We start from the raw sequence: 56,856 nt of genomic DNA, 5'->3' as shown, positions 1-56,856 counted from the left end.
TAAGTCGCAAGTGGTCCCATCCGGGCATGACCTTGCCGTCGTCACGCGAGCCGATACGGTTTGCCGCGAGGAACTATGACGCCCTGCCGTTCGTCCAGTAGGGCGAAGGAGGCTAGAAGCCGTGACCATCAATCACCCGCTGGGCCGTACGGGGGCCGCCATAGCGGCGCTTGTCGTCGGCCTCATGGCGCTGTTCGCGTTCTCCCCCGCCGCGCACGCCGCGGCCCCGCCCGACCCCGCCACTGTGCTGGCGGCCTGGCGAGGCGGAGACCCCCTCTTCGTACAGAGCGGCTCACCGCTGTCCTCCGGGCAGCAGGACGACATCCGCTCGACCTTGAAGGACTCCAAGTCCAAGATCTACGCGGTCGCGCTGCCTGACGGCACGATCACCAGCGCGCAGGCCGGGCCGTACCTCTCCTCTCTGGGCGCCCAGCTCGACGCGGCCGGCAGGTCGAGCGCCACCGTCGCCGTGCTGGACGGCACCAGCCTTTTCGCGGCGTCGAGCGCCCTGCCCAGGAACGCCGCCGGGCAACTGGCCGACCTGGCCGCCGCCAACAACAAAGACGTGGTCACCGGCATGCAGGACTTCGCCAACCGGGTCAACCTGGCCGTCGAAGGCGACGTCAAGGCGGCGCGTGAGCAGGGCAGCGCGACCGGTGGCGGCGGAACCGGTGTCCTGGTGGGCATTTTGGGAATTGCGGTCGTCGGAGGTGCCGGTTTGTGGATCGTCTCCCGTCGTATGAAGCGCAAGCGCGAGGAGCGCGAGGCCGCCGAGCTCGCCGCGGTGAAGCAGACCGTCGAGGAAGACGTCACCAAGTTCGGTGAGGAGATCACCGCACTCGACGTCGACGTCAAGATGTTGCCGCAGTCCGAGACCTCTGCCGACTGGCAGCGTGCGCTCGACACCTACGAGCGCTCCAAGGTCGAACTGGCCGCGGTCAAGCGCCCGGAGGACCTGCGCACCGTGACCTCCACCCTGGAGGACGGCCGCTACGCCCTCGCGTGCGTCAAGGCCCGCGTGAACAACCAGCCCCTGCCCGAGCGGCTTCCTCCGTGCTTCTTCAACCCGCAGCACGGCCCGTCGGTCCGCAACGTGCGGTGGGCCCCGCCCGGTGGCGCGGCCCGCGAGGTGCCCGCGTGCGCCATGGACGCCGAGGCCGTCGAGCGCGGCTTCGACCCGCAGATGCGTGAAGTCGTGGTCAACGGCCACCGCCGGCCGTACTGGGACGCCGGCCCGGCCTACCAGCCGTACGCTTACGGCTACTACGGCGGTTTCGGCGGCGACCTCCTGACCGGAATGCTGGTCGGCACCATGCTGGGCGGCGCCTTCGGCGGATGGGGCGGCGGCGGCTTCGGCGCCGGATACGACTCGGGCTACCAGGACGGCGTCGATGCCGGTGGCGGCGACTGGGGCGGCGGTGGCGGCGACTTCGGCGGAGGCGACTGGGGCGGCGGAGGCGGAGACTTCGGCGGAGGCGATTTCGGCGGCGGCGACTGGTAACCCCAGGTTACTCAGGCGAAACCTCTCCCACTGGGCGTGATCATGCAGAAGTTCGCAGACGGGTGGCATGACATGCACTTCCCCGGTTCGTGATCATGCAGAAGTTCGGGGATACACGGCATGACCTGCGGATCTACATTTCGTGATCATGCAGTAGCTCGCCACCGACCACGGTGACCAGGCATTTCATCGTTCGTGACCTTGCACTCATCGGCGAGTGCAAGGTCACGAACTTTTTTGCTCGGAAACCCAGGTACGGCCAGGGCCAGGCACGTTCGCCGGCAGCACGGCCCGCACAACCGGCATGGCACAACCGGCATGCATGCCGCGGGCGGCACGGCCCGAGGGCGCAACCGGCATGCATGCCGCGGGCGGCACGGCCCGAGGGCGCAACACCTACTCCCGAAACTGCATGATCACGATGCGCGATATCCCAGGTCAGCGTTCGCCTGCCCGAACTTCTGCATGATCACGAACCGGAAACACGCAGGTCACGCCGCATATCCCCGAACTTCTGCATGATCACGGGACAAAGGGGGCGGGGCGTGATCAAGCCCATGGGAGGGGCTAGGGTTGGGGGGCAGGTAGAGAGGATCGGGGGGTTCTTTCTGGAGGCTTCGTGCGTATCGCCCCCCTCGTCGTCGGCGTTCTCTTCGCCACCCCGGCGGCTCTGATCACCGCCCTCCCGGCATCCGCGGCCACCCCGGCCGCCCTCCCCGCATCGGCGGCTCACGCCGCGGCGGCGGGGCCGTGCAAGCCACGCGACCGGGTGAACCTCCGCGGCAAGGACTTCACCCACGGCGCCACGCTTCCCGAGACCCTGCGGTGCGCCGATCTCACGAAGGCCAAGCTCGACGAGGCCGAACTGGGCCAGAAGGACCTCACAGGGGCCATCCTGCGGGACGCGTCCCTCAAGGAGGCCGATCTGACCCAGGCCCACCTGGAATACGCCGACCTGCGCGGGGCCGATCTCAGCCACGCCGACCTCGGCCAACTGCGGGCCAAGCAGGCCGACCTGCGCGGCGCGATCCTCATCGACGCCGAGGCCGGCCAGGCCGAGTTCCCCCACGCCGACCTGACCGAGGCCGTGATGACCCGGGTGGTCCTCACCCAGGCCGACCTCACCGACGCCGATCTGAAGAGCGCCGACCTGCGCGGGGCCGGTCTGGGGCAGATCGAGGGGCGTACGGCCGACTTCACCGGGGCCAAACTGGCGGACGCCAAGTTCAGCCAGGCGCACCTCGAATATGCGGTACTCCGGAACGCCGATCTCGAAGAGGCCGAGTTCACCCAGGCGAGTCTCCAGGGCGCCGACTTCACCGGGGCGAGCGTGGAGGCCGCCTCCTTCACGCAGGCCGACGACGTCAATCTCACCGGGGCCCGCGGCTCGGCCGACGACGTGCCCGACGACGCGATCACGCCGGCGGGCGACGGCAACCCGATCACCGACGTGTTCTCGGGCGCCGCCTCAGACGGCGGCACGTCCCTCGCCGTCAGCCTCGTGATCGTCAGCGCGGTCGGCCTCGGCGGCACGTTGCTGATCTGGGGTGTCACCCATCGCCGCAGGCAGCGCAACGCGGCGGGCTATGCCGCGGCGCGACGGGCGGCCGAGGAAGACGTGACCCGGCTCGGCGAGGAGATCGACGCCCTCGACTTCGATATGAAGATCAACCAGGTCACCGGGCCCAGCGCGGAATGGCGGGCCGCCCTCGACGCCTACGAGGCCGCCAAGCAGACCCTCCTCATCGCGCAGACGCCTCAGGGGCTGCCCGAGGTCGCCTCGGCCGTACAGCACGGGCGGCAGGCCCTGCGTGCCGTACGGTCGTGGCTGTCAGATGTCCGCGGTCTGGGGTGACATGAGCCGCCGGGCCGCCTCGGGGATCGACCCCGACAACGACGGGTAGACGGCGAAGGTGTGGGCGAGCTGGTCGACGGTGAGCCGGTGCTGCACCGCCACGGACAGGGCCAGGATCAGCTCGGAGGCCCGGGGGGCGACGACGACGCCGCCAAGGACGATGCCGGTGTTCGGCCGGCAGAAGAGCTTGACGAACCCGTCGTTGAAGCCCTGCATCTTGGCCCGGGCGTTCGTGGCGAGGGGAAGTTTGACGACGTTGGCCTCGATCTCGCCGTTCTCGATGGCCTTCTGCGAGACCCCGACCGCGGCGATTTCGGGGTCGGTGAAGATGTTCGACGCGACGGTCGCGAGCCTGATCGGTTGTACGGCCTCGCCCAGCGCGTGCCAGACGGCGATCCGGCCCTGCATGGCGGCGACGGAGGCGAGCATCTGCACGCCGGTGCAGTCGCCGGCCGCGTAGACGCCGGGCGCCGAGGTCCTGGAGACCTTGTCGACCTCGATGAACCCGTTGCGATCGAGCCGTACGCCGTTGTCCTCCAGGCCGATGCCGCGCGTGTTGGGCACCATGCCGACGGTCATCAGGCAGTGGGTCCCCTCGGCGGTCCTGCCGTCCTCCAGCGTGACGACCACGCCGTGCTCGGTGCGCTTGACCGACGAGGCCCGGGAGCGGCCCAGGACGTTCATGCCGCGGCGGCGGTAGACGTCTTCGAGCACCTCGGCGGCGTCGGCGTCCTCGTTCGGCATCATGCGGTCGCGGGAGGAGACCAGCGTCACCTCCGACCCCAGCGACTGGTAGGCCCCGGCGAACTCGGCCCCCGTGACGCCGGAGCCGACGACGATGAGCTGCTCGGGGATCTCCTTGAGGTCGTACAGCTGGCGCCAGCTCAGGATGCGCTCCCCATCGGGCTCGGCGCCCGGGAGCACGCGGGGGTGGGCGCCGGTGGCGACGATGACGACGTCGGCCCTGATCGTGCGGTCGCCCGCGCGGACCCTCTGGGGGTCGACCAGGCGGGCGGACTCCCTGATCACTTCCACGCCCTCGGCGGCCAGCCGAGCGGCGATGTCGGCCGACTGCGCCTGGGCGAGCTCCTTGACTCGCCTGTTCACCAGCGGCATGTCCGCGATGACCCCGCCGGCGTCCCCGTCGGGTCCGCCGGTGAAGTGCACGCCGAGGGACGGCGCGTCGAGCAGGGCCTGCTTGCGCACGGAGGTGGCGATCAAGGTCTTGGACGGCACGCAGTCGGTCAGGACGCACGCGCCACCGGGACCTTCTCGTTCGACCACGGTGACCTGTGCCCCCAGTTGAGCGCCGACGAGCGCAGCCTCGTAGCCCCCAGGGCCGCCACCAATGATCACGATTTTCGTCACGCGTCCCATTCTTCCGCATGTCGGGGCCCTCATTCCGCAGCGGGGCGCGTAAGCGTCCGACTACGTGGATTCGCCGACACCGGCGTGCGGCTCGGGTGTCTTCGTTCAAGTTTCGGGATCTTGGATTAATCTTGTGTGCCGTGCCTGTTTACGCGGCCTATGGCAGCAACATGGACCCCAAGCAGATGGCGGAGCGCGCTCCGCACTCGCCCATGCGCGGCACCGGATGGCTTCCGGGCTGGCGGCTGACGTTCGGCGGGGAGGATGTCAGCTGGGAGGGCGCGCTCGCCACGATCGTCGAGGACGCGGCCGATCAGGTCTTCGTGGTCCTCTACGACGTCCCCGAATGGGACGAGGAATCGCTGGATCAGTGGACAGGCACCGGGCTGGGGATCTACCGCAAGGTACGGCTGCGCGTCGCCACGCTGGAAGGCGACGTCCTGGCCTGGTTCTACGTGCTCGACTCGTATGAGGGCGGCCTGCCTTCCGCTCACTATCTCGGCATCCTGGCCGACGCGGCGGAGAAGGCCGGGGCCCCGGACGACTACGTGGCCTCGTTGCGCACCCGCCCGTGCAAGTCGATCGGCGACTGAGGGACGGGCGCCCATGTCCCGGTCAGGGCGCTTCGTACCTTCTGTACGCTCACTAAAGTGACCAATGACGCTTACGGCCTGGCGGCGGAGGCCGCGACCACGCTGAGGAATCTCACCGGCACCGCCTCATTCGACGTCGCCATCGTGCTGGGGTCGGGCTGGGTGCCCGCCGCGGACGCCATCGGTGAGACCATCACCGAGTTCCCCGTCACCAAGCTGCCCGGATTCTCCCCGCCGTCCGTCGCGGGGCACGCGGGCGTCATCCGCGCCGTGCGCACCGGAACGGGGCTCAACGCACTGATCTTCCTCGGTCGCACACACCTTTACGAGGGCCGCGGCGTCGAGCCGGTGGTCCACGGCGTCCGTACGGCTGTCGCGGCCGGGGTGGGCACGGTCGTGCTGACGAACGCAGCCGGGGGGCTCCGCCCGGAGACGCAGGCCGTCGGCGACCCGGTCCTGATCAGCGACCACATCAACCTGACGGGCGCCAACCCGATCACGGGCGCGACCTTCGTCGATCTCACCGACGTCTACACCCCGCGGCTGCGCGCTCTCGCCCGTGAGGTGGATCCGTCGCTGTCCGAGGGCGTCTACGTCGCCTTCCGCGGCCCGACGTACGAGACGCCCGCCGAGATTCGGATGCTGCGCACGCTCGGCGGCGACCTCATCGGCATGTCCACGGTCCTGGAGGCGATCGCCGCCCGGGAGGCCGGAGCGGACGTGCTCGGCGTCTCGCTGGTCACCAACCCCGGCGCCGGCCTGGTGGGCGAGCCGCTCAACCACGAGGAGGTCCTCGAGGTGGGCCGGGCCACGGCGGCCCGCATGGGCGGGCTGCTCGCCAAGGTCGTCGACAAGCTGTAACCCGCTCGCGCGCACTGGAGAACGACGTTGACCTCCACCGACTTCGTACGGCAGGCCCGCGAATGGCTGGCCCAGGACCCCGACCCGCGGACCAGGGCCGAGCTCGAGGACGTCCTCGCCCGCGGTGACGACGCCGAACTGGCGGCGCGGTTCGCGGCCAAGCTGGAGTTCGGCACGGCGGGCCTGCGCGGCGAGCTCGGCGCCGGCCCCAACCGGATGAACCGGATCACCGTGATGCGCGCCGCCGCCGGACTGGCCCGCGTCCTCGGGCCGGGCAGGCACGTGGTCATCGGTTTCGACGCGCGGCACAACTCCGACGTTTTCGCCGCCGACACCGCCGCCGTGCTGACGGGGGCGGGCCTGCGCGCCTCGGTCATGGGCGGCCGGTGGCCCACTCCGGTGCTCGCGTTCGCCGTCCGGCACCTCGGGGCCGACGCGGGGGTCATGGTGACCGCCTCGCACAACCCGCCGCGCGACAACGGCTACAAGGTCTATTGGGCGGACGGCGGGCAGATCGTGCCGCCCATCGACGGCGAGATATCGGCCGCCATCGACGCGGTCGGCCGGGTCGACGAGCTTCCCCTGGGCGACGACTGGGTGACGCTGAAATATCAGGACATCGTCGAGCCTTACCTCGACGCGGTCACCGCACTGCCGCTCGGGGACGCCCGCGAGCTGTCGATCGCCTACACCCCGCTTCACGGCGTCGGCGGAGAAGTGCTGACGAACGCCATGGTCAAGGCCGGTTTCCCGGCCCCGGTGACGGCGCCCGCGCAGGCAGAGCCCGACCCGGACTTCCCCACCGTCGCCTTCCCCAACCCGGAAGAGCCCGGGGCGATGGACCTCGCGCTCGACCTGGCCGTACAGACCGGGGCCGACATCGTGCTGGCCAACGACCCCGACGCCGACAGGTGCGCCGTGGGCGTGCCCCTCTCAGGGGACGGAGCCGGGGGCGGCGGCTACCGGATGCTGACGGGTGACGAGGTCGGCGGCCTGCTCGCCGAGTACGTGCTGGCGCACACGACGGGCGACCGGCTCGTGGCCACCTCGATCGTCTCCTCCACGCTGCTCGGCAGGATCGCGGAGGAGTACGGCGCGCGCCACGCGGAGACCCTCACCGGCTTCAAGTGGATCATGAAGGCGGGCCCCGGCCTGGTCTTCGGCTACGAGGAGGCCCTCGGCTACAGCGTCGGCTCCGACTCCGGCCTACCGGTGTACGACAAGGACGGCATCGGCGCGGCGCTCACAGTGGCCGCCATGGCCGCCCAGGCCAAGCGGGAGGGCAGGACGCTGGCCGACCTGCTCGACGACCAGGCCCGCCGCCACGGTCTGCACGCCACCGCGCAACTGTCCGTCCGTGTGGACGACCTGTCCCTCATCACGCGGGCGATGGCGCGGCTGCGGGCCGAGCCGCCCGTGACGCTGGCCGGCCGCGCGGTGGAGTCGGCCGACGACCTGTCCGCAGGTGTCGCGGGCCTGCCGCCCACCGACGGCCTGCGTTACCGCCTCGCGGGCCAGGCCCGCGTCGTCGTACGGCCAAGCGGCACCGAGCCCAAGCTCAAGTGCTATCTGGAGGTCGTCGTCCCGGTGGGCGCCGAGGACGAGGGCGGCGTGACCGCCGCGCGTGCCCGTGCCGTACAGGATCTGGACGCCATCAAGAAGGATCTCGCCGAGACGCTCGGCCTGTAAGACGCCGCGGACGGGCCGCGGGCGTCACGTCCGCGGCCGGGCGGCACCGGTTGGAAAATTCCGCGCTCAGGCGAGGATCACGGTCACCACGACGAGCACGACGGTGGCGGCCACGGCGGCCAGCGCCGACGGCGACCAGGTGACCGCCGTCTCCCCCGTCGAGTCGCCGGAACGCGTCTGGCTCATGTCGCTGAGCTGCTGCGCCACGAAGTCGGCGTGCGTGCGCCCGGCCACCGCCTCGGCTGCGGCGCGCTCGCCCGGGGTCATGGTCTGCTGCGTCTTCGCGGTGCGGCCGGCCCGCGCGGTGGCCCTGGCCCGTTCGCGGGCGGTGGCCTGCGGAGTCCAGCACCTGATGGTCGTGTGACCGGCCTCGATGATGATCGAGTGGGTGACGTGCACGTCTCCGACGGCGTTCCAGGGCACGTAGGCGTTCCTGAGCGGGTTGCGCACGCGCACGCCGCCCTGTTCCGCCACGATGGCGGGGCGTAACGCCAGGAGGAACACGACCAGGGTGATGACGCCGAGCACCGCGCCGGCGATGAGCGCCGACGGCATGCTGCCGTGCGCGATGAGGTCCCAGGTGTTCCAAGCCGCGAACACGATCCAGGCCCAGCCGAACACCCAGCCGACCTTGGACCGGAAGGTCTGATTCTTCACGCGGGCCGCGCCATCGCCGCGAACCCTGGCTTGATCACATCGTTGATCAATGCGAGCCGTTCGTCGAAGGGGATGAAGGCCGACTTCATCGCGTTCACCGTGAACCACTGCAGGTCGTCCCAGCCGTACCCGAAGGCGTCGACCAGTGAGGCGAACTCGCGCGAGACGCTGGTGTCGCTCATGAGCCGGTTGTCGGTGTTGACGGTGACGCGGAAGTGCAGCCGCCGCAACAGCCCGATCGGGTGCTCGGCGATGGACGCCGCGGCTCCGGTCTGCACGTTGGACGCGGGGCACATCTCGAGCGGGATGCGCTTGTCCCGCACGTAGGCGGCCAGCCTTCCGAGCTTGGCCTCGCCGTCTGCAGAGACCGCGATGTCGTCGATGATGCGCACGCCGTGGCCGAGCCGGTCGGCGCCGCACCACTGGATGGCCTGCCAGATCGAGGGGAGCCCGAACGCCTCGCCCGCGTGGATGGTGAAGTGGGCGTTCTCACGCTGGAGGTATTCGAAGGCGTCGAGGTGGCGGGTGGGCGGGTAGCCCGCCTCGGCGCCGGCGATGTCGAAACCGACGACGCCGACATCGCGGTAGCGGACGGCCAGTTCGGCGATCTCCATGGATCTCGCCTGGTGCCGCATGGCGGTGAGGAGCGTGCCGACCCTGATCCGCGGACGGCCGTCGGGGCCGGCCGAGCCGAGCCTGAAGCCCTCAAGCACCGCCTCGACGACCTGGTCGAGCGAGAGCCCGTTCGACGTGTGGAGCTCGGGGGCGTAGCGCACCTCGGCGTAGACGACCCCGTCGTCGGCGAGGTCTTCCGCGCACTCGGCCGCGACCCTGACCAGCGCCTCGCGCGTCTGCATGACCCCGACGGTGTGCGCGAAGGTCTCCAGGTAACGCTCGAGCGATCCCGCGTTGGAGGCTTCGCGGAACCAGGAGGCGAGGCCGTCCGCGTCCGTGGACGGCAGAGTATGACCGTAGTCGCGGGCCAGATCGATGATCGTCGCGGGGCGGACTCCGCCGTCCAGATGGTCGTGGAGCAGCACCTTGGGAACCGCGCGGATCTCCTCAGGCGTCGGCAGCCGGCTCATACGCGCTCCTCGCTCCCGTCACTCATCCCCCAACCCTACCGTCGCCGGTGGAGGCGATCTCCAGGGGTGGGGGCGAGCTCACTCCTCGCGGCCCGCGGTCTCCGGCGAGAACGCGGGAAGGCAGATGGCGACGTATTCGGCGCCGGAAGGCCCCGAGCTGTACTTGATCTTCTCCCCCGCTTCGCTGGCGAACGCCTGGCCCGCCTCAACGACCGTGGTGCCCCCCTCGTGCTCGACGAGCACCGAGCCCTTGAGGACCACGGTGTATTCGGCGAAGCCGGGCGTCTGCGCCGGCTCCTCCCAGCCGGGCGGGGCCACCATGTGCGCGATGGAGACCTGGGCGTCGCCGCTGTTCACGCGGCCGAAGTATTCATCGATGAGCTTGCCGCCGGGTACGGGGACACGCGCCGGGGCGTCAATCTTCCTGACCATGCCCTTCAGTGTCCCAGCAACCCGGGACCGCGAGGACGGCCGGGCTCACCGCGCGACGTCGATCACGAGCCGGTTCGGGCCCGACAACTCGAGCACGCGGAACCCGGCCTTGCGCTTGAGCACGAGCCCGATCTTCACCACACCCTCGAAGTCGCTCACTCTCGCGATCTTGATCACGTTCGGCAGCTTGGCGTCGACCAGGCGCGGGCCGCCCCAGGTGGGCCGCCCGTTCTCGTCGTGGGCCCAGCTCGGTTCGAGCCTGACCTCCAGGAACGCGCCGCCCTTGACCTTGATGACATGGCCCGAGCCGTCCTGCACGAGCCTGGGCACGTAACCGACCCGGTAACCGGGCTTGTACTTGTCGAGGTCGATGACGATCCGGTCGAATGCGGTGTGGCGGCCGAACCTGATGCCCGTCACCGTCGCGGGCATGGCGGGGGAACGTTCCACCCTTACCGTCGCCTTGGACGTCGGTGGCGGCAGGTCGGCCGCCCGGGCGGGGTTGATCGAGGTGGCGGGCGCCGCGGCCGTGCCGCCCACGGTGGGCCTGGCAGAGGCGGCGGCCGACGACTCCGTGGCGACGGGTCCGCAGGCGACGAGGCCCACGATCGGCAGGGAGACGAGCGCGAGACGGGTTTTCATGGCGACGGCTTTCTGTCGGGATGTCGTGTCTGGTTAGACGCCGTGATCAAGCGCTCGGTTCGGCGACCGCCCACGAAAAACCCCACGTGAGCAGCCAAGATCGGCTATATGCTTTTCCGGCTAGAAAGCGAGGAAAGTCGTGAATCAGCACGCCGGTCCGTGGACCTCCCCCGGCCCTGGGACGCTCACGGGAAGGCTCGCCGGCTTCCCCGCATTCGTCGCCGATCAGGCCCCGCCGCTCACCAGGACGGCGTTCCTGCTGACCGGCGACCCCATGCTCGCCCGCGCCCTCGTGGTCGCCTCGCTCACCCGGATCGCCAACCGGTGGGCCTCCGTACGCTGGGCGTCTCCGGCCGAGGCGGCGACCGCCGAGCTCTTCCGGCGTTTCGTCAAGCGCCCGCCGCGGCCCGCGTCCCGGAAAAGCACGCCCGCGCCGCAGAACACGACGCCGGCCGCTGCGGGCGGTACGGCGGAGCTGTCGGAGGCGCTGGCGGCGCTGACCCCGCTGCGGCGCGCCCTGGTGGTCGCATGCCTCCAGACCGGAGTCAGCCCATGGAAGGCCGCCGAGTTGTGCCGCCGCGACTCGCATACGGCTCGGTTGGAGTTCGAGGCCGCCGTCGCCGAGTTGCGACGTCTTGAGGGCCGCCTTGCCGGTACGGCGACGCCGTCCCCTGAGCCGGCCGGCACGCCCGCCCAGAGCCCGGCGGCGGGCTCTCCCGGCGACGCGGCCGGGAGCACGGGACCCGCGGAGGATCGAGAGCCGCAGGCCTCGGCAGCAGGCGCGTCAGCCCCGGGAGCCTCGCCCTCCGCCGACACGGGCGCGCCGCCCCCGTGGATCTCGCCGACCGCACAATCTGCCGCGGCGCCGTGGGCGTCGCCCTCCGCCGCATCCGGCACGCCGGTCACAGGGTCCGGCCCCGCACCGTGGGCGTCCCCCTCCGCGGAACCCGGCCCCGCTCCGTCGGGCTCCCCCTTCACCACGCCCGGCCCCGCGCAGGCGCAGCGGCCGCCTCAGACCGGTTCGCACCAGAACCCTCTCGCGGGTTCCGGCTTCCCCGGCGGCACCTGGGAGCACGAGCTCAGCCGCGCCCTGGCCACGCTGTCCGCCACGATGCCGCCGCTCTACCTGCCGGGCCTCACCGGCGAGATCGTGCGCGCCACGCGCCGGCACAGGACCCGCAGGCGCCTGGTCGTCGCGGGCGCCGTCGTGGCGGGCACCGCCGCCGTCATCACGCCGTTCGTCCTGCTCGTGTCGGCCATATCCGACGCGGCCGCGGGTGGGCCGTCCGCCGCCGAGCCGTACGGGCCCGGCGGCGTCTACGGTTACGAAGACGACAACAGCGACGGCGAGACGGTACCCGGCCATCTGCCCATTTACGTCGGTGACCCGTTCCAGTACGCCTACCAGCCTTACTGCAGACCCGACTCCGAGTCCGGCGAGAACGCCGACGCCTGCACGACCTGGCGCGTCGTGAGCAACGCGGCCGGCGAATGGCGAATCCCCGGCGCCGACAGCCGTTCCGGCCAGGCGTTGTTCGCCATCAGCTCGAACGGCGACAGACTGGCCTACTACGACACAACGGCTGACGCCCTGGTCATGAGAGACAAGGACGCCACGGCACCACGGGTGACCGACCTCGTTACCGACCCCGACCAGGTGGATTACGGCACCGATCTGTTGTTTTCACCCAAGGGACGGTGGCTGGCCGTCGACTTCGGACAGGACATGGGCGCGCCGCGTCCCCGGCTGTACGACTTCACCGCGGAGAGGCACTGGGACCTGCCGCCAAGTCTGGATGTCCTGGCCGTGGCCGAAGACGGCACCGTCACCGCCACCGTGACCGAGGACACGAGGAAGACGCCCGGCCGCATCCATACGACCACGCTGATCCGCATACGTCCGGACGGCCACGTGCTGAGCCGAGTGCGGGTGGAGCCGGAGTTGTTCGACGACGGCGCGACGCTGTCCGACGACGGCAAAACTCTCGCCGCCGTCGCCTGGCCGGCCCATCCCAACATCCGCGAGCACGGCATGGTGGTGACGCTCGACCCGCGCACCGGCAAGGTCCGCTCCGCCGTCGAGGCCACTCTTCCGGAGTACATGTCCATCGGCCGCGTCCTCGGCTGGGTCGACGAACATGAGGTCCTGGTCGACGCATCCGACGATGACGAGGAATACGGCTCCTACATCATTGACGTGACCACGGGATCTGCCCGGGAGGCCGTCGAATCCGGGTCCGGCGCCGCCGACGTCTGGGCGCCCGGAACGCTCGGCTAGCCGTACACGGGAAAGGGCGCCCCGGCGGCGGGACGCCCTTTCCGACGAGCAGGTCAGACCGTTTCGTACAGCCGGTCCTCTGCGGAGTCGGCCTCGGCGCGGGAGCGGGACCGGAAGCGGATCCCGGTCAGGGCGACGACGATCCCGATGGCGGCGATGACGGCCGAGACGGTGATGGCCGCCCGGAAGTTCGTCAGCGGGTCGGGCCCGGTGCCCGCGGTCAGCACGGCGGTCACGATGGCCAGGACGATGGCCCCGCCCACCTGCCCCGAGGTGTTGAGCAGCCCGGAGGCCAGGCCCTGCTCCTCGTCGGGGATCCCGGCGGTGGCCTGGATGTTGAGCGAGGGGAAGGTCAGCGCGAACGCGATGCCGAGCAGCACCATGCCGGGCAGCACCATCGTGGCGAGGCTGGGGTGCCGGTCGACCTGGAGGAAGACGGCGTAGCCGGCGGCCAGGGAGGTCGTGCCGACGGCGATCAGCGGCGCCGTGCCGAACCGGTCGGCCAGCTTTCCCATCCTGGTCGAGGTGACCGCCACGAGCAGTCCGGCGGGCAGGAAGGCCAGGGCGGTCTGCAGCGCGCTCCACCCCAGCAGGTTCTGGAAGTACTGCATGGCCACGAACTGGAATCCCACGTACGAGCCGAACAGGATGACCAGCCCGATGTTGGCCCGGATGAGCGGGGCCGAGCGCAGGATGCCGAGCCGTACGAGCGGGTGCCGCACGCGCCGCTCGACCAGGACGAACAGCACGATCAAAGCGGCCACCGCGACGGCCGACAGGGCGGTGCGCAGCACGCTCGCCTCGGGGGCCTCGACGACGGTGTAGACGAGGAGCAGCATGGCCGCCGTGATGGTGGCGGCGCCGAGGATGTCGTGTCCGCCCTCGTTGCTCGGCTCGTCACGGTTGAGCAGTCGCAGGCCCACGACCAGCGCGATCAGGGCGATCGGCACCGGCATGATGAACGTCCAGCGCCAGCCGATCTCGGTCAGCAGACCGGACAGCACCAGCCCCAGGGAGAAACCGCTCGCGCCGCAGGCGGAGAAGATCGCCAGCGCCCGGTTGCGCGCCGGCCCCTCGGCGAAGGTCGTGGTGATGATGGACAGGGCGGCGGGAGCGGTGAAGGCCGCGCTGATGCCCTTGACGAACCGGGCGGCGATGAGCAGGGTTCCGTCGTTCATGAGCCCGCCGAGCAGAGACGCGACGGCGAAGACCGCGAGCGCGGTGAGGAACACCCGTCGCCGGCCAAGCAGGTCGGCGGTCCGGCCCCCGAGAAGCAGCAGACCGCCGTATCCGAGCACGTAGCCGCTCACCACCCACTGCAGCGACGAGGTGGTCATGCCGAGATCCGCCTGGATCGACGGCAGCGCGACGCCCACCATCGACACGTCCAGAGCGTCGAGGAACAGCACCACGCACAGCAGCGCGAGAGCACCCCACAGGCGTGCCCCCCAGCGCTCGTCATGAGGTGAAGAAGTCATGGTGGAGAAGATACATGCGTCTGCATTCAATGCACAAACATTTAATGCATTTGCATATAATGCGATCACATGCTAGTCTCGCGCGAACGAAAGGCTGGAAGAGCATGGACGACACCGACTTCGCCGTAACGGCATGGCGAGAGCTGCTCGCCCGGCACGCAGAGGTCTCCTGCGCGCTGGAGCGCGAGCTCAGCGAGAAGCACGGGCTGGGTCTCAGCGAGTTCGAACTGCTCGACCGCATGATCGAGGTGGCCGAGGCGCGTGACACGGGCGGCGTCTGTCAGTTCCGGGTCCAGGAGCTGGCCGACCAGATCTATCTCAGCCAGAGCGCGCTGTCGCGGCTGATCGCCCGCCTGGAGCGGGAGGGCCTGGTCGCGCGGGCCATGTGCGCCGCGGACAGGCGAGGAGTCTTCGTGGAGCTCACCGAGGAGGGCCGCCGCCGCCACGCGGAGGCGCTGCCCACCCACCGAGCGCAACTGGGCACCTACCTGCTCCCCCACCTGGCGAACCTGACATGCGTGGAGAACGCGCCCGAACGCGAGGCGGGGAAGCAGGCCGTCGCCGCTACGCGGTGATGCGGTCGATCACCAGGGGAAGCAGGTCGGGCTCGCCGCCCTGCACGATGTCGTAGGCGCCCTCCAGCGTCTGGAGCGCCCGCTCGAACCTCGCGGCGTCGTCGGTATGGAGCGTCATGAGCGGCCGCCCCTCAGTGACGAGGTCGCCCGGCTTGGCGTGCAGCATGACGCCCGCGCCGAACGACACGGGGTCCTCCTTGCGTGCCCGTCCGGCGCCCAGCCGCCAGGCCGCGACGCCCACGCTCAGCGCGTCCAGCCTCGTCAGCACGCCCGTCGCCGGCGCGGCGACCTCGACGAACTCGGCGGCCTCGGGCAGCGCGGCGTCCGGGTCACCGCCCTGGGCGCTGATCATGCGCCGCCAGGCGTCCATGGCCGAGCCGTCCTTGAGCGCCTCCTCCGGGTCCTTCGCGTACGGCAGGCCGGCCGCCTCGAGCATCTCCCGCGCCAGCCGTACGGTGAGCTCCACCACGTCGGCGGGGCCGCCCCCGGCGAGGACCTCGACCGACTCCGCGACCTCCAGGGCGTTGCCCACGGCGAGGCCGAGCGGCCGGTCCATCGCGGTGAGCAGCGCGACGGTGCGCACACCCGCGTCGGTGCCGAGCTCGACCATGGTCCGGGCCAGCTCACGGGCGTCGTCCACGTTCTTCATGAACGCGCCGGAGCCCGCCTTCACGTCGAGCACGAGCGAGCCGGTGCCCTCGGCGATCTTCTTCGACATGATCGACGAGGCGATCAGCGGGATCGACTCCACGGTGCCCGTCACGTCGCGCAGCGCGTAGAGCTTCTTGTCCGCGGGCGCGAGACCGCTGCCCGCCGCGCAGACCACCGCTCCGGCGGCCCGGATGACCCCCAGCATCTCGTCGTTGGAGAGCGACGCCCGCCAGCCGGGGATCGACTCCAGCTTGTCCAGCGTGCCGCCGGTGTGGCCGAGCCCGCGCCCGGACAGTTGCGGCACGTACGCGCCGCAGGCCGCCACGAGCGGGGCGAGCGGCAGGGTGATCTTGTCGCCGACCCCGCCGGTCGAGTGCTTGTCCGCGGTGGGCCGGTCGAGGGCGGACCAGTCCATCCGCTCTCCCGACCGGATCATCGCCTGGGTCCAGTCCGCGATCTCCCGGCGGTCCATGCCGTTGAGCAGGATCGCCATCAGCAACGACGACATCTGCTCGTCGGCGACCGCACCACGCGTGTACGCGTCGATCACCCAGTCGATCTGGTCGGTGGACAACGCCCCCCGGCCCCGCTTGGTGACGATCACGTCGATCGCGTCGAAACCCATGCTTCTCCCTATCGCGACAGGTTGTCCGGGCCGAAGGCGAACGGCAGCACCTCGGCCAGCCGCCACGGCCCCTCCGGCGTCTCCACCAGCAGGTCGGGCCCTCCGTGTTCGAAGAGCAGCTGCCGGCAGCGTCCGCACGGCATCAGCAGCTCGCCGTGGCCGTCCACGCAGGTGAACGCCACGAGCCGGCCGCCGCCGCTCGCGTGCAGCGCGGACACGAGTCCGCATTCGGCGCACAGCCCGATGCCGTACGACGCGTTCTCGACGTTGCAGCCGGTGACGATCCGGCCGTCGTCCACGAGCGCGGCCGCCCCGACGGGAAACTTCGAATACGGCGCGTACGCGTGCGCCATGGCCTCGCGCGCCGCGACGCGCAGCGTCTCCCACTCGATGGTCATGTCGTCTGCCCCCTCCGGTACGGAACTCCGTCGGCGGCCGGTGGACGCAGCCGTTGCGAGGCGAGCGACAACACCAGCAGCGTGGTCAGGTAAGGCGTGAACGAGGTGAACTCCTCGGGCACCGTGTCCGTCACCGCGAACACCACGAAGACCACGATCGCGCCGACCCCCGTGATCAGCGCCGCCAGGTTACGCCGCTGCCGTACGAGCTGGTAGACCGCGACGGCGGCCAGCAACAGCGCGACGACGAGCAGCAGCGCGTGGACCGACGTCCCGCCCTGGCGGAGCTGCAGCGCGTCGGTGTAGCCGAACAGCGCCGAGCCCGCCGCCAGTCCCCCGGGACGCCAGTTTCCGAAGATCATGGCCGCGAGGCCGATATAGCCGCGGCCTCCGGTCTGCCCGTCGCGGTAGATGCCCGCGGCCACGATGGACAGGAAGGCGCCGCCCAGCCCGGCGAGCCCGCCGGAGATGAGCACCGCGATCCACTTGTACAGGTAGACGTTGACGCCGAGAGACTCGGCGGCGACCGGCCGCTCGCCGCAGGCCCGCACGCGCAGCCCGAAGGCGGTGCGCCACAGCAGGTACAACGACAGCGGCACGAGGAGGATCGCCAGGATCGTGAAGGGCGACACGTTCTGCGTGAGGCCGTCCAGCACACCGGCGATGTCGGACACGAGGAACCAGTGCTTCGCCGCGAGCGTCTCCAGCGGGTGGCCGATGCCGGGAACGCTCAGCGACCCCATGGAGGGAACCGGCGGGGACTGCTTCGCGCCGCCGCCCGGCATGCCGTCGAAGACGAGCTTGGACAGATACTGCGTGAAGCCCAGGCCGACGATGTTGATCGCCACACCGGAGATGATGTGGTCGACGCCGAAGGTGACGGTGGCGAGCGCATGGACGGCACCGCCCAGCACGCCGCCGATCGCGCCCGCGACGACGCCGGCCCACGGGTTGTGGAACTCGATGGCCCCCCACGCGCCGAACCACGTGCCGAGGATCATCATGCCTTCGAGGCCGATGTTGACGACGCCGGCCCGCTCCGCCCACAGGCCGCCGAGGCCGGCCAGCCCGATGGGCACGGCCGAGGCCAGCGCGGCGCTGACGGCTCCGCCAGAGGTGATGTCGTTGGCCCCGGTGACGACGCGCGCGACCGCCAGCAGCACGAGCAGGGCGGCGACGCCGAGCAGCACCATCGGCGTCGACACCCTCGGCCGCCGGCTGGGCGGGGCGTCGGCCCGCCGCCCCTCGGAAAGGTCCGTGGCGGTCATGCGATCTCCTCCGTCAGCTTCCCTGCCGTGCGGTGGCCGCCGGAGGTGGTCCTCCCGTTTCTCACGCTCATGCCGGGGCGCCTTCCACCTGCTGGGGACCCTTCGGCGCGGCCAGCTCGCGGCTGACCCGCCGTTGCTCCGCCACGATGCGATACCTGTGCACCAGCTCGTACGCGATGATCACGGAGAGCACGATCACTCCCTGCATGATGGCCACGATCTCCTTGGAGATGTCGAGCAGCTGGAGTGTGTCGGACGAGTTGTCCAGGAAGCTCCACAGCAGCGCGCCGATCGCCATGCCGACGGGGGTGTTGCGGCCCAGCAGCGCGATCGCGATGCCGGTGAAGCCGAGGCCCGTCGGGAAGTTGGTGCCGTACTTGTACGACGAGCCGAGCAGCTCGGGCATGCCGATGAACCCGGCCATCGCACCTGAGATGATCATCGTGGTGAGGATCATCTTCTTGGGGCTGATGCCGCTCGACAGCGCCGCGGACTCCGACTTGCCGGTGGCGCGCAGCTCGAATCCGAACCTGGTCCGGTTGAGCAGCACGTAGTAGGCGACGCCGAGGACGATCGCCAGCACGACGAAGCCGCTCACCTGGAGCTGGGTGCCGGGGATGAGCGCCATGCCGGGCACGTGCGCGTCGGCGGGGATCTCCTTGGTGGCGAGCTCGTTGCCCGTCAGGACGCCGAAGTAGTTCTTCACCAGCCACGACCCGATGCCCGTGGCGATCGAGTTCAGCATGATCGTCGAGATGACCTCGCTGACGCCGCGGGTCACCCGCAGCAGGCCCGCGATCGCCGCCCAGAGCGCGCCGACGATCACCGCGACGACGATCACCAGGACGATGTTGAGCACGCCTGGTACGAGCGCAGCGCCTCCGACCCCTGCGGCCACCACCGCCGCGAGCCGGTACTGCCCGTCGACGCCGATGTTGAAGAGGTTCATCCGGAAGCCGATGGCGACGGCCAGCGCCGAGATGTAGTACTCGGTGCCCGTGTTGATGATTGTGACCATCGTGCGGGGCTGCGCGCCGTACTGCGCGAGGGCGTTGAAGGCCTCCAGCGGCGCCTTGCCCGTGGCGAGCAGGATCACCGAGGTGATGACCGCGGCGAAGACGACGGCGAGCAGCGGCGCGGCCACCGCGAGCCAGCCGCCCAGCTTCACCCGCCCGAGCATCCGGTCGAGAAAGGAACTCATGCGCCCTCCCCGGCGCCCGTCATGGCCGAGCCGAGCTGCTCGGGGGTCACGGAGGTCGGGTCGATGTCCGCGACGATCTTTCCGCGGAGAATGACCTTCAACGAGTCGGACAGGCCGATCAGCTCGTCCAGGTCGGCCGAGATCAGCAGTACGGCCAGGCCCGCGGCGCGGGCCGTTCTCAGGTGGTCCCAGATCGCCGCCTGCGCGCCCACGTCGACGCCGCGCGTGGGGTGGCTGGCGATCAGCAGCACGGGATCGCCGCTCATCTCACGGCCCACGATCAGCTTCTGCTGGTTGCCGCCGGACAACGCGGCGGCGTCCACCTCGATCCCGGGGGTGCGCACGTCGTAGTTCTCGACGATCCTCTGGGTGTCGCGGCGGGCGCCCGCCCGGTCGATCCAGATCCCGCGGACGTTGGGCTTGCGGGTCTGGTGACCGAGGATGCGGTTCTCCCACAGCGGCGACTCGAGCAGCAGCCCGTGCCTGTGCCGGTCTTCGGGGATGTAGCCGATGCCCGCCTCGCGGCGCTTCAGCGTCGACCAGTGGGTGATGTCCCGGCCGTTCAAGGTGATCGAACCGGACGAGATCGGGCGCATTCCCATGATGGCCTCGACCAGCTCGGCCTGGCCGTTGCCCTCGACGCCGGCGATGCCCAGAACCTCGCCCTTGCGGATGTCGAAGCCGACGCCGTCGACGACCGAGCGGCCCGACGCGCCCATCCTCAGATCCCGTACGGCCAGAGCCACCACGTCGGTGACGGTCGACTCGCGGGTCTCCGGGCTGGGCAGTTCGCTGCCGACCATGAGTTCGGCCAGCCTGCGCGCGGTGACCTCCTTGGGGTCGACCGCGGCCACGGTGGTGCCGCGGCGAATCACGGTGATCGCGTCGGCCACCTGGAGGACCTCGTCGAGCTTGTGGGAGATGAACAGGATCGTCAGGCCCTCGCGGACCAGGCCGCGAAGGTTGTCGAACAGCTCGTCGACCTCATGGGGGACGAGCACGGCCGTCGGCTCGTCGAGGATGAGGATCCGCGCGCCGCGGTAGAGGACCTTGAGGATCTCCACGCGCTGCCGGTCGCCGACGCCGAGTTCCTCGACCAGCATGTCGGGTTCGATGCCGAGCCCGTAGGTGTCGGAGATTTCCTTGATCTTCTTGCGTGCCGCCCGGAAGTCGAGGGCGACGCCGCCTTTGCGCGGCTCGCTGCCCAGGACGATGTTCTCCAGGACGGTGAGGTTGTCGGCCAGCATGAAGTGCTGGTGAACCATGCCGATCCCGTGGGCGATGGCATCGCCGGGGGTGCCGAAGGTGACGGGCGACCCGTCGACCTTGATCACACCCTCGTCCGGGCGCTGCATGCCGTAGAGGATCTTCATGAGCGTGGACTTGCCCGCGCCGTTCTCACCGACGATGGCGTGGATCCGGCCCTTCGCGACCTTCAGATCGATGTCTTTGTTCGCGACGACTCCGGGGAATCTCTTGGTGATCCCGGCGAGCTCTACGGCAGGTTCATTGGCGGTCGCGGTGGTGATGGCGGCCTCCTTACTTCGCGGAGTGCCTGATGGCGGGCATCGGTTGTGACAGTAGACCAAGGGGCCCGTGGCGTTACCCACGGACCCCGAACGAAGATGCAGGTCAGGACGTCGGGACCGTGATCTCGCCGTTGATGATCTTCTGCTTGAACTCGTCGAGCTGCGTCTTGATGTCGTCGAGCTGCCCACCGGTGGTGGAGTAGTCGACGCCTCCGGCCTTCAGGTCGTAGACGTGCTTGCCGGCCGTGAACTTGCCGGCCACGTCACTCTGGAGGAAGTCGAAGACCGCGACGTCGACCTTCTTGACCATCGACGTGAGGATGACGTCCTTGACCGCCGAGTAGGCCGGGAGGGCCGCCTGGTCGGAGTCCACGCCGATGGCGAGGCCGTTCGACGCCTTGGCCGCGTCGAAGACGCCGCCGCCCGAGCCGCCGGCCGCCTGGTAGACCACGTCCGCACCGGCGTCGTACATGCCCTGCGCCGCGGTCTTGCCCTTGGCCGGGTCGCCGAAGCCGGACATGTCCGGGGGCTGGCTCAGGTACTTCGTCTGGATCTTGATGTCCGGCTTGACCGCCTTGGCGCCCGCCTCGAAGCCCGCCTGGAACTTGTGGATCAGCGGGACGTCGACGCCGCCGACGAAGCCGACGTCCCCCTTCTTCGACTTGAGCGCGGCGGCCGCGCCGACGAGGAACGAGCCCTGCTCCTCGGCGAAGACGAGGTTGTCGATGTTCGCACCCGTCGCCGCGTCGTCGTCGACGATCGCGAAATGAGTGTCCGGGAACTCCTTGGCCACCTTGGCCAGCGACCCGGAGTAGGCGAAACCGACCGCGACGATCGGGTTGTAGCCGCCCTGGGCGAGCAGGCGGAGCCGCTCCTCCTTCTGGGTGTCGGTCTCGCCCTGCGTCGCCTCAAGTTCCTTGGAGGTGACCTTGAGCTCGGACACGGCCTTGTCCAGGCCGGCTGCGGCGGCGTCGTTGAACGACCCGTCTCCACGACCGCCGACGTCGTAGGCGAGACCCACCTTGACCGCGGAGGCGGCAGGCGCCGAGGCGCCGGGGGTGGCCGATGTGTTGCTGTCAGAACCTCCACACGCGGCGACGGCCATGACCATGGCCCCCGCAGCGCCGGCGGCAGCCAGCTTGCTAACCCTATTGCGGAGCAAGGTGCAGCTCCCCTTCCGTGTCCGCGCCGTCGAACTTCCGTCGCACGCACGCTGAACGCACGGCAACCCTGCACGGAAGATAGTTGTTTGACCTGCATAGACAAAACCAGCACACAAGTCCGCAATAGGTCCGTTATGGAGACCAAGCCACCCTGTGACCGGCGGTCAGTGTGAAGCGACCCTGATCTTGCCGACGATGATCTGCTGCTTCAGCTCCTCCAGACGGGAGTCGATGTCCCGGAGATGGCCTCCCGTCGTGGAGTAGTCGACTCCTCCCAGCCGGAGGTCGTACACGGTCGGACCTGCCCTCATCGTGCCGTCGGCGATGCCGGCGAGGTAGTCGTACACGGCCACGTTGACCTTCTTCATCATCGACGTCAAGATGTTCGGCCGAACTTCTGGATCAGCTGTGAGCGCCTGGTCGGAGTCGACGCCGATGGCCCACGCCTCGTGATCCTTGGCGGCCTCGAACACCCCGGCCCCCGACCCGCCCGCCGCCTGGTAGACCACGTCTGCACCGGCGTCGTACATGCCCTGGGCGGCCGTCCGGGCCTTGGCGGGATCGTCGAACCCGGTGATGTCCGGCGGCTGAGTGAGATATTTCACCTCGATCGAGGCGCGCGGGTTCACGTACTTCACGCCCTGCGTGAAGCCCGCCTGAAACTTCTCGATCAGCGGCGACTGGACTCCGCCGACGAACCCGACGCGCCCCGTCCGCGACTTGAGCGCGGCGGACGCGCCGACGAGGAACGAGCCCTGTTCCTCCGCGAAAAGCAGGTTGGTGACGTTGCGCCCGCGCGCCGCGTCGTCGTCCACGATGGCGAAACTCGTGTGCGGGAAGTCGGGCGCGACCTTCTTCATCGCGTCCGAGTACGCGTAGCCCACCGCGATGATCGGGCTGTAGCCCGCGTCCGCGAGCACACGCAGGCGGTCGGCCTTCTGCTGGTCCCCCTCGCCCGGCGTCGCCTCGAGTTCCTTCACCTGGCGCAGGCCCAGGTTCCTTTTCGCGTCGTCGAGCCCCGCCGCCGCGGCGTCGTTGAACGACTGGTCGCCCCGCCCGCCGATGTCGTACGCGAGCCCCACCTTCATCGACGACACGTCGACGCTCGCATGGGCGGTGTGCGCAGCCGTCGTCCCGCAACCGGCGGCGGATGCCATGAGAACGCCCGCGACGAGCGCCGCGATCGACCGCAAAGAGTCCCTCCCTCTGCCCTGGTCAACCAATGTCGCTTACGCGAAGTAAGGGATAACTAGCGATCAATACAACATCTGTCCAAATCTGTGATTTTTGCCCCAATAAATGGTCTTTATGGGTTTTTTGTGGCGCATGGTGAGTCAAAGACGCTTGTCAGAATGCGAAAAGGCCATTCGGGGGTACGCGAATCCTGAGGAGAGGAAGTGCCGCAATGGCCGACGACAGTGCCGCCGGCAAGGGCGCGACTCCGAGGGCACCCGCGGGAAGCGAGCGGCGCCCCGAGCCGGAGCACACGACACCCGCCAAGCGGGAACACGGGCGTGTGCCCACCGCCGGCGGCGAGGACGCGCGCGGCGAGCGCCCGTTCGGCAGACTCGGCCGGCCTTTCGACCGCCGCTCGCCGTTCTTCGTCGGAATGAGCGGGGCCGCCGGGGTCGCGGTGACGTATGCGCTGATCCAGCTGATCATCAGTGCCAGGGACGTCCTGGTGCTGATCGGCCTGGCGATGTTCCTCGCGATCGGCCTCAACCCGGCGGTGGAGTGGCTGGTGCGGATGCGCCTGCCCCGCTGGGCGGCGCTGGTGGGCGTCATCCTGGGAACGCTGGGGCTGGTGGGCGGCTTCCTGGCGCTGGCGATCCCCACCATCGTCGAGCAGGCCGGCCAGTTCGCGAAGGATGCGCCCGGCTACCTCCGCAGCCTGCAGGATCGTCACTCCCTGCTGGGCGAGCTCAACCAGCGCTTCCAGATCCAGCGGCGCCTGACCGAGCTCGTGTCCGGCGGGGCCGGCGTCTCCCTGGCGGGCGGGCTGCTGGGCGCCGGGAAGATCGTTTTGAGCACTGCGGCGTCGTTCCTGATCGTCTGCGTCCTCATGATCTATTTCCTGGCCGACATGCCGCGCATCACCGGCACCATCTACCGGTGCGTCCCGAGCTCCCGCCGCCCCCGATTCGTCGCGATCACCGAGGAGATCCTCACGAAGGTCGGGGCGTACGTGCTGGGCAACCTGATCACATCCGTGATCGCCGGGGTGGCCACGTATCTGTGGCTGGAGGCCTTCGGCGTGCCGTACCCGGTGCTCCTCGGGATGTTCGTCGCCCTCGTCGACCTCGTGCCGGTGGTCGGATCGACGATCGCCGGGGTGGTCGTCTGCCTGGTGGCGCTCACGGTCTCGTTCCCGGTGGCGCTGGCCACGCTCGGCTTCTACATCGCCTACCGGTTCCTGGAGGACTACCTGATCGTCCCCAAGATCATGGGAAAGGCCGTCGACGTGCCCGGGGTCGTCACGGTCCTCGCCGTACTCATCGGCGGCGCCCTGCTCGGCATGATCGGCGCGCTGATCGCGATCCCCGTCGCGGCGGCACTGCGGCTGTTGCTCCGCGAGATCGCCTTCCCGCGCCTCGACCGATCATGAGCATGCCCTGACCGGCCGAGACGCTCATCGGAAGGCCGTCAGCGGTTCTCTCCGCCCCACAGCGCGGTCAGCGCCGTCGCGGCCATCACCTTCACGCCGTAACCGATCGCCCGCTCGTCGACGTCGAACTCGGGCCGGTGGATGTCCACCTCGTCGATCGCGCCGGGCGAGCGCGTGCCGAGCCGGGCGAGCGCGCCGGGAACCGACTCGACGTACCACGAGAAGTCCTCGCCGCCGAGGCTCTGCGGCGTCGGTACGGCGGCGCCCTCGCCGAGCACCTGGTCGATGGCGTCGTGCAGCATCTGGATGCTCGTCGCCTCGTTGACCGTCGGGGGCGTGCCGCGCTTGTAGTTGAGCTCGGCGTCGACGCCGTACGCGCCCGCGACCGAGTCGAGCAGCGCCTTGACCAGGTCGGGAGCCTGGTGCCAGGCGTTCTCGTCGAGCGACCTGATGGTCCCCTGGGCGGTCCCGATGTCCGGAATGGTGTTGAACGCCGACCCCGCGGTGATCTGGCCCCACACGAGGCTGAGGCTCGAGCGGGGGTCGACCCGGCGGGACAACGCGGCGGGAAGCTCAGTGATGATCTTGCTGAGCGCGTAGACCAGGTCGACGGTGAGGTGCGGGCGGGCGGTGTGACCGCCCGGCCCTGACACCTGGATCTGGATGTGGTCGCACGATCCGGTGATCGGGCCGGCGCGCAGTCCCAGCTGACCGACGTCGATCCTCGGGTCGCAGTGGAGCGCGAAGATCCGGTCGACCTCGTTGAGCCCGCCGTCGCGCATGACCTCGAGGGCGCCGCCGGCGACCTCCTCGGCCGGCTGGAAGATCAGCCGCACCCGCCCGGGAAGCGCCCCGGCGTCGGCCTGCGACGCCAGGAACAGCCCGGCGCCCAGCACCACGGTGGTGTGCACGTCGTGGCCGCACGCGTGGCAGGCGCCCGGGTTGGTCGACCGGTAGGGGACGTTCTTCTCGTCTTCCATGGGCAGGGCGTCGATGTCGGCGCGCAGCGCCACCGTCGGGCCGCTGCCCCGGCCGAGGTCGACCCACATGCCCGTGCCCCGCGACAGCAGGCGCGGCGTCAGGCCCGCGTCCGTCAGCCGTTCAGCGATCTTCTCGGTGGTGCGATGCTCGCTGAAAGCGATCTCCGGGTGAGCGTGGACGTCGCGCCGGAACTCGATCAGCTCATCGTTGTGCTCGCGAAGGAAGTCCGCCAGCTGCCCGGCCAGGTCGTTACCCCCGGGCGGACCCGTGTCAGGCGGAGCGAGCTTCGATGAGGTGGTCACAGATATTCCCTTCTCCTGCGAACCGCCCTGCCGCGGATCGCGGGGTCGCCATGAGCAATCACGTTGAGGATTCACGTCGAAAGCTCGAAAGGGTCGCGGGAGCGCCTCGCCACCACCGACCCTTCATTCACAATCTTTCCACGCCGCGACCGTACTAGGCGGTGGATTGCCCAGTATTTACACCGACCACTGCGTGTTGTCAGAAGTCGGCATTCTTTGACGCACAAATCGGACATAGCTGTTCAGGAATGGCCGGACCCCTGGTTGGGGTTCGAGGTCACGAACCGATCCTCGGCGAGCTCGATCGTTGTGGCGTCGACGACGTCCTGGAGGGTTCCTCCGCCGGCGAGGATCGCCCGCTGGCGCTCGCAGGAACTCCCCTGCTCCAGCACGTCCGTCATGACGGCCAGCTCCTCGGCACACCCGAGACGATCGGCGACCGGATGGAGTTCGCGCTGAAGTTCATACAATACGTCGCGCATCGGCGCCGTGCTGCCATGGTCGTCGGTGACGACGCTCGCATCGAGGCCGTAGCGCGTGGCGCGCCACTTGTTGTCGCGCACGACCCACGCGGCCGGGTGCGGCAACTTGTAGCCGCGGTCGAGCTGCTGGTCGAACTGCTGCACGAGGCTCTGCGAGAGCGCGACGACCATGCCGACCTCGCGAGGAGTCGGGATGCCGTCGAACATCCTGATCTCGATCGTGCCGAAGTCGGGATGCGGCCGGATGTCCCACCACACCTCCTTGATGCTCCTGATCGTCCCCGCACGGAGCAGCGTGTTCATGTACTCCTCGAACTCGGCCCAGTCGGCCAGCAGGTGCGGCGGGCCTGCAGTCGGCAGCGCGCCGAAGACGATCGCCCGGCTGGAGGCCAGGCCCGTGTCCTGTCCGCCCCAGTACGGGCTCGACGAGGTCAGCGCGAGGAAGTGCGGCAGGTAGGCGGCGAGGGCGTTGACGATGGGGATGACCTTGTCGCGATCGGTGATCCCCACATGCACGTGGACGCCGAACGTCTGGATCCGCCAGGCGAGCCACTGCATCTCCTCCACCAGCTCGGCGTACCGCTGGACGGGCGCGTAGACCGCGTCCCGCCAGTCGCTGATGGCGTGCGTGCCCGTGCAGGCCAGGGCCGTGCCGCGCGGCTCCACGACCTCGCGGATCCGGTCGATGCTCTTCTTGAGGTCCTGCACGGCCTCTCCTGCCGTATGGCAGACGTCCGTGACGATCTCGACCTGCGACTGCATCAGCTCGTGCATGGCCTTCGGCCGCTGGCCCTCGCTCAGCTCGGGAACCGCGGCGAGCACCTCCTTGGCGTCCTGGCGCAGCTCGCGGCTGTGCCGGTCGACGAGCTGAAGTTCCCATTCCACGCCCAGGGTCGGACCGTGCGAAGGATTGAACGCGATCGCCACCGCATGCCTCCGTGACTCGGAATCTTGCTTAAGGCCTACCCCTCTTCCACGCGCGCACGCCGACAGTCCCGAGCACGAGGGCGAGGATGATGTTGACGGCGATCAGCACGCCATGGACGACGTAGAACGACGTCTCGTGTCCGTCCTGAAGGTTGAACCCGAGGTCGACCCATTCAAAGATCATGAAAGCGGCGAGGGCCAACAGAAAGCCCGATACACGTCTCGTCATCCTCACAGTATCGGGTGACGCCCGCAGCGACTGTGCCTGCGATCTTTGGGGGACATGTCCCTACATGCGAAGAGACGCGAAGCTAGGCTGATCCCCCTATGGCGACCCATCACCGCCGTGCCCTCGTGGCCGCGCTCACGACGACGACGCTGGTCGGGCTCACGACGGCGTCCCCTGCCGGCGCGTGGGCCGCGCGTGCCGCTCAGGCCGGTCCCGTCGGCGGCGAACTGCTCGGCGGGCGCGGCATCATCGTGGCGCCCGGGGTCGCCCCGCCCCCCAAGACCGAGGCGTCGGCCTTCGTCGTCGCCGACGCCGACACCGGCGCGGTGCTCGCCGCGAAGGACCCGCACGGGCACTACCTGCCCGCGAGCACGCTCAAGACGCTCACCGCGGTCACGCTCATCCCCCGCCTCGACAAGAACCGTACGGTCAAACCGAGCCAGTGGGCGTGCGACGAGGAGGGCAGCGCCGTCGGGCTGGTGCCCAAGCCGATCTACAAGGTCGACGACCTCATGCGGGCGTTGCTGATGGTCTCGGGGAACGACGCCGCCGACGCTCTCGCCGAGTCGAACGGCAGCCTCGCCCAGACGCTCTCCGACATGAACAAGGAGGCCCGCAAGCTCCAGGCGTACGACACGGTCGCCAAGACGCCGAGCGGCCTCGACAAGCCCGGCCAGCGCAGCTCCGCCTACGACCTCGCGCTGATCGCCCGGGCCGGGCTGGCCATGCCCGACTTCCGCGAATACATCAGGACCAAAACCGCCAAATTCCCGGCGCCGAAGGACTTCGACAAGAAGAAAGATCGCAATCGGCAGGGTGACGACGACCGCGACACACCCACCCCCGACACACCCACCCCGACGAAATCCCCTCCTGCCTACTACGAGATCGCCAACCACAACAAGCTGCTCGGCAAATACAAGGGCATGATCGGGGTCAAGAACGGCTACACCACGAAGGCGCTCGGCAGCTTCGTGGGGGCGGCCACCCGCAACGGCCACACGATCATCGTCGTGATCATGCATCACCCCGGCGGCTTCTGGGACGAGGTCGCGAGCCTGCTCGACTGGGGCTTCGCGGTCGACGGCAAGGCGACCCCTGTGGGCACGCTCGTCAAGCCCCTTCCGCCGCCCGCGCCCAAGAAGTCCTCACCCGCCGTACGGCCCAGCACCGCCGCGCAACCGGCCGCCGCGAGCCGGTGGACCGACCACGCCCCGCTGATCGCGACGCTGGTGCTCGGCGGCGGCCTCGTGGGCGCCCTCTTCGTCGGGTACGGCATGCGCCGCCGCAGGCGGCGGGATCAGCCGGACTGATTCCCGATCGCGGGAACGGGAGTGGGCTCGGGCGGCGGGCCCATCGTCGCCGTCGCCGTCCACGCGGCGGCGTAGAGGATCACCCGTGCCGCCAGGTTGATCCACAGCAGCAGGCCCACGATCACGGCGAACGCGCCGTAGACCGGGTTGCGCAGCGTTCCCGCGAGGATCAGGGTGGCGACCTGCTTGAGCAGGCCGAACCCGACCGCGCCGAGCAGCGCCCCCATGAAGACCACCCGGAACGGCTCCCGCGGCTTGGCGAGCCAGCCCAGGATGACGAGGAACAGCACGACGTCGGCGCCGACGCTCACGAGCAGCCCGGTGATCCACACAAGCGCCCCGCCGAGTGCCGTGTCGCCCATGCCGAGCCATCCGGTCACCGTTCCGGTCGCCCCGGTCGCGAAACCGCCCACGGCGACGGACACGATCAGCGTGACGCCGACGAGTACGAGCGCGACCAGGTCCCTGAGCTTGCCCCGGAAGTAGTTGAGCGGCGGCTCCGCGACCATCCAGATCTCACGCAGGGCCGAGCGCAGGGCGTCCATCGCGCCCAGGCCCGCGTAGAAGAGGCCGACCAGGCCGAAGACCCCGGCGCTCGTCCTGACGTCCTTGAGCTTGTCGATCTGCAGCTTCGACGCCAACCCGGGGAACTGCTCGTTGATCGCCCTGATGAGGGTGTCGAGCACGCCGGGCGCGGCGAACTGGGTCACCGCGAAGGCCAGCGCGATCAGCGGGAAGAACGACAGGAACGCGAAATACGTGAACGCCCCGGCCAGCCGGTCGCCCGACTGCACCTGGTAGCGCTGGACCGTCCGGATCAGGTGGTCGGCCCACGGGAAGCGGATGCGCCCGTACTCGATGACGCCGCGGCCCCAGGCCCGCGCCGCGTCCACGCGGCGGGTGACCCGTTCCACGGCGCCCGCGACGATGCCCCTCGCCCTCCCAGCCGCCATGGACGATCACTACCCCGCGAAGCAGGCGTGACGCGGGCGTTCCGGCCCGCTGCCGGGCGAGATCACGACGTGGGGAGCAGCCCGAGCCGGTCGCGCACCTTCTCCATCGTCTCCTGGGCGACGGCGCGCGCCCGGGCGGCGCCCGCCGCGAGCATCCGATCGAGCGCGGCCTCGTCGGCGAGGAGCTTCTCCGTGCGCTCCTTGATCGGCCCGAACGTCTCGACGACGATCTCTGCGATCTCCTTCTTGAGCGCGCCATAGCCCTGACCGGCGAACCTCGCCTCCAGGTCGGGGATGCCGACGCCCGAGATCGCCGAGTGGATCCGCAGGAGGTTGGTGACGCCGGGCTTGTTCTCCTCGTCGGCGACGATCTCGCTGCCGGTGTCGGTCACCGCCCGCATGACCTTCTTGCGCAGCGCCGACGGCTCCTCCAGCAGGTCGAGGATGCCCTGGGGGCTCGACGAGGACTTCGACATCTTGGCGGTCGGCTCCTGGAGGTCGCCGATCTTCTCGACCTCCTTGAGGATGTACGGGTTGGGCACCTTGAACGTCGGGCCGTACCGGCTGTTGAACCGCTGCGCCAGGTCGCGGCTGAGTTCCAGGTGCTGCTTCTGGTCGACGCCGACGGGCACCTGGTCGGCCTGGTAGATCAGGATGTCGGCCGCCTGGAGGATCGGGTAGGTGAACAGGCCGACGCTGGCCGTGCTCTCCCCGTACCTCGCAGACTTGTCCTTGAACTGGGTCATCCGGCCGGCCTCGCCCATGCCCGTCTGGCAGATGAGGTACCACGCCAGCTCGGAGTGCTCGCGCACCTGGCTCTGCGCGAAGACGGCCGCCCGGTCGGGGTCGAGCCCTGCCCCGAAGAGCTGGGCCGCGGCGACCCTCGTACGGCGGCGCAGTTCGTCGGGCTTGGGCGTGACGGTCAGCGCGTGGAGGTCGGCGATGAAATAGAACGCCTCATGGGTCTCCTGGAGCGCGACGTACTGCCGCACAGCGCCGAGATAGTTGCCCAGGTGGAACGAGTCGGCGGTGGGCTGGATGCCGGACAGAACGCGAGGACGAGCCATGACACCCAATTCTGGCAGGGATGCACCGGCGTGTGCGACAGGGCTCACTCCCGGCCCTCCCCCGCGTCGCCGTCGCCCGGCTGCGCGGCGGGAGCCGTACGGGTGACGCGGACGCGGGCGATCCGGCGGCCGTCCATCTCGGTGACGGTGAGCTTGATCCCCGGCGCCTCCGCGACCTCCCCGGTCTGCGGCAGGTGCCCCAGCGTGGCCATCACGTAGCCCCCGAGCGTCTCGTACGGCCCGTCGGGCAGGCGCACCCCGGTCTGACCGGCGAATTCGTCCAGGTTGACCAGGCCCTCGATCTCCATGTCGCCCGCGATGACCCGTACGGCCTGGCCGTCCTGGTCGTATTCGTCGCGGATGTCGCCGACGAGCTCCTCGACGAGGTCTTCCAAGGTGACGATGCCGTCGGTGCCGCCGTACTCGTCGACCACGATCGCCAGGTGGTGGCCCTCGTCGCGCATCTCGGCCAGCGTCACCAGCACCCGCTTGCTCGCGGGCACCAGCTTGACCGGCCTGATCGGGACGAGCTCGCTGATGGGCTCGATCCGCCCGGTCAGCACCGGGTCGAGGAGGTCGCGGACGTGGACGAACCCGATGATGTCGTCGTAGGAGTCGCGGTAGACGGGGAACCGCGAGTGCGGCATCGCCGCCGCCAGCACCGCGGCCTCGGCGAGCGGCGTGTCCGCCGCCATGAACTCGACCTCCGTGCGGGGCAACAGCACCTCCCTGAGCTGGCGTTTGCCCGCGGCGAAGACCTCGGCGATCACGTCGCGTTCGTCCTGGGTGAGCTCCTTGTGGCCCACCACCATGTCCCGCAGCTCCTCGGTCGTCATCGCGGCCCTGTCGGCGGACGGGTTGCCGCCGAGCAGGCGGACGATCCCGTTCGTGGACTGCGACAACGCCCAGATCACCGGCCGTGAGAGCGTGGCGATGCGGTCGAGCAGCGGGGCGACCAGCAGGGAGAACGACTCCGCCCGCTGCCGGCCGAGGCGTTTGGGAGCGAGCTCGCCCAGCACCAGCGTCACGTACGAGATGCCGAGCGTCACGATCACGAAGGCCACGGGGCCCGCGACGCTGCCCCTGAAGCCCCAGCCCGTGAGGACGGGTTCCAGCCGCCCGGCCAGCGTGTCGGCGCCGAGGGCGGCCGACAGCACGGTGGCGACGGTGACGCCGACCTGGATGGACGACAGGAACCTGTTGGGGTCGCGCGTCAGCTTCTGCACGCGGGCGCCGCGGCGGCCCGTCGTGCTCAGCCGCCTGATCTGGCTCTCCCTGAGTGAGACCAGCGCCATCTCGGCGGCGGCGAAGAAACCACAGATCAGAATGAATATGAGGACCAGTGCGATGGTCACCGCGACGTTGCTCACGTCATCAGTCCGTTCACAGGATGTGATCGCGCCGGCTGCCAGTCGCGATCTCGTGCCGACGTCTCAGATCACGGTACTGCCTGGCGCCTCGCCTTTTCCCGGTCGCGAACCGCGTAAGCTAGGACTAGGCATACATAATCCAACAAATTCCAACAGGAGTACACAGTGCAGCTGCTGGTCACTGGTGGGGCAGGGTACATCGGCAGCGTCGTCGCGGCACGGCTCGTCGAAGAGGGCCATACCGTCACGGTGCTCGACGACCTGTCGACGGGGCACAGGGACGCGGTGCCCGCCGGGGCCCGGTTCGTGGAGGGCACCGTCGCCGAGGCCCACGACCTCCTGGCGGAAGGCTTCGACGGAGTGCTCCACTTCGCGGCCAAGTCCCTCGTGGGCGAATCCGTCGAGAAGCCGGGGCTGTACTGGTCGCACAACCTGGGCGGCACGCTCGCCCTGCTGGACGCCATGCGCCAGGCGGGCGTCGGCCGCATCGTCTTCTCCTCCACCGCGGCGACGTACGGCGAGCCGTCCGTTGCCGGCCGCCTGATCGTCGAGACCGACCCCACCCGGCCGACCAACCCGTACGGCGCGTCGAAGCTCGCCGTCGACACCGCGCTGACGGCCTTCGCCGGCATGTACGGCCTGGCCGCCGTCAGCCTGCGGTACTTCAACGTCGCCGGAGCGTACGGCCGGCAACGCGAGCGGCACACGATCGAGACCCACCTCATCCCGAACGTGCTCAAGGTCGCCCTCGGCGAGCGCGAGTCGATCAACGTGTTCGGCGACGACTACCCGACCGCCGACGGCACCTGCGTGCGCGACTATGTGCACGTCACCGACCTGGCCAACGCGCACCTGCTCGCCCTCGACGCCTGCGCGGCGGGCACGCACCAGATCTTCAATCTCGGCAACGGCACCGGGTTCTCCGTCAAGGACGTCATCGAGGTCTGCCGGGAGGTCACCGGTCACGAGATCCCGGTGTCCACGGGCCCCCGGCGGCCGGGCGACCCCGCCACGCTGGTGGCCTCCTCGGAGAAGATCCAGCGCGAGCTCGGCTGGAAGCCCGAGCACACCTCTCTGCGCGGCATCGTCGCCGACGCCTGGAACGCCGTCCGGTCGGCCTGACGCTCCCGCCCACCCCCCCGTTGGGCGTGATCATGCAGAAGTTCGAGGGAATGGCGGTTGAGCTGGGCAAACGCCAGTCGTGATCATGCAGTACTTCGAAGATATGTGCTCTGACGTGCGTATATGCCATCGGTGATCATGCACTTCCTGCCCACCACGCACGGCGAGAGCCAGACGAGGACGCCAGTTTCGCGCATGATCACGATAAGCGTCTCCGCAGGTCAGGCTTTGAATCGGCGAACAACTGCATGATCACGACTGGTGTTTGCGCAGGCGAACGGCCCGATCCCCGAACTTCTGCATGATCACGACTAACGTTTGCGCAGGTGAACGGCCCGATCGCCGAACTTCTGCATGATCACCACAAGGGTTGGCCGTCTTAGCCGTGGCGGAGGGCGACCCGCATCCGAGCCTGGTTGTTGGCCGGGCGGCGGTCGCCGATCCTGCGGGAGTACACGGTGGCCATCGTCGCGACGTTGTGCGACGCCCGTGACGGCACGCGGAACACGAGCTGCAACTGGCCGGTGGCGCCCGATCTGATCGGCGGAAGGGAGCACCCGATGAAGGCGGCCGCGCTCCGGCAGCGACCGCCGGTCGCCGACTCCAGCCGCGCCCGGCGGGGCTGCAGGTAGACGTAGGCGTCGCGCACGACCCGTGGACCGCGGTTGTGCACGTCGGCGCGGACGGCGAACCAGTGGCCGGGCCGGGTGAACCTCGCGGCCTCCCCGAATCGGACCGCCAGGTCGGCTCCCTCATCCACTCTGGTCACCGTCTCCGCGCTGTTGTCGGCATCGTCGGAGTCGACGATCTCCGACGAGAGCCTCGCCGTCGCGTGGAGCGGGCCGTGGGCACCCGGCCTGATCAGGCCCGTGATCGTCATGCTGCCGGATCCTCCGGCCAGCACGTCCCTCGACGCCCGGCAGACCACCTCGTTGAGGCCGCGTCCCGGCGTGCACTCCGAGACGTCGACGTTGACGATCTGGAAGTCGCGGGGGGTGCGCACCCGTAGCACCGGGAGCACCGCGTCGCCGGGGCCGTTGTTGTGCACCTTGATGTGATAGGTGAGCGGCTGGCCCGGCTGGGCCACCTTCGGGGACGCCGTTATGCCGACGGCCAGGTTGGCCGTTCCCCATCGCTCGGCCGCGAGCACCGGCTGCGGCGCTCCGGCGACGAAAACGCACACCAAACCCGTGACGACCCTGCGACCCATGAAGCTCCCCCGAAACACTCGCGATCAATTGAACCGTGCGGGAGCGCGCCGGTATCCGTGCGACACGCTGGCGAAACATGCCTTCTCGGTGGCCGCCGCGCCGTCGCACCGCCCCGGGCCGGGCCGTCGGCGCCATGTGGTCGTCGACAGAAGATCGCCTGTCGTTTCCGCGCCGTTTCCGCCGCCCTACATCACCGGCGTGGGGCATTGCACCAGCTCATGGGACACGCCGGGAGAGATCAGCGGCAGAATCCGACAAGCCGGCTTTGACATATGGGAGGTGATTCACCTTTCCGCGATTGTCAGGGATTGTCACCCTTCTCCTGTCCAGCGCCTCCACGACCGGCCCCCTCCGACCGGAGCCCTGAGACAGAAGGAGAAGGCTCGTGACCCGAATCCTCATGGCCGCCCTCGCCTCCGTGACCGCGCTCGCCCTGACCACCGGCACCGCTGCCGCCGCCACACCCCCATCCGGCAGTAAGGCGGCCGCCCCGGCCGCGTCCTCTGACGAGGTGTTCGCCGTCACCGATCGCCTTGCCCGGCAGATCGCCGGTGCACTGGCCGACCGGCACGTCCTCGACCGTACGGTGTCGGCGACGGCATCCGGCCCGGCCGACCTCGTGACACTCGAGCGCGACACGGCCCTCGGCGGGTCCACGCGCGCGGCGAATGCGGCCGTGCTCGCCGCCAAGGGACTGCCGGCGACCGGCGGTTCGCTGCTTCGCGTACGGCTGGCGGATCCGACCATGCGTGCGGCCCTGGCGCGCGGCGAAGTCCCCCTGGTCGCCGCGGTGCCTTCCGACGACGAGCCGGCTGCGGTGACCGCATACGACCCGTCAGGCGGGCGCGTTCGCCTCGACCCGGTCAAGCCGCCCGCGCGACCGGTTCTCGTGGTGGACGTCGACGTGGCCAAGGCGCTGCCGATGGGGCTGCAGGTCATGCGGGACACCCTGGCCTCCCAGGGCATCACGGAGGCGCGGCCCTCCGCGACCACACAGTCGTTCGCGACGGCGCAGGCCGGCGGATATTGGGCCACGAAGGTCACCGCCGTCAGGCTGAACGACGACAAGGAGCCCTGGATCAAGGGGGCCGCCGAGATCTACAGCGTCGTCGGCGGCTTCAGGCTCGACGGCAAACCCGCCGTCGACATCGTGCAGATGCCTTACCTCGACAACGACGGCACCACGTACTACCCCAACCAGCTGCTCGTGCACTTCTCGGCCTACAAGTACAACCTGGCTGATGTCGTCATGATGGAGGACGACGGAGACACCAACTACCAGGCGCTGGCACAGTCCATCGCCGGCGCGCTGCTCACGATCGTCGACTACGGCGCCTATGTCCCGCTGGTCAACGCGATCATCTCGGCCATCCCGACCTCCTGGTGGACCGACGACCCGGACTACGTCGACTCGTGGTACACCCTGTCCACCTCGAGCAGCGGTCGCCTGAACGGCGCCGCGGGCAACGGCTGGATGGACGTCACCCCGTACTGGGTCTCCGAACTCTGACCGGCGCAAGCGCAGAAGCATGAAGAGCAGGCCCCTGAGCGGTGCGAGGGGCCTGCTCTCCCATCGGGCACTCCACCGGGGTGAGCGGCGCGGTCGCCGTGCGGTGGTGGAGCGCGACGCCCGCCGTCACACCTCGGCGAGCACGGGCTGCGCCGCCTGCGGCGCGCGCCGCATGCCTCCGTCGCGCATGAGCGCGAGCGCGACCAGCGCGACGGCCGCGCCGACGACGCCGAGCCAGGGGATGACGGTGGCGGTGGCGGAAGCGTGTGCCGCCTGCAGCCCGTGGACGGGCGCCTCCCGCGTGACCACGGTGGTGTACGCGGTGCCCGCGAGGGCGAGCGCCACCGAGCCGCCGATCTGGCGGAAGAACGTCAGGTTGGCGCTGGCGGTGCCGGTGAAACGGGCAGGCACGGCCGACTGGATGGCGACGGTGAGACCGGACAGCATAGGGCCCATCCCGAGGCCGATCAGGATCATCCAGGATGCGAGGGCGATCGTAGAAGTGTTCACCGCCAGGTTGGCGCACAGCAGCGAGCCCGCGACCATCAGGAACGGCGCGGCCACGAGCCACGGCTTGTAGCGGCCGGTCGCCGAGATGAGCGCCCCGGTCACCATGCTGCCGACGACGATGGCGAACATCAGCGGGTAGATGTGCAGGCCGGAGGCGGTGGCGCTGAGGCCGTGGGCCTCCTGGAAGTAGCGCGGCAGGAAGACCACTCCGGCGTACATGCAGAACGCGGTGAAGAAGGACGCGACGTTGACGAGCGTGTAGGTGCGGTTGGCGAACAGGTGCAGCGGGACGATCGGCTGCGCGGCGCGGCGCTCGACGGCCACGAACACGGCGAGCAGCACGACGGCTGCGGCGATCGGGCCGAGCACGGGGGCACTCGTCCACGTGTGGTCGTCGAGCCCCTTCTCGGTCAGGCCGACGAGCAGCGCGCTGATGGCGGCGGTGAACAGCGCGATGCCGAGATAGTCGGGCCGTGCCCCGCCGCCCTCGCCGCGCCGGTACGGCAGCCGCAGCCAGATGACGGCGATGAGCGCGAGGCCGATGGGGACGTTGACGTAGAAGGCCCAGCGCCAGCTCGCGTGGTCGGTGAACAGGCCGCCGAGGTAGGGGCCCGCGATGTAGCTGAGACCCATCACCCCGCCGAGCGCGCCCTGCACCCGCCCGCTGCGCTCCGGCGGGAACAGGTCGATGACCAGGGCGAGGGACAGTGGGAGCAGGGCTCCCGCGCCGAGGCCCTGCAGGCCGCGGAAGGCGATGAGCTGCGCCATGCTCTGGGCGGCTCCGCTCAGAACCGAGCCGACGAGGAAGACCGCCACTCCGACGAGCAGCAGGGGCTTGCGGCCATAGGTGTCCGACAGCCTGCCGTACAGGGGGACGGTGACGGTCGAGGTCAGCAGGTAGGCCGTGACGACCCAGGTGTAGAGGTTCGTGCCGCCGAGCTCGGTGGTGATTCGGGGCAGGGCCGTCCCGACGATCGTCTGGTCGAGCATCGCGAGGAACATCCCGCCGAGCACGGCGAGCAGGAGGAGTCCGTTCTTCTGTGGCATGTGTCGAAAGTGACATGTCTGTAGTTACATGTCAAGTCTGAGATATGCTGTCGCCATGTCGCTGCGGATCGCATTGCTCGGCCTGCTGGCCGCCTCAGGGCCTGCCAGCGGATACGACCTGGCCAAGAAGTTCGAGACCTCGGTCGCCCACGTATGGCAGGCCGGGCACAGCCAGATCTATCCGGAGCTCGCCAAGATGACCGCCGACGGTCTCATCGCGATCGAGGCCGAGGGCGCACGCGGCCGGAAGATCTACGGGATCACCCCCGACGGCGACGCGGAGCTACGCCGGTGGCTCCTCGACCACGCTCCGGTCTCGACGCAGCGCAATGAGTTCGCCCTTCAGGCGTTCCTCGTCCCGCTGCTCGAACCCGACGAGGCGATCGCCGTGCTGCGCCGCATGAAGGACGGCTGGGAGCAGAGGCTGGCCGAGCTGGAGAGGCTCCACGTCATGCTGTCCGCCGCGGAGAACGCCACGGAGGAGTGGGGCCGGGGCAGGTTCGGCGCGTACGCGCTGGACCTCGGCATCCGCCAGGAGCACGCCCTGATCGCAGGGGCCGCCGACGCGATCGCCGACATCGAGCGACGACGGCCCGCCAACCCGGTCATCACGGACCCGGCGATCACGGACGCTGCGGCCAGTCCAGCACCGTGAGCTCGGGCCACTGCCCCTTCCACCTCGCGGCCTTGGCCTCGTAGACCTCCCGGGGAGCCAGCACCGGATTGGGCCGCAGGACGAGGTCGAACACGTCCGACAGGCCGTGCGGAGCGTAGACGCGCCAGCCGCCGCCGACCTCGACGCGGACGCCCAGGCAGCACGTCGTGGCGACGAAGTTGTCGATCGCCGCCTCGCTCGACGTGTACGGCGGGCACGGCACGCCGAACTTCTCTTCGTACCAGAGGTGGACCCGCGCCTCGTTGCGGATCTCCACGTGCGCCTCCAGGCCGGCGAAGACCTCCCGCCCCGCCCTGATCACCTCGTCCTCGGCCTCCCACGACAGGTCGCGGTCGTCGAAGTAGAAGACGTCGTAGTCGAGGATGCCCGCATCCGGGCTGCGGCCGGTGACGACGTTCCACACCGTCTGGAAGAGGCATCCCCCGGTCAGGTACCAACCGGGCAGACCCAGGCCGGCGGCGCGCTGCATCACCTCGACCAGCACGTCGTTGCGGGACACCGCCGCGCGGAACGCGGCGAGCTGTTCGTCGAGGGGAAGCCGGGAGATCATCGCGCGGCTACGCGGCGCCACTGCACGGGATCGCAGGCGGGGTCGCCTCCTCCGGGACGAAATCCACGTTGCGGAAATACTTGGCGAGCAGGGATCGCATGGTCCCGTCGGCGTACATCTCGGCGACGGCGTCGCGTACCGCCATGCACGCCTTCACGTCCTTCGGGGGCAACCCCACGGAGTAACGCTCGTCGCTCAGGTCGAGCCCGAGCACCGACAGCTTCATCCCGGTGACCCGGGCGGCGAAGCCCGCCAGGATCAGGTCGTCGCCCGGAACGGCGTCCACCGTGCCCGCCGTCAGCATGTCCATGCACACCGCGTAGTTCTCCGCGGGCACCGCGACCAGCTTCCCCGCCGCCGTCGCCACGGCCGAGAACGACATGCTGCCCTGCGGCGCGCACACGCGGCGGCCCGCGAGGTCGGACAGGTCGCTGATGCCCGAGCCGCTGGAGACGAGCACGTCGGTGTGCGCCACGTAGTACGGCCCGGCGAACGTGACCATGTCCTCGCGGCTCTGGTCGTAGGCGTAAGTCGCCACCACCATGTCGACCTGGCCGTTCTTGAGCAGCCCCGCGCGTTCGCCCCTGCTGATCCTGCGGAACGTGATGCCGCTCGGCTGCACCCCGAGCTTGCCCGCGACGTACCGAGCGACGTCGATCTCCAGGCCGACGAACGCAGCCCCGGCGGAAGGCTGGTGGCCCACGCCCGGCAGGTCCCCCTTCACCCCGATGGTGAGGGTTCCGGTGTCCTTCGCCTTGTCGGCCACCGAGACCAGGCGTGGGGCCGTTCCCGGATCCTGCGAGGTGCTTGTGCCGGCGCCGCCCGAGGGACCGGCGTTCCCGCCGGGAATGAGGCCCATCCGGCTGGCCATCACCGTCCCGCCCGTCGCGAGCAGGGCGACGACCGTCGTGATGACGGCGATCCAGCGTGCCCTGTTGCCGGCCGTACGAGGGCGTGCGGGGGGCCGGCCGGGCGGCGTGCCGAACCTGACGGTGCGCGGCTGGTCGTCTGCGGCGCCGACCGGGGGAACCCGCGGGTAGGTGGGCGCACGGGCGGCGCCGGGCGGGGGCGCGGCGGCGCCTCTGAAGATCGCCACCCAGTCGGTGTCGGTGCTCTCCCCCGGTGTCTCGCCGTCGGCGCGTTCGCCGCCCGTACGGCCGGCCGCGTCGTCCTCGGCGTCCTCGACCGCCGCGTCGTCATCGGCGTCGGCCGCATCGGGCCCGGTGCGCGCAGCGGAATCCGCGTCGTCCCTGTAGGCGGGGATCAGGGAGACGCCCGTCTCCGGATTGGCGGCCTGGGCGCCTTCGGCCAGCACGTCGTCGGACGCGCTTCCCGACCCGGGCCGGCCGAGCAGCCGCAGCAGGATCTCGTCGGCGGTGGGCCGGTCGGCCGCGGCCTTGGTGAGGCAGGCCCGCACGACCTCGCGGATCTGCGGCGGCAGCAGGCTCATGTCGATGTCGTGGTTGAGGATGCGGTTCAGCACGGCGGCGATCGACGAGCCGCCGAAGACCGCCGTGCCCGTCGCCGCGAAGGCCATCGTCGAGCCCCACGCGAACACGTCGGCCGGCGGGCCCACCGGTTCGCCGGAGATCTGCTCCGGCGCCATGTAGGCGGGAGTGCCGACCGCGCGGCTGGTGACCGTGCCCGTCGTGTCGACGATGCGGGCGATGCCGAAGTCGACCACCCGCGGCCCGTCCTCGGCCAGAAGCACATTGTCGGGCTTGAAGTCCCTGTGCACGATGCCGGCGTGATGGATGGCGATCAGGGCGGTGGCGGTGCCGATCGCCAGGCGTTCCAGCTCGGCTCCGGTGAGCGGGCCGTCCGACTCCACCGTCTCCCGCAGCGACCTGCCCTCGATGTACTCGCTCGCGATGTACGGGGTGTCCCCTTCGAGGTCGGCGGCGACGACGCCCGCCGTGCAGAACCCGGCGACACGCTGCGCCGCCCGCAGCTCGCGGGCGAACCGCGACCGGGCGGTGGCGTCCCCGCTGAACTTGACGTGCAGCAACTTGACGGCCGCCCGCTCGCCCGCCTCGTTCTCGCCCAGGTAGACGACGCCCTGGCCGCCCTCACCGATGCGGCCGGTCAGGACGAACGGACCGAGCTCGGTCGGGTCCCCCGGACCGAGCGGCGCGACCTGCGGCATCCGCAATCCCCACGATTCAGCAAAACGATGTCGTGGAAAACTTTACGTCGCACCCGGGTGGTTGCCTGTCAACCGATACCGCGCCGCAACCTTTCGCTTTCGATCCGTGAAGTGGCGGGGAAAGCGTTTCGGCGAGCCCGTCACTGGCCTATGCGTCCGTCGATCCGCTCGCGCAACAGGTCGACGTGACCCATGTGGCGGCCATACTCCCAGATCATTCCGACCAGCGCCTCGCGCAGCGACATCTGCCCACCACCGCTGCCATGCAGATTCAAGGGATCGTCGCCGGTGATGTCGAGACTGGGCGCCTCGGCCACGAACCGCGTGGCGAAGTCCACCTCCGCCCGCCATGCGTCCCACGCCTCCGCAACCACCTGAGGGTCGGGAAGGGCACCGTCGAAATCACCGTCACGGTCGGTGTCGGAGCAGAACAGCCGGGGCACGTCCTGTCCCGCCATCATCACCCGGAACGTCGCACGCTCCCCCTCGGCCAGGTGCCGCACCAGCCCCAGGAGTGACATCGTCGACGGCTCGACGGAACGCCGCGCCATGGCCTCCGCATCAAGGCCGGAGCATTTCATCTCCAATGTGAGGCGTGCACAGCGCAGGGCTTCGACCAGCGTGGTGCGCTCGTCGCCCAACGTCGGCCCGTTCTCACGCGGGTCGTCGTCAGACGGCTTGCCGTCCGCGGTGAACATGTCGGCTCGTCGGGTGGTGGCCATGGCCGCAATCATCGGCTTCGCGCATGGCGGCCGGCAACGGATTATCGACGCCTGCACCTATACCCGACCACGCGGGAGCACGCCTTCCTGGGTGCCGGGAAGAACATTCGAGGCCGCTCCGAAGGCTTGACGGCCCAGGTCTCGATCTCCCCAGGACGTCAACGTAAGCGGGGTTGGAACCATGACTCGAGCGGGCGTCAGGGCGTTCAGCTTCAGTGGTTCCCGATCCACAAGCTCACGGCGAGCCCGAGCCCGACGAGCGCGGTGGTGACCCGGGCGACGGAGGCGGGCACGCGTCTGGCCACTGCGGGGCCCACCATGCTGCCGGCCAGCAAGCCCGCGCCCAGCGGGACGGCTGCCGCCCAGTCCACCGGCCAGAACACGATGAGCACGGCACAGCAGGCCACATCGGCGACGCCGAGCAACATGTTCTTGAACGCGTTGGCCTGGGCGAACCGCTGCTTGGACGCGATCATCAGCACGGTGAGGGTCACGATGCCCGCCCCCGCCCCCCAGTAGCCGTTGTATATCGCGCTGAAGGCCAGGCCGATCGGTAGTAGTCGCTTCAGGCCGCCCCCGTCGCCGCGGCGGGCCAGCCACGCCGAGATCTTCGGCTGTGCGAGCAGGGCCAGCGCGGCGACGGCCAGCAGGCACGGCACCAACTGGTCGAAGACCGCGGCCGGGGTGAGCAACAGCAGGCCGGCGCCGAGCGCGCTGGCGACGGCGGTCAGCGGTGCCCACCGCCACAGCCACGGTCCCTGGCCGATCAGTTCCGGCCGTCCACCGAGCGCGGACCCGGGCCAGCTCGCCAGGAAAGCCACCGAGTTGGTCACGTTGGCCGCCAGCGGCGGGATCCCGACCGCCAGCATGGCCGGATACGTGATCAGCGAGGCCGTGCCGCCCGCCGACCCGATCATGCCGCCGACCGCCCCCGCGACCACAAGAAGGCTCACCCGCAGCACATCCGACCTCCCAAAATAGTCGGCAGCCTACGGATACCTCAGTTCTCCGTCAGCATCGGGTGCCTCGTTAGGGCGAGGGAGCACGGCATGCACGCCCTGCGGCACTTCTACGCGTCGGTGCTCCTGGACGCTGCGGAGAACATCAAGGCTCTGAGCGAGTACCTCGGGCATCATGATCCGGGTTTCACCCTGCGTACTTACACCCACCTCATGCCGAGCAGCCAAGAGCGCACCCGGAAGGCCATCGCGGCTGTCTTCGGGGCCGCCCCGAAGGCTTGACGGCCCGAAGAAGCGATCTGGCCCCTACCTGGCGGAGAATCCGCAGGTAGAGGCCAGATTCAAACTGGCTAGGCCATCTTCTTCTTCAGGTTCTCGTCCAGGGCGGCGAGGAAGTCCTGAGTGGTCAGCCACTCGGCGTCGCCGCCGACCAGGAGCGCGAGGTCCTTGGTCATCTGGCCGCCCTCGACGGTCTCGATGCAGACCTGCTCCAGCTTCTCGGCGAAGTCGATCACCTCGGGCTGGTTGTCCAGCTTGCCGCGGTGCTGCAGGCCACGGGTCCACGCGAAGATCGAGGCGATCGGGTTCGTGGAGGTCGGCTTGCCCTGCTGGTGCTGGCGGAAGTGCCGGGTCACGGTGCCGTGGGCGGCCTCGGCCTCGACGGTCTGGCCGTCCGGCGTCATGAGAACGCTGGTCATCAGGCCGAGCGAGCCGAAGCCCTGCGCGACGGTGTCGGACTGGACGTCGCCGTCGTAGTTCTTCGCGGCCCAGACGTAGCCGCCCTCCCACTTGAGGGACGCGGCGACCATGTCGTCGATCAGGCGGTGCTCGTAGGTGATGCCCGCCGCCTCGAAGTCCGCCTTGAACTCGGTCTCGAAGACCTCGGCGAAGATGTCCTTGAACCGGCCGTCGTAGGCCTTGAGGATCGTGTTCTTGGTCGACAAGTAGACCGGGTAGTTGCGGGCCAGGCCGTACCGCATGGAGGCCCGGGCGAAGTCGCGGATGGACTCGTCCAGGTTGTACATGGCCAGCGCGACGCCGCTGCCGGGGAAGTCGAACACGTTGAGCTCGATCGGCTCGGTGCCGTCCTTCGGCGTGAAGGTGAGGGTCAGGGTGCCCTCGCCGGGGATCTTCAGGTCGGAGGCGCGGTACTGGTCGCCGAAGGCGTGACGGCCGACGACGATCGGCTTGGTCCAGCCCGGCACGAGCCGCGGAACGTTCGACATGATGATCGGCTCACGGAAGATCACACCGCCGAGGATGTTGCGGATGGTCCCGTTCGGGGACTTCCACATCTTCTTCAGGCCGAACTCCTCGACCCGCGCCTCGTCGGGCGTGATCGTCGCGCACTTGACGCCGACGCCGTACTGCTTGATCGCGTTGGCGGCGTCGATCGTGACCTGGTCGTCCGTGGCGTCACGGTGCTCGATGCCGAGGTCGTAGTACTTAAGGTCGACGTCCAGGTAGGGAAGGATCAGCTGGTCCTTGATGAACTGCCAGATGATCCGGGTCATCTCGTCGCCGTCGAGCTCGACGACCGGACCCGCTACCTTGATCTTGGGCATGCGTGGGGTTCCCCTTCTGAACTAACTCGGCCATACAGTCCTTTTGAGGCTCACTGGCCGTGAGGCTATCGGACGGGCGTGTTCCGCCCGTGACTAGGTGTTGTGCAGGCGGAGCAGCAGACTGAGCGAGCCGCCCACCAGCGCGAGCCCGATGACGGCGAAGACCACCACGTCCGTCTTCTTGCTCCTGATCGCGAGGCTGCCCGCGCGCTCGTCGGAGACGACCAGCCGTGTCAGCGAGCCCACCAGGAGCGCGGCCCCCATGATCACACCGCCGACCCAGGGCGATCCGCCGAATCCGATCATGCCGAGGCCGACGGCCGCACCCACCACGACCAGCAGGTACGGCCCCCAGGCCATGCCGTTCCTTTGAGTCTTCACGCTCTCCGCCGTATTCACCGCTCGCCGATCGGAACCCACTTTTGATCGCGCTCGCCGATGTACTCGCTGTCCGGCCTGATCAGGCGGTTGTCGGCGTGCTGCTCGATCACGTGGGCGGTCCATCCGGACATCCTGCTCACCGAGAACACCGGGGTGAACAGATCAGTCGGAATGCCAAGGTAGTGGTAGACGGTCGCGGCGTAGAAGTCGACGTTGGGATACAGGCCCTTCTCGGCGAAGACGACCTCCTCCATCTCCTTCGACATGCGGTAGAAGGTGTCGTCGCCGGACGCCTCGCCCAGCTCCTGGGACATCTTCCGCAGGTGCGTCGCCCGCGGGTCCTCGGTCTTGTACACCCGGTGCCCGAATCCCATGATCTTCTCGCCCGCCGCCAGCTTGTCTCGTACGGCCTGGGCCACCCCGGAGGGCTCCAACGACTCCAGCGTACGCATGACCTGCTCGTTGGCCCCGCCGTGGAGGGGGCCTTTGAGGGTGCCGATGGCGGCGACGATCGCCGAGTGCATGTCCGACAGCGTGGCGGCGCACACGCGGGCGGCGAACGTCGAGGCGTTCATGGTGTGGTCGGCGTGCAGTACGAGGCACTCGTCGAAGATCTCCACCTCGCGCGGAGAGGGAGTGCGGCCGGTGATCTGCAGCAGGAAGTTGGCGGCGATGCTCAGCTCGGGATCGGCTTCGAGCACGGCACCGCCGGTGCGGGCCGCGTGATAGCGGGCCACGAGGATCGGCTGCTGGGCGGTCAGCCGGGCCGCCTTGCGGCGGTTGGCCTCAGCGGAGTTGGAGTCCTTGTCGGAGTCGTCCGCGCCGCTCAGCGAGACGAGGGTGCGCAGCGCCTCCATGGGCGCCTGCTTCTCCGCGATTTCGGGGATGTTGCTCTCGACGAGGGCACCCAGGGTGCGGCCCCTGACCAGCTCGGCGCCGTAATCGGCAAGCTGGGCGCGCGTCGGCAGCGAGCCGTGCTGGAGCAGATGGGCGGTTTCTTCGAAGGTGGTACGGCCGGCCAGGTCGTGGATGTCATAGCCACGGTAGAAGAGGCGACCGGCTTTGCCGTCGATGTCGCTCAGCGCTGTGGACGCGGCGACGACATCGGCGAGGCCTTTGGTGGGCTTGTCCGCCATAACTGTTTCCTCCGCTTATCTTGGCCCGAAGTCTACCCGTGAGCAGGTAAACGCCTCAGTGGAGGTCCAGACCAATTTCACGAATGATTCTGCTTATGGCAAAGGCGATTCCCCATCCCCACGTTTGGGTAAGCCGGAGCTGTAGCGAAAGTAACGGCGGGCTACCTGGGGAGGAACTGCCGTGGAGGGGCCGTTCATTCGGATCGAAGACAGCGGCGAGGTCATCCCACTGCGTCCCGAGGTCACCACGATCGGCAGGGGCCGGGGCGTGGACATCCGGTTGACGGATCCGAGCGTGTCCCGGCTGCACGCCGAGTTCGTCCGTCGCGGGCCTTATCTGTACGTCGTCGACCTCGGCCTGTCCCGCAACGGAACCCGGGTGAACGGCAGGCCCATCGCCCGGCGGGTGCTGGACGACGGCGACGTCGTCTCCTTCGGGGCCGCGCGGGCCCGGGTCGGCGGTGTCCCCCGCGAAGACTTCGCCCCCGAGGTCGAGCTGCGCAGGGCCGCCGCGCCCGAGCTCACCCGCAGAGAGGTCGACGTGCTGACGTCGCTCTGCCGCCCCGCCCTGTCTGACGAGGCGTTCGTCGCGCCCGCGACGGCCAGGGAGATCGCCGACGACCTCGTGGTGACGGAGGCGGCGGTCAAGCAGCACCTGCTGCGGCTCTACCAGAAATTCCGCATCCCCGAGGGCACCAACCGGCGCACCCGGCTGGCAAACGAGGTCGTGGCCCTCGGGCTCGTACGACCCACGCCGGTCGTGCCGTCGCAGCGCACGCAAGGCCCGAGCGAGTCGCCCCCGCAGACGGCCAACCGCCGCGCCTCCTGACCGCGGCGCACGTTCAATCCGATGGGGCGAGATCGCCGGAAAACGCCGGCTACCTACGCGGCGAGAGGAAGACGGAGCACGAAGCGGGCGCCGGTGGGATGGTCAGCGGCGTACAAATGGCCGCCATAGCTCTGGGCGATCTCACGGGCGATGGGCAGACCGAGCCCGGATCCGCCCGGATCCCGGCGGCTGGCATCCTCCAAGCGGCAGAGGCGTTCGAAGACCCTTTCGCGGTCGGCTGCAGCGATGCCGGGGCCGTCGTCGATGACTTCGAGGACCGCCTCAGGCGGGGCGGCGGTGACGACGATCTCGATCGCGGTAGCGGTGTGCCGTTCGGCATTGGCGAGCAGGTTGCACAGGAGCCGGGCCACCCGGATCCAGGACGCCTTCACCACCACGTGATCATCGAGCTGGGCGAGGACAGTGGTGGTCAGAGCGCGGCGCCCCAGTTCGTCCACGACAAGGCGTCCCAGGTCGACGAGTTCGGTGGCGGCGGGCGTCGCGGTCTCCAGCCGAGCGATTTCGAGCGCATCGGCGACGATGTCGTTGAGTCGCTCGGCGTTGAGCATCAATTTGCTCAGGATCTGGTGCAGGTCGGTGTGCGGTTCTGAGATGGCGACCTCAAGTTCGGTCAGCAGACCGGTGATCGGATTACGCAGATCGTGGGAGGCGTCGAAGACGAACCGCCGCTGCCGTTCGATGACCTCCTGCAGCGCCGACGTGGTCTCTTGTTGTTCCCTCTGTGTCTGCTTGAGCCGTTCGTTGAGCTCCTGGAGCGCGTGGGCGAAGACGTCGGTTCCTGCCGCCTCCAGCTCTGTCCGCGTCCCCGTGACGCCGCGTTCGTCGAACCTCCCAAGCTGCCGAAGGAAGTCGGTGACCTCCTCGGTACGGTGGACGACCAGCTCCACTTCACCGTCTGGGCCGAGCACGGGAATGTTGATCGTGCTCCAGTACCGCTCCTCGAACACCCCTGGTCTGCCGCTCGCCTCGATGTCGTACCGCTGCAGCGGCATGGTGTGCCGTTCGCCGGTGGCGCAGACCCGTTCCAGCGAAGCACGCAGACGCTCCGCCCCCTGCGCATCAGGATCATCGGGAACGTTGGGATTGCCTGGGAAGACGGCGAAGTAGTCTCGGCCGACCAGATCCTCCAGGCCCCGCCCGGTCATCTCCAAATAGGAGTTGTTGGCCCCCACCACGACGAAATCCGGCGTCAGCACCAGCAATGGGGCCGCGAGGGCCATGAAGACCGCCCTGTAGTCCACCTCCGAGGGCACCACCCCTTTACCTCCTCCCTATCCGAAAGTCAAGGTTAGGCCAGACAGAAGGATGGTCTACCCATCGGGGGGAGGCCGATGCGAAGTTGGGGGGTCCGTTCCGTTGCCGGCGTGCGGGGCAAACACCCTGGAGATAGGCAGAGTGGTTGCTAGCGTGGGGGCCATGACGGCCGAGGTCCGGAGCGAAATCATGACAGATCCACAGCTTCCCGGCTGGGCGGTGCCGCCGCCTGAGGGCTTCACCGCCGACGACCTCGATCACCTTGCGGATTTGCCTGCACACACAGAGTTGATCGATGGAAGCTTGGTCTTCGTGAGCCCCCAACAAGACTTCCACTCGGTCATCGTCGACCTGCTCGTCACCGGGATCCGCCGGTCCCTGCCCAAGGCTTTCCGGGTACGCAGGCAAATGAGCGTCGTGCTCGGTCCCCGGCAGCGCCCCGAACCGGATGTGGTCGTTCTTCGGGCTGAAGCACTCACAGGACCGGATGTCACCGCGTATCAGGCGGACGACGTGGTGCTCGCGGTGGAGGTCGTCAGCCCGGACTCCGAGACCCGCGACCGGGAGCGCAAGCCGCAGCTCTACGCCGCCGCAGGCATCCGCCACTTCTGGCGAATCGAGCAGAACGGCGGGCGCGCGACCGTGTACGTCTACGAACTGGACCCGGCGACCAAGGCGTACGCCCTGACCGGAATCCACCACGACAAGCTGCAGCTTTCCGTTCCGTTCGAGATCGACGTCGACCTCACGGAGATCGAGAGGCTCTGAGACCGGTCAGCGCGGGTAGGCGCCGCCGTCCACGCTGATCACCTGATTGGTCAGGTAGCCGTTGCGGAGGACGGCCATCGCCAGGTCCGCGACCTCCTCGGGGCGGCCGAACCTGCCGACCGGCAGGGCGGAGGGGTCGGCCGTGGGCGGAAGCATCCGGGTGTCCTCGATCAGGGCGGGCGCGATGGCGTTCACCGTCACCCCCCGGCCCGCGACACGGGCGGCCAGGAAGTGCGTCAGGCCATGGAGCCCTGATTTCGACGCTGCGTAGTGCGCCCCCACGATCCCGCCGGTGAACGCCGCGATCGACGACATGAACAGCACCCGCCCGTAGCCGCGCTCGGCCATGCCGGGCACCACCCGCTGGGCCAGTAGGAACGGAGCCCGCAGGTTCACCGCGATCGTGCGCTCCCACATCTCCAGGTCGACGTCGGTGTAGGCCCGCTGCTCGGAGTGGCCGGCGTTGGGGATCAGCAGGTCGATCGGGCTGCCGAGGGCCTCGGCGGCCGCGTCGGCGAGGCGGGCGGGGGCCTCCGGGTCGGCCAGGTCGGCGGGCAGGGCGATGGCGTCGACTCCCGCGCCCGTGGCCTCGTCGACCAGGCGCTCGGCTTCGTCCGCGTGCCTGCCGTACGCGAACGCCGTGCGGACACCTGCCGCGATGAGCCGCCGTCCCAGTGCCTGCCCGATGCCTCCTGATGCCCCGGTCAGCAGAGCGACGCGTCCGACGAGTTCCATGTGCACCTCCCGCGAGCCGACTGCTCCATGATTTCGCCTTGTGGCGGCCGGGGCCCCGCCGGGGGGAGGGGGTCGCGGGGCCCCGGCCGGTGTGTCAGGTTGCCGGGACGGCCGTGACGAACTCGGTGGTGTAGGTCTTGGCCAGGTCGATGCTGTCCTTCTTGCCCTTGACGTTCGGTGAGAACGAGCTGAGCACGTCGAGCACGTTCTTGGCGCCGTCGGCGTCCATGACGCCGTCCGGAGTGAAGATGCTCTTGGTGTCGCCGATCGACTTGGCGTACAGGGCGGGGTCGTCCCCGGCGTAGTCGGCCGGCATCTTGGCGGCGATGTCCTCGGCCGAGGCGCCGTTGATGTAGCGCAGCGTCTTCACCAGGGCGTTGGCCAGCTTCTGCACGGTCTGCTTGTTGTTCTGGATCCAGTCGCAGTCCATGTAGAGGGAACTGGCGGGGTAGAGGCCGCCGAGCGCGGCCCGGGTGCCCTCCTCGGTGCGCATGTCCACGATGACCTTGCCCTTGCCGGTCGAGACGAGCTGGGCGGCGGTGGGGTCGGTGGTCATCCCGGCGTCGATGCCGCCGTTGCCGAGGGCGGCGATGAACGTCGCGCCCGCCCCCGCCTTCACCGACGTGTAGTCCTGGGTGGCGACACCGCTCTTCACGGCGAGCGCCTGGGTGAGGAAGTCGGTCGACGACCCGGGGCTCGTGATGCCGAGACGCTTGCCCTTGAAGTCCTTGGGCGAGGTGATCGTGCCGGCCTTGTCCGACGCGACGATCTCCACCTCTCCGGGGACGTCGGCGAACTGCACCACGCTCTGGATGCACTTGCCCTTGGTCTGCAGGTCGATGGTGTGGTCGTAGAAGCCGACGACGCCCTGGACGTCTCCACTGATCAGGACGTTCTCGGCCTGGGCGCCGGACGGCTCGGTGAGCAGCTGGACATCAAGGCCCTCCTGCTTGAAGTAGCCGAGCTGCTCGGTCAGCTTCATCGGCAGATAGATGACCTTGTCGATGCCGCCGATCATGATCTTGACCTGGGGGGTGCCGTTCGCGGACACCGCGGCCGTACGGGAGTCGCGGCAGCCGGTCGCGGCGGCGACCAGGCAGAGGCCGGCGGCGGCGGTGGCCAGCAGACGGGTGGAGGCTTTCATTTCGGGGGTGCTCCGATCAGATCTGCGCTTCGGTGGCGCTGGACGGGGGCCGCCAGGCGAGGAGCCGGCGTTCGAGGAGGGTGAGCAGCCATTCGGCGAGCAGCGCCATCACCGTGATGATGATCATTCCGGCGTAGATGCCGGCCGAGTCGAAGGTGCCCTGGGCGTGGTTGATGAGCAGCCCGAGGCCCTTGTCGGCGCCGGTGTACTCGCCGACGATCGCGCCGATCAGCGCGAAGCCGAACGCGACGTGCAGGCTGGCGAGGATCCACGAGGTCGCGCTCGGCAGCACGATGGTGAACAGGATCTGCCGGGGGCGGGCGCCGAGGATGCGGGCGTTGTCGATGATGGTCTTGTCGACCTCGCGCGCGCCCTGGAAGGCGTTGAAGAACACGGCGAAGAAGACCAGGACGACGGCCGTGGCGATCTTGGACGACATGCCCAGGCCGAACCAGATCACGAACAGCGACGCGAGGACGATGCGCGGAATGGCGTTGGCGGCCTTGATGAAGGGCGCGCAGACCTCGGCGAGGAAGCGGCCGCGCCCGAGCAGGACGCCCAGCACCACACCGGCGACCGAGCCGATCACGAAGCCGACGACCGCCTCTTCGAGGGTGACGGCCATCTGCTGCCAGATCGACCCGAACGCGGTGCCGCCCGTGAACCAGTCGACGATGCGCGCCCCGATGGCGCTCGGCTTGGAGTAGTAGAACGGGTCGAGGAACGTGCTGGCCGACAACTCCCAGCTGCCGAGCCAGAGCACGACCAGCAGAACCCGCGTAAGGGTGATCTTCGGTGCCCGCAGCACGCGGCGTGGCCGGGGAGTGGCGCGCACGGCGGGGGCGTCGAGGGTGGCGGCGTCAGGCGACACGGGCGGCCCCCCGGGAGCGAGTGATCTCCACCTCTTCGCGCAGCGAGTCCCAGACCCGCCGGTAGACGTCGAGGAACGCCTCTTCGAGCCGGATCTCCTCGACGCGGCGGGGCCGTTCGAGATCAACCCTGACCACGTCCTTCACCGTCGCGGGCGCGGCCGTCATGACGACGACCGTGTCGGCGAGGGCGATGGCCTCGGTCAGGTCGTGCGTGACGAACACGACGGCCGCGCCCGTGCCCGACCACAGGTCGAGCAGCAGGTCCTGCATGTGCTCGCGGGTCTGCACGTCGAGCGCGCCGAACGGCTCGTCCATGAGCAGGATCGACGGCTCGTTGATGAGCGTCTGGGCGAGCGCGACGCGCTTACGCATGCCGCCCGACAGCTGGTGCGGGTAGTAGCGCTCGAAGCCGGCCAGGCCGACGCGGGCCACCCAGTCCTTCGCCTGGTCCCGCGCCGCCTGCTTGGTCGCGCCCCGGTAGCGGGGACCTGCGGCGACGTTGTCGAGCACCGTACGCCACGGGAGCACGGCGTCCTGCTGGAACATGTAGCCGAGCCGGTCGGGGATGCCGGTCACGGGCCGGCTCTGGACGAAGACCTCGCCCTCGCCCGCGGCGGCCAGGCCGGAGATCAGCGAGAGGCTGGTGGACTTGCCGCAGCCCGTGGGCCCCACGACGCTGACGAACTCGCCCTGGCGTACGGTGAAGGACATGTCACGCGTCGCGGTGTGTCCTCCGCCGTCGCGGGTCTGGAAGCGTTTGGTCACGCCGCGCAGCTCGATGGCCGGTGGTGCTTCGGCCACGGAAATCACCCCTTCCGGAAGTCGGTTGTGCGGGAAGCTCTCCGGACCGTAGGGCGGGGTGGTCGGGCTCACCAGGCTTGTGCCCGTTGTGGGAGCAATGCGCGTAGTTCGCTTTCTGCGCGTTCTGCTCACACTGTTTTCGCCGGGTTAGACGGGTATCGTGCTGCCATGTCCTGGCCTGGTAGGAGGCCGCACCCCCGCTTCGCGACCCAGGCGCTGCTCGTGCAGGTCGCAGTGCTCGTGCTGATCCTGGGCGTCGGATTCACGCTGGTGGCGATCCTGCTGCGCGCGGAGCTGATGCGGCAGTACGAGGAGCGCGCGCTCGGCGTCGCCCGCTCCGTGGCGGCCGACGACGTCATCGTCAGGGACGTGGCCGCGCACGAGCGAACCCCCGAGGTGCAGCGCAGGGCCGAGGCCGTGCGCCGCCGCACGGGCGTGCTGTTCGTCGTCGTGGCCGACGACCACGGCATCCGCTACTCCCACCCCGACCCCGACCGCATCGGCCAGCGCGTGAGCACAGAACCGGAGGCGCTCAGCGGCGCCGAAGTGGTGACGTTCGAGCGCGGCACGCTCGGCCTGTCCGCTCGCGGCAAGGTGCCCCTGCTCACCCCGGACGGCAAGGTGGCCGGACAGGTCAGCGTGGGCATCGCCGCCGACCAGGTGTCCCGCAGGGTGACCGGCCTGCTGCGCGGCGCGGCCGGCTTCGCCGGCATCGCCGTCGTGCTCGGAGTGGCGGCGTCCGTGCTGCTCGCGCGCCGGCTCAAACACCAGACGCTCGGGCTTGAGCCCGCCGACCTGGCCGACCTGCTCAGGGAACGCGAGGCCGTCCTGCACGGCATCGACGAAGGCGTGCTGGCCGTCGACCCGGCAGGACGCGTCACCATCTGGAACGACGCCGCCGCCCGGCTCATCGGCTGCCTGCCCGCACCCGGCACGCCGATCGACGACGCCGGTCTGCCGCCCGGGCTGCGCACGCTTCTCATCGAGCGCCGTGCCGTACGCGGTGTGCTGGTCGCCACCGAGGACCGCATGCTCGTGGTCACCGCAGGGCCCGTACGGCGAGGCGACCACGACCTGGGCCACGTCGTCACCCTGCGGGACCGCACCGACCTGGACGAGATGGCCCGGGAACTGGACGTGGTCCGCGCGTTGTCCGACGCGCTGCGCGCGCAGGCGCACGAATACACCAATCGGCTGCACACGCTGTCCGGCCTGCTGAGCCTCGGGCACAGGGGCGAGGCCGAGGCCTACCTGCGGGAACTGGCCGACGACCCGCTCGCCACCGAATACAGCGACGGCGGCCGGGTGCGCGACCCGTACGTGCGGGGCCTGCTCGCCGCCAAGACCGCGGTCGCCTCGGAGCAGGGGGTCGACCTGCGGCTCAGCGCCGACTCCTTCCTGCCGGGGCAGCTGCGCTTCCCGCTGGACGTGGTCACGATCGTCGGCAACCTCATCGACAACGCCGTCGCCGCGGCCCGCGCGGGCGCGCGGCGGCCGGCCTGGGTAGAGCTGTCGCTGGTCGCCGAGGCCGACATCCTGCACCTGGTGGTCGTCGACAGCGGAGACGGGGTGCCGGCCGCCGCCGTCGACCGGCTGTTCGACCAGGACTTCACGACCAGCGCCGACGACGCCCGCCCCCACGGCGTCGGGCTCGCGCTGGCGCGGCGGCTCACCCGGCGCAGGGGCGGCGACCTGACGCTGACCCGCGCCGCGGGAGCCGACTGCGGCGCCGTCTTCGTGGCGCGGCTGCCGGGTTCGATCGAGCCGTCGCCCGCCACGCGCGAAGCCCACCTGTCCGCCGCCGTCCCCGGAGGTGCGTCATGATCCGCGTTCTGGTGGTCGACGACGACTTCCGCGTGGCCGACCTGCACGCCCGATATGTCGGGCGGGTTCCCGGATTCGAGGTCGGCGGGGTCGCGCACACGGCGGCCGAGGCGGTCGAGCTCGCAGCGCGGCTGCGTCCTCATCTCGTGCTGCTCGACCAGTACCTCCCCGACGCGTCGGGGACGTCGATCGTGCCGAGGCTCGGCGGCCACGTCATCATGCTGACCGCCGCGGCGGAAAGCGCCGTCGTGCGCGAGGCCCTCGGCCACGGCGTGGTCAACTACCTGGTCAAACCGTTCAGCGAAAGCGACCTCGCCGAACGGCTCCGGGCGTACGCGCGTTTCCACGCCCGCCTGGACGGCCCCCGCCCCGGAGGGGGCCCCTCGCTCAGCCAGGCCGAGATCGACCGCGCCATGCGCACGCTGCGGGAGGGCGACCGGGTCGACGCCTCCGTGCGGAAGGGCCGGTCGAGCCACACCGCTCAGCTGGTCATCGACGCCGTGCGCGGCGCGGGTGAGCCCGTCACCGCCGTCGACGTCGCCACGCGGCTCGGGTTGTCCCGGGCGACGGCGCAGCGCTATTTGTCCGACCTCGCCGCGGACGGCAGGGTGACCGTCGGGCTGCGGTACGGCACCACCGGCCGTCCCGAGCACCTCTACCGGTGGCCCACGCAGGCCTGAGGTCAGGCCTCGTCCTTGCCGTTCTGGAGAAACGCCATCACGCCGGAGACGGCGGCCTGCGTGACGGTCAGGCTGGTCCTGTCCGCTCCCTGGAGAACGAGGGCCAGGGCGAGGTCGGCGGCATCGGCCTCCGGCATGACCGTGACGGCGACCTTCGACGAGGCGAGTGGGATCCTCAGCCGCACCAGCGGGCCCCGCGCCTCGTCGCGCAGTTCCTCCTCGGCCGTGGCCACGCTGAGATAGGCGTAGTCCCGCTCCCCCAGCCTGATGCTGAACCCCCGGCCCTTCTTGCCGAGGGAACGCCGGTTCTGGCCGATGGTCGCGGTGAGTTCGCCGAGGGTGAGCCGGGTGTGCCCGTCGACCGCGATCAGCCCCTGCCTGGTGTTGTCAGGGTGCGTGACGGAGCAGTCCGGCAGCCCCGGAGCGGCGAGCGTCGCCACCCGGGGCACCGTGCCGACGGTGACGGCCACCTCCCCGTACGGCCCCGCCGTACCGGTCAGGGACAGGGAGGTGGTCCGCTGCCTGGACGGGCGGACCGGGGTGTGGCGGACGAGGTCGAAGGCGAACCCGGACATGTCACGTCACCTTTCGACCGGGAGAGATCGTCGTCAGAAGAACTCGATCATCCCACCGGTGCCGCCCGCCGGTGAAGACTCAGACCTGCTCGGCCGCCTCGACCACGTTGGCCAGCAACATCGCCCGCGTCATCGGGCCGACACCGCCGGGGTTCGGGGAGAAGAACCCCGCCACCTCCTGGACGTCCGGCGCCACGTCGCCGGCGAGCTTGCCGTCCACGCGGGAGACGCCGACGTCGAGCACCGCGGCGCCCGGCTTCACCATGTCGGCGGTGACCAGGCCCGGCACTCCGGCTGCCGCCACGACGATGTCGGCGTTCCTGACGTGGGCCGCCAGGTCGCGCGTGCCGGTGTGGCACAGGGTCACCGTGGCGTTCTCCGACCGGCGGGTGAGCAGCAGGCCGAGTGGACGGCCCACGGTGATGCCCCGCCCGACCACGACCACCTCGGCGCCCTTGATCGGCACGCCGTACTCCTGGAGGAGCACCACGATGCCGTGTGGCGTGCACGGGAGCGGCGCGTCGACCATGTGGACGAGCCTGCCCAGGTTGACCGGGTGCAGCCCGTCGGCGTCCTTGGCCGGGTCCATCCGCTCGATCAGGGCCTGGGTGTCCAGGTGGCGCGGCAGCGGAAGCTGCACGATGTATCCCGTGCAGGCCGGGTCGGCGTTCAGCTCGTCGATCGCGGCCTCCACCTCGGCCTGGCTCGCCGTGGCGGGCAGGTCCTTGCGGATGGAGGCGATGCCGACCTCCGCGCAGTCGCGGTGCTTGCCGGCGACGTAGATCTGGCTGCCCGGGTCGTCGCCGACCAGGATCGTGCCCAGCCCGGGGGTCACCCCCGACGCCGCCAGCTTCTTCACCCGCTCCGCCAGTTCGGCCTTGATCCTCGCCGCGGTCGCCTTGCCGTCCAGAATCTGCGCGCTCATCGGCTCGCCTTCCTCCCTCGAATCCCGTTCCGTCACTTCTGCTCAGTGGAAGAAGTGGCGGGTGCCCGTGAAGTAGAGCGTGATGCCCGCGGCCTCGGCGGCGGCGACGACCTCCTCGTCGCGGACGGACCCGCCCGGCTCGACGATCGCCGTGACCCCTGCCTGCACGAGCACCTCCAGGCCGTCGGCGAAGGGGAAGAACGCGTCGGACGCGCCGACGGCGCCCTCAGCACGCTCACCCGCCCGGCTCACCGCGAGCCTCGCCGAGTCGACCCGGTTGACCTGGCCCATGCCCACGCCGACGGTCGCGCCGCCGGAGGCCAGCAGGATGGCGTTCGACTTCACCGAACGGCAGGCCCTCCAGGCGAACGCGAGATCGGCCAGCACCTCGGCCGAGGCCGCCTGGCCCGCCTTGAGCTCCCATGTGGCCGGGTCGTCGCCGGGCGCGTCCACCCGGTCGACCGTCTGGACCAGCAGGCCGCCGTCGATCCTGCGGAACTCGGCGGCGTTGGCCGGACGCGACGGGCACACCAGGAGCCTGATGTTCTTCTTCTCCGTCAGCACCGCCAGGGCCTCCGGCGCGAAGGACGGCGCCACGACGACCTCGGTGAAGATCGGCGCGATCTGCTCGGCCAGCTCGCGGGTCACCTCACCGTTGACCGCGATCACGCCGCCGTAGGCCGACACCGGGTCGCACGCGTGCGCCTTGCGGTGCGCCTCGGCCACATCGGCGCCGACCGCGATGCCACAGGGGTTGGCGTGCTTGATGATCGCCACGCAGGGCTCGTCGAAGTCCCAGGCGGCACGCCAGGCGG

General features: G+C 69.6%; 53 protein-coding genes (1 of these 53 running past the window's edge). 17 read left to right on the top strand and 36 right to left on the bottom strand.

Annotation, left to right across the window (positions count from 1 at the left end):
- Positions 1-121: 121 nt before the first annotated feature.
- Positions 122-1,501: a hypothetical protein gene (locus Pth03_RS07865; protein WP_239118840.1), complete on the top strand. Its 1,380-nt coding sequence runs from the start codon at positions 122-124 to the stop codon at positions 1,499-1,501.
- A gap of 619 nt (positions 1,502-2,120) precedes the next feature.
- Complete coding sequence (locus Pth03_RS07860) at positions 2,121-3,356, top strand: pentapeptide repeat-containing protein (RefSeq protein WP_203943464.1); 1,236 nt, start codon at positions 2,121-2,123, stop codon at positions 3,354-3,356.
- Here Pth03_RS07860 and Pth03_RS07855 read toward each other — a convergent pair.
- On the bottom strand, positions 3,333-4,724 hold the full coding sequence (locus Pth03_RS07855; protein WP_203943463.1) for an NAD(P)H-quinone dehydrogenase: 1,392 nt from the start codon (positions 4,722-4,724) through the stop codon (positions 3,333-3,335). The genes Pth03_RS07860 and Pth03_RS07855 overlap by 24 nt on opposite strands.
- 140 nt (positions 4,725-4,864) lie before the next feature.
- Between Pth03_RS07855 and Pth03_RS07850 the strand changes: the two genes are divergently transcribed.
- From Pth03_RS07850 to Pth03_RS07840, 3 genes are read left to right on the top strand one after another with little or no spacing between them, the layout of a single operon-like run.
- Positions 4,865-5,317: a gamma-glutamylcyclotransferase family protein gene (locus Pth03_RS07850; protein WP_203943462.1), complete on the top strand. Its 453-nt coding sequence runs from the start codon at positions 4,865-4,867 to the stop codon at positions 5,315-5,317.
- Between the two features lie 57 nt (positions 5,318-5,374).
- On the top strand, positions 5,375-6,178 hold the full coding sequence (locus Pth03_RS07845; protein ID WP_203943461.1) for a purine-nucleoside phosphorylase: 804 nt from the start codon (positions 5,375-5,377) through the stop codon (positions 6,176-6,178).
- Between the two features lie 27 nt (positions 6,179-6,205).
- The gene (locus tag Pth03_RS07840) at positions 6,206-7,867 is read left to right on the top strand and encodes a phospho-sugar mutase (protein WP_203943460.1); all 1,662 of its coding nucleotides are present in this window, start codon (positions 6,206-6,208) and stop codon (positions 7,865-7,867) included.
- Positions 7,868-7,933: 66 nt separating this feature from the next.
- On the opposite strand, the gene Pth03_RS07835 is transcribed toward Pth03_RS07840, so the two are convergent.
- The 4 genes from Pth03_RS07835 to Pth03_RS07820 form a co-directional block, all read right to left on the bottom strand.
- On the bottom strand, positions 7,934-8,524 hold the full coding sequence (locus tag Pth03_RS07835; protein ID WP_203943459.1) for a PH domain-containing protein: 591 nt from the start codon (positions 8,522-8,524) through the stop codon (positions 7,934-7,936).
- The gene (locus Pth03_RS07830) at positions 8,521-9,609 is read right to left on the bottom strand and encodes an adenosine deaminase (protein WP_203943458.1); all 1,089 of its coding nucleotides are present in this window, start codon (positions 9,607-9,609) and stop codon (positions 8,521-8,523) included. The genes Pth03_RS07835 and Pth03_RS07830 overlap by 4 nt, the downstream gene beginning before the upstream one ends.
- A 78-nt stretch (positions 9,610-9,687) precedes the next feature.
- A complete protein-coding gene (locus Pth03_RS07825) occupies positions 9,688-10,041 on the bottom strand; it encodes a cupin domain-containing protein (protein WP_203943457.1) in 354 nt (117 codons plus the stop codon).
- A gap of 45 nt (positions 10,042-10,086) precedes the next feature.
- Positions 10,087-10,683, bottom strand: coding sequence for an AMIN-like domain-containing (lipo)protein (locus Pth03_RS07820; protein ID WP_203943456.1), 597 nt, complete (start codon positions 10,681-10,683; stop codon positions 10,087-10,089).
- Between the two features lie 139 nt (positions 10,684-10,822).
- On the opposite strand from Pth03_RS07820, the gene Pth03_RS07815 reads away from it, so the two are divergent.
- Entirely contained in the window at positions 10,823-12,961 is a 2,139-nt protein-coding gene (locus tag Pth03_RS07815) for a SigE family RNA polymerase sigma factor (RefSeq protein ID WP_203943455.1), read from the top strand.
- A gap of 53 nt (positions 12,962-13,014) precedes the next feature.
- Here the strand turns inward: Pth03_RS07815 and Pth03_RS07810 are convergent, their stop codons facing one another.
- Positions 13,015-14,439 (bottom strand): MFS transporter, encoded by a 1,425-nt coding sequence (locus tag Pth03_RS07810; RefSeq protein WP_203943454.1) that lies wholly within the window; start codon positions 14,437-14,439, stop codon positions 13,015-13,017.
- 104 nt (positions 14,440-14,543) lie between these two features.
- Here Pth03_RS07810 and Pth03_RS07805 point away from each other — a divergent pair, with 104 nt between their 5' ends.
- The gene (locus Pth03_RS07805) at positions 14,544-15,014 is read left to right on the top strand and encodes a MarR family winged helix-turn-helix transcriptional regulator (protein ID WP_203943453.1); all 471 of its coding nucleotides are present in this window, start codon (positions 14,544-14,546) and stop codon (positions 15,012-15,014) included.
- Here the strand turns inward: Pth03_RS07805 and Pth03_RS07800 are convergent.
- From Pth03_RS07800 to Pth03_RS07770, 7 genes are all read right to left on the bottom strand, one after another.
- Positions 15,004-16,290 (bottom strand): thymidine phosphorylase, encoded by a 1,287-nt coding sequence (locus tag Pth03_RS07800; protein WP_203943452.1) that lies wholly within the window; start codon positions 16,288-16,290, stop codon positions 15,004-15,006. The two genes, Pth03_RS07805 and Pth03_RS07800, sit on opposite strands and share 11 nt — an antisense overlap.
- An 8-nt stretch (positions 16,291-16,298) precedes the next feature.
- Complete coding sequence (locus Pth03_RS07795) at positions 16,299-16,688, bottom strand: cytidine deaminase (RefSeq protein WP_203943451.1); 390 nt, start codon at positions 16,686-16,688, stop codon at positions 16,299-16,301.
- The gene (locus Pth03_RS07790; RefSeq protein WP_203943450.1) at positions 16,685-17,956 is read right to left on the bottom strand and encodes an ABC transporter permease; all 1,272 of its coding nucleotides are present in this window, start codon (positions 17,954-17,956) and stop codon (positions 16,685-16,687) included. Before Pth03_RS07790 ends, Pth03_RS07795 begins: the two co-directional genes overlap by 4 nt.
- A gap of 67 nt (positions 17,957-18,023) precedes the next feature.
- On the bottom strand, positions 18,024-19,157 hold the full coding sequence (locus tag Pth03_RS07785) for an ABC transporter permease (protein WP_239118839.1): 1,134 nt from the start codon (positions 19,155-19,157) through the stop codon (positions 18,024-18,026).
- On the bottom strand, positions 19,154-20,686 hold the full coding sequence (locus Pth03_RS07780; protein WP_203943648.1) for an ABC transporter ATP-binding protein: 1,533 nt from the start codon (positions 20,684-20,686) through the stop codon (positions 19,154-19,156). The genes Pth03_RS07785 and Pth03_RS07780 overlap by 4 nt, the downstream gene beginning before the upstream one ends.
- A 103-nt stretch (positions 20,687-20,789) precedes the next feature.
- Positions 20,790-21,848, bottom strand: a complete 1,059-nt coding sequence (locus Pth03_RS07775) for a BMP family lipoprotein (protein WP_203943449.1) — start codon at positions 21,846-21,848, stop codon at positions 20,790-20,792.
- Between the two features lie 165 nt (positions 21,849-22,013).
- The gene (locus Pth03_RS07770; protein WP_239118838.1) at positions 22,014-23,042 is read right to left on the bottom strand and encodes a BMP family lipoprotein; all 1,029 of its coding nucleotides are present in this window, start codon (positions 23,040-23,042) and stop codon (positions 22,014-22,016) included.
- A 212-nt stretch (positions 23,043-23,254) separates the two neighbouring features.
- Between Pth03_RS07770 and Pth03_RS07765 the strand changes: the two genes are divergently transcribed.
- Complete coding sequence (locus tag Pth03_RS07765; protein WP_203943448.1) at positions 23,255-24,454, top strand: AI-2E family transporter; 1,200 nt, start codon at positions 23,255-23,257, stop codon at positions 24,452-24,454.
- Positions 24,455-24,492: 38 nt separating this feature from the next.
- On the opposite strand, the gene Pth03_RS07760 is transcribed toward Pth03_RS07765, so the two are convergent.
- From Pth03_RS07760 to Pth03_RS07750, 3 genes are all read right to left on the bottom strand, one after another.
- Positions 24,493-25,737, bottom strand: coding sequence for an amidohydrolase (locus Pth03_RS07760; protein ID WP_373318509.1), 1,245 nt, complete (start codon positions 25,735-25,737; stop codon positions 24,493-24,495).
- A 242-nt stretch (positions 25,738-25,979) separates the two neighbouring features.
- Entirely contained in the window at positions 25,980-27,146 is a 1,167-nt protein-coding gene (locus Pth03_RS07755) for a glutamate--cysteine ligase (protein WP_203943447.1), read from the bottom strand.
- A gap of 28 nt (positions 27,147-27,174) precedes the next feature.
- Positions 27,175-27,375 carry an SCO4848 family membrane protein gene (locus Pth03_RS07750; protein ID WP_373318508.1) on the bottom strand — a complete coding sequence of 67 codons (201 nt, stop codon included), beginning with the start codon at positions 27,373-27,375 and terminating at the stop codon, positions 27,175-27,177.
- 98 nt (positions 27,376-27,473) lie between these two features.
- Here Pth03_RS07750 and Pth03_RS07745 point away from each other — a divergent pair, with 98 nt between their 5' ends.
- A complete protein-coding gene (locus Pth03_RS07745) occupies positions 27,474-28,688 on the top strand; it encodes a D-alanyl-D-alanine carboxypeptidase family protein (RefSeq protein ID WP_203943445.1) in 1,215 nt (404 codons plus the stop codon).
- Here Pth03_RS07745 and Pth03_RS07740 read toward each other — a convergent pair.
- The 3 genes from Pth03_RS07740 to Pth03_RS07730 all read right to left on the bottom strand — a co-directional run bounded on the left by Pth03_RS07740 (position 28,676) and on the right by Pth03_RS07730 (position 32,078).
- Positions 28,676-29,641, bottom strand: coding sequence for a YihY/virulence factor BrkB family protein (locus Pth03_RS07740; RefSeq protein ID WP_203943444.1), 966 nt, complete (start codon positions 29,639-29,641; stop codon positions 28,676-28,678). The genes Pth03_RS07745 and Pth03_RS07740 overlap by 13 nt on opposite strands.
- A 62-nt stretch (positions 29,642-29,703) precedes the next feature.
- Positions 29,704-30,708, bottom strand: coding sequence for a tryptophan--tRNA ligase (gene trpS, locus Pth03_RS07735; protein ID WP_203943443.1), 1,005 nt, complete (start codon positions 30,706-30,708; stop codon positions 29,704-29,706).
- A gap of 44 nt (positions 30,709-30,752) precedes the next feature.
- Positions 30,753-32,078: a hemolysin family protein gene (locus Pth03_RS07730; protein ID WP_203943442.1), complete on the bottom strand. Its 1,326-nt coding sequence runs from the start codon at positions 32,076-32,078 to the stop codon at positions 30,753-30,755.
- A 165-nt stretch (positions 32,079-32,243) separates the two neighbouring features.
- On the opposite strand from Pth03_RS07730, the gene galE reads away from it, so the two are divergent.
- Entirely contained in the window at positions 32,244-33,200 is a 957-nt protein-coding gene (galE, locus tag Pth03_RS07725) for a UDP-glucose 4-epimerase GalE (protein WP_203943441.1), read from the top strand.
- A gap of 379 nt (positions 33,201-33,579) precedes the next feature.
- Here galE and Pth03_RS07720 read toward each other — a convergent pair whose 3' ends face one another.
- Positions 33,580-34,410, bottom strand: a complete 831-nt coding sequence (locus Pth03_RS07720) for a DUF11 domain-containing protein (RefSeq protein ID WP_203943440.1) — start codon at positions 34,408-34,410, stop codon at positions 33,580-33,582.
- A 386-nt stretch (positions 34,411-34,796) separates the two neighbouring features.
- On the opposite strand from Pth03_RS07720, the gene Pth03_RS07715 reads away from it, so the two are divergent.
- A complete protein-coding gene (locus Pth03_RS07715) occupies positions 34,797-35,921 on the top strand; it encodes a DUF3103 family protein (RefSeq protein ID WP_203943439.1) in 1,125 nt (374 codons plus the stop codon).
- A 126-nt stretch (positions 35,922-36,047) separates the two neighbouring features.
- On the opposite strand, the gene Pth03_RS07710 is transcribed toward Pth03_RS07715, so the two are convergent.
- Positions 36,048-37,478, bottom strand: coding sequence for an MDR family MFS transporter (locus tag Pth03_RS07710; protein ID WP_203943438.1), 1,431 nt, complete (start codon positions 37,476-37,478; stop codon positions 36,048-36,050).
- 55 nt (positions 37,479-37,533) lie between these two features.
- On the opposite strand from Pth03_RS07710, the gene Pth03_RS07705 reads away from it, so the two are divergent.
- Positions 37,534-38,133, top strand: coding sequence for a PadR family transcriptional regulator (locus Pth03_RS07705; RefSeq protein WP_203943437.1), 600 nt, complete (start codon positions 37,534-37,536; stop codon positions 38,131-38,133).
- Here Pth03_RS07705 and Pth03_RS07700 read toward each other — a convergent pair.
- The 4 genes from Pth03_RS07700 to Pth03_RS07685 all read right to left on the bottom strand — a co-directional run bounded on the left by Pth03_RS07700 (position 38,102) and on the right by Pth03_RS07685 (position 42,525).
- On the bottom strand, positions 38,102-38,725 hold the full coding sequence (locus tag Pth03_RS07700; RefSeq protein WP_239118836.1) for a nucleotidyltransferase family protein: 624 nt from the start codon (positions 38,723-38,725) through the stop codon (positions 38,102-38,104). The two genes, Pth03_RS07705 and Pth03_RS07700, sit on opposite strands and share 32 nt — an antisense overlap.
- Positions 38,712-40,850, bottom strand: coding sequence for a serine/threonine-protein kinase (locus tag Pth03_RS07695; protein ID WP_203943436.1), 2,139 nt, complete (start codon positions 40,848-40,850; stop codon positions 38,712-38,714). The genes Pth03_RS07700 and Pth03_RS07695 overlap by 14 nt, the downstream gene beginning before the upstream one ends.
- Before the next feature lie 140 nt (positions 40,851-40,990).
- Positions 40,991-41,572 carry a DinB family protein gene (locus Pth03_RS07690; protein ID WP_239118835.1) on the bottom strand — a complete coding sequence of 194 codons (582 nt, stop codon included), beginning with the start codon at positions 41,570-41,572 and terminating at the stop codon, positions 40,991-40,993.
- Positions 41,573-41,784: 212 nt separating this feature from the next.
- Positions 41,785-42,525, bottom strand: a complete 741-nt coding sequence (locus Pth03_RS07685) for a sulfite exporter TauE/SafE family protein (RefSeq protein ID WP_203943435.1) — start codon at positions 42,523-42,525, stop codon at positions 41,785-41,787.
- A gap of 96 nt (positions 42,526-42,621) precedes the next feature.
- On the opposite strand from Pth03_RS07685, the gene Pth03_RS07680 reads away from it, so the two are divergent.
- The gene (locus Pth03_RS07680) at positions 42,622-42,813 is read left to right on the top strand and encodes a site-specific integrase (protein WP_203943434.1); all 192 of its coding nucleotides are present in this window, start codon (positions 42,622-42,624) and stop codon (positions 42,811-42,813) included.
- 68 nt (positions 42,814-42,881) lie between these two features.
- Here Pth03_RS07680 and Pth03_RS07675 read toward each other — a convergent pair whose 3' ends face one another.
- The 3 genes from Pth03_RS07675 to Pth03_RS07665 form a co-directional block, all read right to left on the bottom strand.
- A complete protein-coding gene (locus tag Pth03_RS07675) occupies positions 42,882-44,096 on the bottom strand; it encodes an NADP-dependent isocitrate dehydrogenase (RefSeq protein ID WP_203943433.1) in 1,215 nt (404 codons plus the stop codon).
- 93 nt (positions 44,097-44,189) lie between these two features.
- On the bottom strand, positions 44,190-44,477 hold the full coding sequence (locus Pth03_RS07670; protein WP_203943432.1) for a DUF3017 domain-containing protein: 288 nt from the start codon (positions 44,475-44,477) through the stop codon (positions 44,190-44,192).
- A gap of 14 nt (positions 44,478-44,491) precedes the next feature.
- Positions 44,492-45,613: a citrate/2-methylcitrate synthase gene (locus Pth03_RS07665; protein WP_203943431.1), complete on the bottom strand. Its 1,122-nt coding sequence runs from the start codon at positions 45,611-45,613 to the stop codon at positions 44,492-44,494.
- Between the two features lie 181 nt (positions 45,614-45,794).
- Between Pth03_RS07665 and Pth03_RS07660 the strand changes: the two genes are divergently transcribed.
- On the top strand, positions 45,795-46,442 hold the full coding sequence (locus tag Pth03_RS07660) for an FHA domain-containing protein (protein WP_203943430.1): 648 nt from the start codon (positions 45,795-45,797) through the stop codon (positions 46,440-46,442).
- A gap of 53 nt (positions 46,443-46,495) precedes the next feature.
- On the opposite strand, the gene Pth03_RS07655 is transcribed toward Pth03_RS07660, so the two are convergent.
- Positions 46,496-47,719, bottom strand: coding sequence for a PAS domain-containing sensor histidine kinase (locus Pth03_RS07655; RefSeq protein WP_203943429.1), 1,224 nt, complete (start codon positions 47,717-47,719; stop codon positions 46,496-46,498).
- 187 nt (positions 47,720-47,906) lie between these two features.
- Between Pth03_RS07655 and Pth03_RS07650 the strand changes: the two genes are divergently transcribed.
- Positions 47,907-48,485: a Uma2 family endonuclease gene (locus Pth03_RS07650; protein ID WP_203943428.1), complete on the top strand. Its 579-nt coding sequence runs from the start codon at positions 47,907-47,909 to the stop codon at positions 48,483-48,485.
- Between the two features lie 6 nt (positions 48,486-48,491).
- On the opposite strand, the gene Pth03_RS07645 is transcribed toward Pth03_RS07650, so the two are convergent.
- From Pth03_RS07645 to Pth03_RS07630, 4 genes are all read right to left on the bottom strand, one after another.
- Positions 48,492-49,220 (bottom strand): SDR family NAD(P)-dependent oxidoreductase, encoded by a 729-nt coding sequence (locus tag Pth03_RS07645; RefSeq protein WP_203943427.1) that lies wholly within the window; start codon positions 49,218-49,220, stop codon positions 48,492-48,494.
- A gap of 94 nt (positions 49,221-49,314) precedes the next feature.
- Positions 49,315-50,364: an ABC transporter substrate-binding protein gene (locus Pth03_RS07640; RefSeq protein ID WP_203943426.1), complete on the bottom strand. Its 1,050-nt coding sequence runs from the start codon at positions 50,362-50,364 to the stop codon at positions 49,315-49,317.
- A 16-nt stretch (positions 50,365-50,380) separates the two neighbouring features.
- Positions 50,381-51,235: an ABC transporter permease gene (locus tag Pth03_RS07635; RefSeq protein WP_203943425.1), complete on the bottom strand. Its 855-nt coding sequence runs from the start codon at positions 51,233-51,235 to the stop codon at positions 50,381-50,383.
- Entirely contained in the window at positions 51,225-52,037 is an 813-nt protein-coding gene (locus Pth03_RS07630) for an ABC transporter ATP-binding protein (RefSeq protein WP_203943424.1), read from the bottom strand. The genes Pth03_RS07635 and Pth03_RS07630 overlap by 11 nt, the downstream gene beginning before the upstream one ends.
- Positions 52,038-52,205: 168 nt before the next feature.
- On the opposite strand from Pth03_RS07630, the gene Pth03_RS07625 reads away from it, so the two are divergent.
- Both Pth03_RS07625 and Pth03_RS07620 read left to right on the top strand, forming a co-directional pair.
- Positions 52,206-53,861, top strand: a complete 1,656-nt coding sequence (locus tag Pth03_RS07625) for an ATP-binding protein (protein ID WP_203943423.1) — start codon at positions 52,206-52,208, stop codon at positions 53,859-53,861.
- Positions 53,858-54,541: a response regulator gene (locus Pth03_RS07620; protein WP_203943422.1), complete on the top strand. Its 684-nt coding sequence runs from the start codon at positions 53,858-53,860 to the stop codon at positions 54,539-54,541. Before Pth03_RS07625 ends, Pth03_RS07620 begins: the two co-directional genes overlap by 4 nt.
- 2 nt (positions 54,542-54,543) lie before the next feature.
- Here Pth03_RS07620 and Pth03_RS07615 read toward each other — a convergent pair whose 3' ends face one another.
- The 3 genes from Pth03_RS07615 to purH form a co-directional block, all read right to left on the bottom strand.
- A complete protein-coding gene (locus tag Pth03_RS07615; protein ID WP_203943421.1) occupies positions 54,544-55,116 on the bottom strand; it encodes a hypothetical protein in 573 nt (190 codons plus the stop codon).
- Between the two features lie 79 nt (positions 55,117-55,195).
- Complete coding sequence (locus Pth03_RS07610) at positions 55,196-56,041, bottom strand: bifunctional methylenetetrahydrofolate dehydrogenase/methenyltetrahydrofolate cyclohydrolase (protein ID WP_203943420.1); 846 nt, start codon at positions 56,039-56,041, stop codon at positions 55,196-55,198.
- Between the two features lie 42 nt (positions 56,042-56,083).
- Positions 56,084-56,856 carry the 3' portion of a bifunctional phosphoribosylaminoimidazolecarboxamide formyltransferase/IMP cyclohydrolase gene (gene purH / locus Pth03_RS07605; RefSeq protein WP_203943419.1) on the bottom strand. Its footprint extends 769 nt past the window's final position, so the window shows 773 of its 1,542 coding nt (coding positions 770-1,542); the start codon falls outside the window, past its right edge; it ends in the stop codon at positions 56,084-56,086.

The sequence above is a fragment of the Planotetraspora thailandica genome (genome assembly GCF_016863335.1).
Taxonomy (GTDB): domain Bacteria; phylum Actinomycetota; class Actinomycetes; order Streptosporangiales; family Streptosporangiaceae; genus Planotetraspora; species Planotetraspora thailandica.
Note: the sequence above shows the minus strand (reverse complement) of the source record. Positions and strands in the feature narration are given on the sequence as shown.

Bases quoted from the DNA above. Each gene is read 5' to 3' on its own strand.
- Pth03_RS07795 (WP_203943451.1), bottom strand. From the start codon at position 16,688: ATGACCATCGAGTGGGAGACGCTGCGCGTCGCGGCGCGCGAGGCCATG.
- Pth03_RS07740 (WP_203943444.1), bottom strand. From the start codon at position 29,641: ATGGCGGCTGGGAGGGCGAGGGGCATCGTCGCGGGCGCCGTGGAACGG.
- Pth03_RS07690 (WP_239118835.1), bottom strand. From the start codon at position 41,572: ATGGCCACCACCCGACGAGCCGACATGTTCACCGCGGACGGCAAGCCG.
- Pth03_RS07615 (WP_203943421.1), bottom strand. From the start codon at position 55,116: ATGTCCGGGTTCGCCTTCGACCTCGTCCGCCACACCCCGGTCCGCCCG.
- Pth03_RS07610 (WP_203943420.1), bottom strand. From the start codon at position 56,041: ATGAGCGCGCAGATTCTGGACGGCAAGGCGACCGCGGCGAGGATCAAG.
- Pth03_RS07640 (WP_203943426.1), bottom strand. From the start codon at position 50,364: ATGAAAGCCTCCACCCGTCTGCTGGCCACCGCCGCCGCCGGCCTCTGC.
- Pth03_RS07680 (WP_203943434.1), top strand. From the start codon at position 42,622: ATGCACGCCCTGCGGCACTTCTACGCGTCGGTGCTCCTGGACGCTGCG.
- Pth03_RS07800 (WP_203943452.1), bottom strand. From the start codon at position 16,290: ATGGGTTTCGACGCGATCGACGTGATCGTCACCAAGCGGGGCCGGGGG.
- Pth03_RS07790 (WP_203943450.1), bottom strand. From the start codon at position 17,956: ATGACCGCCACGGACCTTTCCGAGGGGCGGCGGGCCGACGCCCCGCCC.
- Pth03_RS07665 (WP_203943431.1), bottom strand. From the start codon at position 45,613: ATGGCGGACAAGCCCACCAAAGGCCTCGCCGATGTCGTCGCCGCGTCC.
- Pth03_RS07805 (WP_203943453.1), top strand. From the start codon at position 14,544: ATGGACGACACCGACTTCGCCGTAACGGCATGGCGAGAGCTGCTCGCC.
- trpS (WP_203943443.1), bottom strand. From the start codon at position 30,708: ATGGCTCGTCCTCGCGTTCTGTCCGGCATCCAGCCCACCGCCGACTCG.
- Pth03_RS07825 (WP_203943457.1), bottom strand. From the start codon at position 10,041: ATGGTCAGGAAGATTGACGCCCCGGCGCGTGTCCCCGTACCCGGCGGC.
- Pth03_RS07810 (WP_203943454.1), bottom strand. From the start codon at position 14,439: ATGACTTCTTCACCTCATGACGAGCGCTGGGGGGCACGCCTGTGGGGT.
- Pth03_RS07675 (WP_203943433.1), bottom strand. From the start codon at position 44,096: ATGCCCAAGATCAAGGTAGCGGGTCCGGTCGTCGAGCTCGACGGCGAC.
- Pth03_RS07745 (WP_203943445.1), top strand. From the start codon at position 27,474: ATGGCGACCCATCACCGCCGTGCCCTCGTGGCCGCGCTCACGACGACG.
- Pth03_RS07645 (WP_203943427.1), bottom strand. From the start codon at position 49,220: ATGGAACTCGTCGGACGCGTCGCTCTGCTGACCGGGGCATCAGGAGGC.
- Pth03_RS07820 (WP_203943456.1), bottom strand. From the start codon at position 10,683: ATGAAAACCCGTCTCGCGCTCGTCTCCCTGCCGATCGTGGGCCTCGTC.
- Pth03_RS07720 (WP_203943440.1), bottom strand. From the start codon at position 34,410: ATGGGTCGCAGGGTCGTCACGGGTTTGGTGTGCGTTTTCGTCGCCGGA.
- Pth03_RS07695 (WP_203943436.1), bottom strand. From the start codon at position 40,850: ATGCCGCAGGTCGCGCCGCTCGGTCCGGGGGACCCGACCGAGCTCGGT.
- Pth03_RS07705 (WP_203943437.1), top strand. From the start codon at position 37,534: ATGTCGCTGCGGATCGCATTGCTCGGCCTGCTGGCCGCCTCAGGGCCT.
- Pth03_RS07710 (WP_203943438.1), bottom strand. From the start codon at position 37,478: ATGCCACAGAAGAACGGACTCCTCCTGCTCGCCGTGCTCGGCGGGATG.
- Pth03_RS07750 (WP_373318508.1), bottom strand. From the start codon at position 27,375: ATGACGAGACGTGTATCGGGCTTTCTGTTGGCCCTCGCCGCTTTCATG.
- Pth03_RS07650 (WP_203943428.1), top strand. From the start codon at position 47,907: ATGACAGATCCACAGCTTCCCGGCTGGGCGGTGCCGCCGCCTGAGGGC.
- Pth03_RS07620 (WP_203943422.1), top strand. From the start codon at position 53,858: ATGATCCGCGTTCTGGTGGTCGACGACGACTTCCGCGTGGCCGACCTG.
- Pth03_RS07830 (WP_203943458.1), bottom strand. From the start codon at position 9,609: ATGAGCCGGCTGCCGACGCCTGAGGAGATCCGCGCGGTTCCCAAGGTG.
- Pth03_RS07625 (WP_203943423.1), top strand. From the start codon at position 52,206: ATGTCCTGGCCTGGTAGGAGGCCGCACCCCCGCTTCGCGACCCAGGCG.
- Pth03_RS07785 (WP_239118839.1), bottom strand. From the start codon at position 19,157: ATGAGTTCCTTTCTCGACCGGATGCTCGGGCGGGTGAAGCTGGGCGGC.
- Pth03_RS07765 (WP_203943448.1), top strand. From the start codon at position 23,255: ATGGCCGACGACAGTGCCGCCGGCAAGGGCGCGACTCCGAGGGCACCC.